Consider the following 55,694-nt stretch of genomic DNA (forward strand, 5'->3'; position numbering starts at 1 on the left):
CGCGTTCGATCCGGGCCACTGCATCGTCAAAGCGCGCGCCGGTCACCGCGACCAGCGGGTTCAGCAACGCCACGCTCAGCACGCCGACCGCCACCGCCGTGAGGGCGGGCGCCGCGACGACCTTCAGCGCCGACCGCCCCGAGGCCCGGATCGCGACCATCTCTGACGTGCGCGCGAGGTTCAGGAACAGCGCGATGCCGGCCAGCACGGTCAGCAGCGGCAGGATCGAATAGAAGCTCGAGGCGATGTTCAGCGCGGCCAGCCCCAAGGCGCCCGACAGCCCGATCTCGTCGTCCGAAAAGCGGCGGATCATCTCGATCATGTCGATCAGAAGCAGGATCAGCAGGAAGACCCCGGCGACGGTCAGGAAGGACCGCAGGAAGCGCCGGGCGACGTAGCGGGCCAGGATCATGGCGCGGCCCCCGCCCGTCGCCCGGCCCGCCGCGGCCTGGACGCCCACCACAGAAGCCCGCAGCACAGCAGCGCCCCGGCCAGCGACGGCAGGTACAGGACCGGCCACAGCGACGGATCGCGGCCCGCCTGGTTGGCGGCGCCATTGGCCAGCAGTTGCACCGCAAGCAGCGCCAGGATCGCCCAGACCACCTGCCGCCAGACCCCGAAGCGCGAATAGCCGCCGATCATCAGCGTGGCAAAGCCGATCATCGCGGCCACCGGCGACAGCAGCGGCTGGGCGATCCGGTCATGCGCCTCGCGCCGGGCATCGGCGGCGGTGGCGCCCGTCGCGGCCAGCAGATCCGGGTCCGGGTCCAGCAGCCGCAGCGTGCCATAATCGCGCAGGTCGCGGCCCTGGCGTCCGCCTCCGGTCAGCATGGCGCCGATATCGTAGCTCAGTTCCTGGAAGCGCGTGACGGCAAGGGCCTGCCGGCCGCCGCCCTCGCGCAGGTTCTGCGACATGCCGCGCAGCAGGATCAGCACCGGGCCGGTCTCGGCGCGCACCACAAGCGCCTCCTCGGAGGTGTAGATGATCTGGTTGGCGGGGTCGCGGGCATCCTCGATGAACAGATCCAGAAGCCGCCCGTCCGCCGCGATGTCGCGGATGAACAGCGTGATGCCCCGGGCGGGGTACTGGAAGCTGCCGGGGCGCAGGAACTGATCGGTCGCGTCCTGGGCCAGTTCGGCCTCGCGCTCGGCCAGGCGCGCGCGGGCCAGCGGCACCAGGCCGTGAACCAGCACCGCCACCATCAGCCCCACGAAGGCCCCGAAGACCAGCACCGGCCGCGCCAGCCGCCAGGGCGACAGCCCCGCCGCCTGCATCGCCACCAGTTCGGATTCCCCGGCCATGCGGTTGGTGCCATAGGCGCTGGCCGCGAAGGCCGCCACCGGCAGCACGACCGAGATCACCAGCGGCAGCGTCAGGGCGGTGAACTCCAGCACCACAAGCGCGGTCTGCCCGTCGCTCAGAAGGTCGTCGAACAGGCTGACGGCGCGGTTGATCCAGTAGACCGACACCAGCACCAACGCGAAGAACCCGAACAGGGTCAGCAGCTGGCCAAGGATGTATCGGTCGATGCGCGGCATGGGGTCCGGGGTGTCCTGTGGCGGGCGGCGGTCACGTCTTGCTTAGCCGCAAGGGCGGCTCTGGAAAAGGGTGCGCGGCGGGTCTAGGCTGCCCCCGCGAAAGATGAGGAGCGCGCCATGACCCAGCCCGTCGAGATCACCTTCACCGAAGTCGCCACCGACCGGCTGGCCAGCCATGCGGGGCGGGTGGCGCTGATCCTGTCGCCGGGCGCGGATCTGCCCGCCGGCCTGCCCGAGGGGGCGCAGCAGGCCATCCGCCGCGCGATGGCGTCGAAGGCGGGCCGGGCGCTGAAGCCCGGCGCGGCCCTTGAACTGGCCTTTCCCGCAGGCATGGAGGCCGAGGCGCTGATGCTGGTCTCGCTGCCCGGGGACGCCACGCTGGCCCAGGCCCGCAAGGCCGGTGCGGCCATCGGTGCCAAGCTGGGAAAGACCCACACCCTGGTCATGGCAGGCAGCCATCCCCTTGCCAACGAGATCGCGCTGGGCACCGCGCTGCGGGGCTACGAGTTCTCGGTCTATCAGACCAGGCCCGCCGAGGGAGAGGGCGAGGGCGAGGCCGGCGCCGACCCGATCCCGCAGGGCCTCACCCACGGGCCGGACAACGCCGTGCTGGGTGACGCGCAGGCCGACAGCGCGCCCGAGGCCGCCGGCGAGCCGGTTTCGGAAAAGGCCCGCGTGACCTTCATGGCCGATGAGCCCGAGGCCCTGGCCAAGGCCGCCCAGGCCGCCGCCGCCGTGGCCGAGGGCGTGTTCTTCACCCGCGACCTGGTGAACGAGCCCGCGAACGTCCTGACCACCACCGACTTCGCCGACCGCCTGAAGGCGATGGAGGAGATCGGTCTGACCGTCGAGGTGCTGGACGAGGACCAGCTTGCCCAACTGGGGATGCGCGCGCTGCTGGGCGTGGGGCAGGGGTCCGAAAGCCCCTCGAAGGTCGTGGTGATGCACTGGTCGGGCGGCGGCGACGAGGCGCCCCTGGCGCTGGTCGGCAAGGGCGTCGTCTTCGACACCGGCGGCATCTCGATCAAGCCCGCCGCGGGCATGGAGGAGATGACCATGGACATGGGCGGCGCGGGCGTCGTGGCGGGCGTCATGCGCACGCTGGCGCTGCGCCGCGCCCGCGCCAATGTCGTGGGGCTGGTCGGGCTGGTCGAGAACATGCCCGACGGCAAGGCCCAGCGGCCGGGCGACATCGTGAAATCCATGAAGGGCGACACCATCGAGGTCATCAACACCGATGCCGAGGGGCGTCTGGTTCTGGCCGACGTGCTGTGGTACGCGCAGACCCGCTTCAACCCCTCGGCCGTGATCGACCTGGCGACGCTGACCGGCGCGGTCATCATCGCGCTGGGCCACGACAATGCCGGCGTCTTTGCCAATGACGACGCGCTGGCCGAGGCGATCCTGGCCGCCGCGAAGGCCGAGGGGGAGGGCGCCTGGCGCCTGCCCCTGGGCCAGCCTTACGACAACCTCATCAAGTCGCGCCTGGCGGACATGAAGAACACCGGCGGCCGCGCGGCGGGGTCGATCACCGCGGCGCAGTTCCTGCAGCGCTTCATCCGCAAGGGCACGCCCTGGGCGCATATCGACATCGCCGGCGTGACCCTGCCGCCCTCGGCCACCGATCTCGCGCCCAAGGGCGCGACCGGCTGGGGGGTGATGACGCTGGACCGCCTAATCCGCGACCGCTACGAGGCGGGGTAAGGCCCCGTGGGCAACGCGCTGTTCTACCACCTGACCCGCTCGCCCGCCGAAAGCCTGCTGCCCACGCTGATCGGCAAGTCGCTGGCGGCGGGCTGGCATGTGGAACTGCGCGGCACCGATCCCGCGCGGATGGAGCGGCTGGATCTGCATCTGTGGCAGGGCGACGGCTTTCTGCCGCACGGGCTGGCGGGCGGGCCGCACGACGCGCGCCAGCCGGTGCTGCTGACGCTGGCCGGGCAGGCGGCCGCCAACGGTCCCGCCTGCCTGATGGCGCTGGACGGGGCCGAGGTCGCGCCGGCCGAATTGCAGGCCCTGGCGCGGGCCTGCATCATCTTCGACGGCGGCGACGACGCGGCCACCGCGCGGGCGCGCGACCAGTGGCGGGCGCTGACCGGCGCCGGCGTGGCCGCCGAATACTGGTCCGAGGAATCGGGGCGCTGGGAACGCAGGCGCTGAGGCCTCCTGCCCGCCACGCCCGACATGGGGGCAGGATCAGCCCGGCCGGGGTCCAGGCCGCCCTGGTCGATCAGGAAATCGACGACGGCCTGGACTCCCCGGCCGTGGCGAAGCTGGGCCATGACCACCGGGCGGGCGGCGCGGGCGGCGCGCGCATCCGCTTCCAGCAGGCCCGCGTCCACGCCGACATGGGGTGCCAGGTCGGTCTTGTTGACCACCAGCAGGTCGGACCGCGCCAGCCCCGGGCCGCGCTTGCGCGGAATGTCCTGACCCGCCGCCGTGTCGATGACATAGATGGTCAGATCCGCCAGTTCCGGGGAAAAGGTCGCGGCCAGGTTGTCGCCGCCCGATTCGATCAGGATCAGGTCCAGATCCGGGAAGGCCGCGTTCAGATCGGCGATGGCCGCCAGGTTGATGCTGGCGTCCTCGCGGATGGCGGTATGCGGGCAGCCGCCGGTTTCCACGCCGCGGATGCGGTCGGCGGGCAGCACTTGGGCGCGCATCAGCGCCTCGGCATCCTCGCGCGTGTAGATGTCGTTGGTGATGACGGCCATCGACAGGCGCGGGGCAAGCACCCGGGCCAGCTGTTCGGTCAGCGTGGTCTTGCCGGCGCCCACGGGGCCGCCGATGCCGACGCGCAGGGGGCCGTGGCCGTGGCGGGGGTTGTCGTCGCTCATGATCGGAATATCCTGACGGGCATGGTCTCGTGGCGCATGGCGGCGATGTCGGCGCCCCAGGCGGTGCCGGCAAGGTCTTCGGGCGTTGCCCCGGCGGCGCGGGCGGCGGCATGAAGGATCGCCGGCTGCAGACCGGCCAGCATCCGCTGCCCATCGACCCCGCCCAGCGGCATGAAGCGCACGGCGGCAGAGATCAGGGCGGCGGCCTGGGCCTGCAGGAAGGCCGCGATGATCTCGGGGTGCGGCAGCGGCAGCGCGGCGCAGGCGCGCCCGAAGGCCACGGGCAGGGCGGCGGCGGGCTGGGGCCGGCCGGTCAGGGCGGCGATGGTGGCGGCAAAGGCCGTGCCCTGCTCTACGGTCTCGGTCAGGCGCTGGGACGACAGGCAGGCGGCGCGGGCCAGATCGTCCAGGGCCGCGTGATCCGTGGCGCGCAGGGACAGCGCGACCAGCACCGCGTCCATCCAGCCCGCGCCGTGGTCCAGCCAGTCGGCCAGCCATTGCGGAAGCGTGGCGCGGCCGGCAAGGCCCGCCTCCATCGCCCATTCCAGCCCCTGCGACCAGGCATAGCCGCCCACCGGGAAGGCGGGCGACAGGATCTGCGCCAGGTGCAGGCGCGCGGCCTCAGGCGTGACGATGGTGGTCGTGGTCATGCGCGGGTCGGGGGATGGGTCGTGCGAATGGCCGAAGGTGCGACCGTGGCCATAGGCGCCGCCCTCGGGGCAAAACGGCATGTCGGCGTGGCCGATCTCGGCCCCCAGCCTGCTCAGCATCGCCTCGAGCACGTGATCCGCGCGGATGATCAGGCGGTCGGGCTCGATCCGGCAGGGGGTGTGGCGGTTGCCGATGTGCCAGGCCAGCCGCGCGAGGTCGCCGCGCACGACCATCACCGGCTCGGCCTTCGCGCGCACGAGGATCCGGCGGCCGTCCGACAGTTCCAGGGCGTCGCCGTCATGAAGGCTGGTGGTTTCGGGCAGATCGACCAGGACATCCCCCGCCGTGGTGGCCAGTTTCCGGCGCCGCAGCAGGCGAGAGTCGTGATCCAGCGACACCTCGGCGTCGAAAGGGCCGGTGGCGCTGCGGATGATCCTGGTGGCGGCAATCATGGGGCGTCCTGCATCAGAAGAGAAAATAGCGTTGGGCCATGGGCAGTTCGGTCGCGGGCTCGCAGGTCAGCAACTCGCCGTCGGCGCGGACCTCGTAGCTTTCGGGATCGACCTCGATCACCGGCATGGCGCTGTTCAGGACCATGTCGGCCTTGCCGATGCCGCGGGTGGCTTCGACGGCGATCAGGGTCTTGCCCAGGCCGTCCGCGGCGCCCGCCTCCAGCCCGGCCCTGCTGACGAACAGCGCCGAGGCGCGGCCCCCGTGCCCCCACATCGGCCGGCTGAAGATCGGCTGCACCGGGATCGAGCCGTTCGGATCGCCCATCTGCGCCACGCTGATCTGCCCGCCGACCAGCACCATGTCCGGCTTGACGCCGAAGAAGGCCGGCGACCACAGCACCAGATCGGCGCGCTTGCCGGGGGTGATCGAGCCGATGTGCCGGCTGACCCCGTGCGCGATGGCCGGGTTGATGGTGTATTTGGCGATGTATCGGCGCGCGCGTCGGTTGTCGTTCTGGCCCTGTTCTTCTGGCAGGCGGCCGCGCTGGCGGCGCATCTTGGAGGCGGTCTGCCAGGTGCGGATGATCACCTCGCCGATCCGGCCCATCGCCTGGCTGTCCGAGGAGATGACGCTGAAGGCGCCCAGGTCGTGCAGGATGTCCTCGGCGGCGATGGTTTCCCGGCGGATGCGCGATTCCGCGAAGGCCACGTCCTCGGGCACGCGGCGGTCGAGGTGGTGGCAGACCATCAGCATGTCCAGGTGTTCCTCGACCGTGTTGGCGGTATAGGGCCGGGTCGGGTTGGTGGACGAGGGCAGGACATTGCCCATGCCCACCATGCGGATGATGTCGGGGGCGTGCCCGCCGCCTGCGCCTTCGGTGTGATAGGCGTGGATGGTGCGGCCGGCGATGGCGGCCATCGTATCCTCGACGAAGCCGGATTCGTTCAGCGTGTCGGTGTGGATCATCACCTGCACGTCCATCGCGTCGGCGACCGACAGGCAGCAGTCGATGGCGGCGGGGGTGGTGCCCCAGTCCTCGTGCAGCTTCAGCGCGCAGGCGCCGGCGCGCACCTGTTCTTCCAGCGGTGCGGGACGCGAGGCGTTGCCCTTGCCGGCGATGCCGATGTTCACGGGCAGGGCGGCGCAGGCTTCCAGCATCCGGGCGATGTGCCAGGGGCCGGGGGTGCAGGTGGTGGCCAGCGTCCCGTGCGCCGGTCCGGTGCCGCCGCCCAGCAGCGTGGTGACGCCGGAATGGATCGCGTGATCGACCTGCTGGGGGCAGATGTAGTGGATGTGGCAGTCGAAGCCGCCGGGTGTCAGGATCCTCCCCTCGCCGGCGATGATTTCCGTGCCGGGGCCGATGACCAGGGTGACGCCGGGCTGGGTGTCGGGGTTGCCGGCCTTGCCGATGCCGGCGATGCGGCCGTCTCTCAGCCCCACATCGGCCTTGGTGATGCCCTGATGGTCGAAGACCACGACGCCGGTGATGACGGTGTCCATCGCCCCGTCCGCGCGCGAGACCTGCGACTGGCCCATGCCGTCGCGCACCACCTTGCCGCCGCCGAACTTCACCTCCTCGCCGGGGATGGTCAGGTCGCGCTCGACCTCGATCAGCAGTTCGGTATCGGCCAGCCGGATCCGGTCGCCGGTGGTGGGACCGTACAGCGCGGCGTAATCGGCCCGGGAAAGCGTGGTCATGTCGGCCCCATGATGTCCTTGCGGAAACCCTGCACGATGCGCGCGCCCGCATAGGCGATCAGGCGGATCTGGCGCGACTGGCCGGGCTCGAACCGGACGGCGGTGCCGGCCGGGATGGCCAGGCGCATCCCGCGCGCGGCGGCGCGGTCGAAGGCCAGCGCCGGGTTGGTTTCGGCGAAGTGGTAATGGCTGCCGACCTGGATCGGGCGGTCGCCGGTGTTGGCAACCATCACGGTGACAGCCGCGCGGCCGTCGTTCAGCGTGATGTTGCCCGGGGCGGGCAGGATTTCCCCGGGGATCATGGCCGGCCCCGCAGCAACAGCCAGCCTGCGGCCGCCAGGGCGGCGATCATCGCCGCCGTCGCCAGATGATCCGCCTGGGTCAGCAGATGGGCCGGGGCGGCGTCGTGATGGGGGCCGGGATGGGCCAGGGCGGCGCAGGGCAGCAGCACAGCCGCAGGAAGGAGACGGATTTTCATTCAGCCCTCGTGGCGGATCGGGTGGTGGACGGTGACCAGCTTGGTGCCGTCGGGAAAGGTGGCCTCGACCTGGACGGATTCGATCATGCCGGGCACGCCTTCCATGCACTGATCGGCGCGGATCACATGGCCCCCCGCCTGCATCAGGTCGGCCACGCTGCGGCCGTCGCGCGCGCCCTCGACGACGAAATCGGTGATCAGGGCGATCGCCTCGGGGTGGTTCAGCTTGACGCCGCGGGCCAGGCGGCCGCGGGCCACCATCGCGGCGACCGAGACCAGCAGCTTCTCGCGTTCGCGGGGGGTCAGGTTCATGGTCAGATCTGCCAGATGCGGGGAAGGGGTCGGGGCGCAGCGCCGCCAGCAGCCGGTTCACCTGCCGGCGCAGCGGCCAGTCGTCGCGCGCCAGCAGCCGGATCACCAGCCGCTCCGGAGGGGCGCTTGCGGCGCCCGTCACCCCCGGTTCGTCCAGAACCGCGCGGGCGCGGTCCAGCAGGTCGGGCGCATGGGGGGCGATGACGGCCAGCGTCGCCAGGGCGCGCGCATCGCCCAGGAGCGAGGCTCCGGCGCGCCGAAGCAGCGCGTCACCGTCCAGGGCCATCGCGTCGTGGTGGATGATCCGCCCGTCGCGGTGCAGGCTGCGGCGGTCGCGAAAGCGGATGCTGGCCGGCTCCTCGCCCATCGCCAGGCGGCCCAGCACGATCATCTCCAGCAGCAGGCAGCCGGCGCCGGGGGCCAGATTGACCCGGGTTTCGCGGTCGAGCGCGCTGCCGTCATAGAGAATGGTTTCCTGCGGCAGCCAGTCCAGCCACCCCCCGGCGCCCACCGACAGCCGCACCTGAACCCGGGCCGGGTCGGCATCGGCGCGGTAGGCGCGTTCCGCCGTCTGGGTGGTGGCCAGCACCCGCGCGCCGGGGCGCAGGGCCAGCGCGAAGGCCAGCCGGTCGCCCGAGGCCAGCCCGCCGGAGGTGTTGAGGAACGCGATCTCGGGCAGGCCCTTTGCCACGCGCGGCAGCATCGCCCTGGCCGAACCCGACTGCGCCAGATCCAGCAGCCCGCGCGGCCCCATGACCACGCGCGCCGCGCCGGTGCTGCGCTGAAGACGGGGGGCGGGGGCTGGTGCGTCGAACATGACCCCAAGGGGCGGCCGCTTCGGGCGGCAGGTCAATCCCGCACCCTGGGGCCGCTGCCCGGCGGCTGCGCAGAAGGCGCGAAACCGCCTTTCGAATGGGCAGGCTGCCCAAGGCGTGGACAGAGCGGGAACGGATCAGCAGGCGGACATCCGCAGCCTGTCCCGCCGGGACGGGGGATGGCGCCGATCTCGACCCCGGTGAAGACATGCATGGTCCGCAGCACCGGATCGACGACCGCATGATCGCTGACCCAGCCGCCAAGCGCCAGATAGCTGCGCAGCAGCGGCGGCATCCCCGTCACCGCGCGCCGCGGATCGGGCGGGTCGCCCAGCAGGGCGCGCGCCAGGCGAAAGACATGGGGCGCCTTGATCCGCGGCCACCACCGGCGCGGCGCCAGGTGCCGGGCCTGCAGCAGCGCGAAGGCCTGGGCGTGGTCGGCGGGATCGGTCCCCCGGAAGCTGGAGCATCCGAACAGCATCTGCGCGCCGGTATCGTCCACCACGCGGGCCAGCGCCGCCCAGGCCAGGCGCATCACGTCGGGATCCCGGATCAGGGGGTGGACGCAGAAGCGCCCGATCTCGAGCATCGGGGCCTCGAAGGCTTCAAGCGCCGACAGGTCGTAGAACTGCGCCGAGTAGCTGGACGCGATGTCCTGGCCGTCCCGCAGCGGCAGGATGCGGAAGCAGCAGGCAAGCCGGCCGCTTGCGTTGTCCCAGATCAGCATGTGCCGGCAGCGGGCGTCGTGGGCGTCGCCGTCGGTTCCGCCGGCGTCCTTGCCCGCAGCGTCTTCCGGCGCCACGAAGCGCAGCCAGCGCAGGCGCTGCGCCGCGTGCAGGTCATCGGCGGACGCGGCCAGCCGCGCCAGATAGCGCCCGGTGCGAAATGGTTCCATGCGGCGGCCCCTTCAAAGACCCTTCCCGCAAGCCTGCGTCAGGCGGGGAAGGCTTGGCAAGGGCTCAGTCGTCGCTGCGGTCGCCCAGCACGTCCTCGACATAGATGCGCTTGACCAGGATGATCGTCACCAGCAGCAGCGGCGTCGCCAGGATGACCCCGGCAAAGCCGAACAGGCTGCCGAAGGCCAGGATCGCCAGCACCGTCAGGGCGGGCGGCAGATCCGCGGCATAGCGCTGGATCAGGGGCATCAGCATGTTGCCCTCGACCTGCTGGATCACGACGAACAGCAGCGCCACGTAAAGCGCCAGATCGACCCCCTGGGTCAGGGCGAACAGCACCGCCGGGATCCCCGACAGGAACGGCCCCACCACCGGGATGATGTTGGTCAGCCCCGCGATCAGCCCCAGCACCAGCGCCAGGGGCACGTCCAGCAGCCACAGCCCCAGGCCGGTCAGCAGCGCCACCAGCAGCATGTCCGCCGCCTGCCCCCCCATCCAGCGGGCAAGCGCGCCGCCCAGCTCGTCCGCGATCTGCGCGGCGCGCGGCCGATAGGACTGGGGCACCAGGCGCAGCGCGCTGCCCCGGTATTGCGGCGCGTCAAGCGCCAGGAAGATCGCCACCGTCACCAGCAGCACCAGGTTGGCCGCCCCCCCGAACACCGTCGTCAGCGTCCCGGTCACATAGCCGAACAGCGACGGCAGCGTGCCTTCGGGGGCCGAAGGGGCGCCGCCGTCCTCGGCAGCGCCGATCTGCTGTTCCAGGAACTGCCCGACCGAGCTTTCGGACAGCCAGGTATTCACCTGCTCCCAGGCGGCGGGCAGGCTGCCCAGCAACTGCCGGAACTGCTCCGAGATCGACGGCCCGGCCCAGACCGCCACGGCCGCGATCGCCAACCCTGCCGCCAGGGCCGTCAGCAGCACGCCCGGCTTGAAGCCGATCCCCAGCCGGTCGTTCAGCAGCCGGGCCCCGGCGCGCAGGGCGATGGCGATCAGGATCGCGCCGAAGCCCATCAGCAGCACGTTGGACCACTTCCAGGCGGCGGCCAGCAGGACGGCCAGCGCGAAGGCCAGGACGATCCCGCCGGGACGCAGGCGGGGCTGGGGGTGCCGGGGCGGTCGGTCATGGGGCAGGGCCTTTCGTCTGCTTCGCCTGCATCATGCCTGCCTTGCCCGAAGATGCCATCCCTGATAACCGGGCGCGGATTTCGAAACCGCGGCGGGGCTGTCCCGCCGGACACAGCAAGGACTGCCCCATGGCCATCGAACGCACGCTCTCCATCATCAAGCCCGACGCCACCCGCCGCAACCTGACGGGCAGGATCAACGCCAAGTTCGAGGATGCGGGCCTGCGCATCATCGCGCAAAAGCGCATCAAGCTGTCGGCCGAGCAGGCGGGCAAGTTCTACGAGGTCCACAAGGACCGCCCCTTCTACGGCGAACTGGTCGAGTTCATGGCCTCCGAGCCGGTCGTGGTGCAGGTGCTGGAGGGCGAGAACGCCATCGCCAGGAACCGCGAGGTGATGGGCGCGACCAACCCCGCCCAGGCCGAGGAAGGCACCATCCGCAAGGAGTTCGCGCTGTCGGTGGGCGAGAACTCGGTCCACGGCTCCGACGCGCCCGAAACGGCCCGGGAGGAGATCGCGTTCTTCTTCTCGGGGCTGGAACTGGTCGGCTGAGGAACTGAAAAGCCTCGCTGAGAAGGAAGGGGCCGCGTGGCCCCTTTTTTGTGGACTTCCGCCGGCGATACCCCCCGCCATTGCACCCCCACCCCCATCCGCGCTATCTCCTCCTGAACCAACCTACCCGAGGAGGCTCTCCATGCGCGCGTTCGTCTTTCCCGGCCAGGGGGCGCAGGTCGTGGGCATGGGGCGCGAGCTGGCCGAGGCCTATCCCGCCGCGCGCGAGGTGTTCGAGCGGGTGGACGAGGCCCTGGGCGAGAAGCTTTCGGACCTGATCTGGAACGGCGACATCGACACGCTGACGCTGACGCGGAACGCGCAGCCGGCGTTGATGGCGACTTCCATCGCGGCGTTCCGCGCCTTGGAGGCCGAGGGCTTCGGGATCAAGGACGCCAATTTCGTGGCCGGGCATTCGCTGGGGGAATACTCGGCGCTGTGCGCGGCGGGGGCGCTGACGCTGGAGGACACGGCGCGGCTGCTCTGCCTGCGCGGGCAGGCCATGCAGGAGGCGGTTCCCGTGGGCCAAGGCGCGATGGCCGCGATCCTGGGGCTGGATTTCGCCACCGTCGATCACATCGCGCGCGAGGTCGCGGGCGACGAGGTGGTGCAGGCCGCCAACGACAACGATCCGGCGCAGGTCGTGATCTCGGGGCACAAGGCGGCGGTGGAACGCGCGGCCGAGGCGATGAAGGCCGCGGGGGCCAAGCGGGCGCTGATGCTCCCGGTCTCGGCCCCGTTCCATTCCGCGCTGATGCAGCCCGCCGCCGCGGTCATGGCCAACGCCCTGGCCGGCGTGGACATCCAGCCCCCCGCCGTGCCGCTGATCGCCAATGTCCGCGCCGAGGCCGTGACCGAGCCCGGGGCGATCCGCCGCCTGCTGGTGGAACAGGTCACCGGCACCGTCCGCTGGCGCGAATCCATCGCCAACCTGGCCGAGGCCGGCGTGACCGAGTTCTGGGAGATCGGCGCCGGCAAGGCGCTGTCGGGCATGATCCGGCGCATCGCCGGCAACGCCGTGGTGCGCAATGTGGGCCTGCCTGCCGACATCGCCGCGCTGAAGGGCTGAGGTCTTGGGCATGAGGACAAGGAAGAAGGATCAGCCATGTTCGATCTGACAGGCAGGACCGCCCTGGTAACGGGCGCATCGGGCGGCATCGGCGGGGCCATCGCCACCGCGCTTCACGGCGCCGGCGCGACCGTGGCCCTGTCCGGCACGCGCGAAGGGCCGCTGAACGACCTGGCCGCGGCCCTGGGGGACCGGGCGCATGTGGTGCCCGCCGACCTGTCGCAGGCGCAAGCCGCCGCCGGGCTGGTCAAGGACGCGGTCGCGGCGATGGGTTCGGTCGATATCCTGGTCAACAATGCCGGCATCACCCGCGACAACCTGTTCATGCGCATGACCGACGAGGAATGGGCGCAGGTGCTGGAGGTCAACCTGACCAGCGTCTTCCGCCTGTCGCGGGCGGCGCTGCGCGGCATGATGAAGGCCCGCTGGGGACGAATCGTCACCATCACCTCGGTCGTGGGGGCCACGGGCAATCCCGGGCAGGGCAACTATGCCGCCGCCAAGGCGGGACTGGTCGGCATGTCCAAGTCGCTGGCACACGAGGTCGCCAGCCGCGGCATCACCGTGAACTGCGTGGCGCCCGGCTTCATCGAGACGGCGATGACCGGCGGGCTGACCGACGACCAGAAGGGCAGGATCCTGTCCCAGATCCCCGCCGGACGCATGGGCGCCCCTGCCGAAATCGCGGCTGCGGTGCTGTATCTGGCCAGCCCCGAGGCCGCCTACGTGACCGGCGCGACGCTGCATGTGAACGGCGGCATGGCAATGGTCTCGAGGCGCTTGCGGCCCGCAAAAGCGGTTGCAAGAGGGTTCACGGGTGCTGTATCCCCGGCTTGAGCAGCAGGGAAACCGCCCTGTGCCGAAGCGGATTATGTTCGCGGATAAATTGGGCGGATGCCCGCGAGAATGAGGATGTGACATGAGCGATATCGCTGATCGCGTGAAGAAGATCGTGGTCGAGCATCTGGGCGTCGAGGAGGACAAGGTGGTCGAATCCGCGTCCTTCATCGACGACCTGGGGGCCGACAGCCTCGACACCGTCGAGCTGGTCATGGCGTTCGAGGAGGAATTCGGGATCGAGATCCCGGACGACGCCGCCGAAACCATCCAGACCGTCGGCGACGCGGTCACCTTCATCAAGGGCGCGGTCTGACCCGCATCCCTGCCGGAACGGCATCCGCGAACGGCGTCCCTGCACCGGCAGGGGCGCCGTTTTCGCATCCCGGCCATGCGCCCGGAACCTGTCCGGCAGCCAGCCGTTCCTGTGCCGACATACGGGAAAACACAGGAGCCGAACATGGCCGTTGCATTGAAGGGGCTGTCCGACAACGCCCGCAAGACCGCGATCTCGGAACTGAACGGGCGGCTGGCCGACTCGATTGCCCTGGCGCTTGCGGTGAAGCAGGCGCATTGGAACGTGAAGGGCCGCAACTTCATCGCCATCCATGAGCTGTTCGACATGCTGCACACCAACCTGCGCGAACAGATCGACGTGATGGCCGAGCGCGTGCAGCAACTGGACGGCGTCGCCATCGGCACGGCCGAAAAGGTGGCGGGGGCCGCCACGCTGGCCGAATACCCGACCGACCTGACGCGCGCCGAGGATCACCTCCGCGCCCTGTGCGACCGGTTCCGCGACCACGGCGAGAAGCTGCGCATGGCCATCGACCTGACCGACGAGGCGGGCGATGCGGACACCGCCGACATCTTCACCGCCGCCTCGCGCAGTGTGGACAAGGACCTGTGGTTCATGGAAAGCCATCTCGAGTGATGGCGGCCGGATCCCGCGTCTAGCGGCCCAGCTTTGCGTGAACCTCGTCCAGATCGACCTCGGCCAGCGGCATCCTGTTGTCGGGATCGTCGAAGTCGTAGCGGAACAGCTGGAAATCCTCGTTGTAGATTTCCCAGATCAGGTGGCGCGACAGGTCGTCGAAATAGTCGCTGACCTTGTGCGCCCGCCGGGGCCCGTGGCCTTCGGATCTCGTTGAACCGCGGCACCGCGGCCAGATCGACCGCCGCGGGCGTTCTGGCGCCTGACAGGATCCCGGCCATGCCGTCGTTGAAGGTCTCGGTGAAGAGGATCCGGTCGTAGCGCCCGCCATTGGCGATGAAGGTGCCGATATGGCCCGACATCGCGGACCAGTGGATGTCAGGCTCCATCGGACGGCGGAAGCGGATCGTGTCGCGCGCGAACAGCAGGAAGCGGCGGAAGCTGGCGATCTGGTCGAAGGCGAAGCCGTTTTCGGGGCTGCCCACGTCGATGCCGTAGCGCTGGGCCAGTTGCGGCACCAGATTGCCGCGATAGCGGCGGCCGTTTCGCTGGATGCCGGCGATCTTGTCGAAGAAGGACGACAGGATCCGCGCATAGGGGTTGCGCACGCAGGTGAAGGCGAGGGCATCGTGTCGGCGGACGGCGGCTTCGATCGGCTGCCTGCTGTGATCCTGGGACCACTTGTGCAGGCCTTGGGTCGAATCATGGATGTCGCCGTCGTAGAACCGGCCGTGGTCCGAATAGAACATGATCTGCCCGATGGTCGAGCAGGCGCATTTGGGCACCACCCGATAGATCAGGCTTTCGCTTTCGGTCATCCAGACGCCGGGAAAACCCATCGCCCTTCCTCCTTGCCGGGCGTCGGGGCTGCCCCTTGAAGTTGAACATGGCTAGACACAGAAACCAAAAACAGGTGCAAGATTCAATCTCTCCGATGACACTGCGCCCACGGACACGGCGCCCAGAACCGAAAGCCTGCGCCCGATGGCCCGTATCGCCTTCATTCTGCTGACCCACAAGGATCCGCAAGGCGTGGTCGATCAGGCGCGGCGGTTGACGGCGGCGGGCGACTATGTGGCGATCCACTATGACAGGGGCGCGCCGACACGGGATTACCGCCTGATCCGCCGGGAACTGGCCGGCCATCCGGGCGTGGCCTTCGCGCCGGTCCGCAGCCGCTGCGGCTGGGGGGAATGGTCGCTGGTCGCCGCGACGCTGGCCGCGCTGCGAGAGGCCGAGCGCGCCTTTCCCGAGGCCACCCATTTCTACATGCTGTCGGGCGACTGCATGCCCATCAAGTCGGCCGAATTCGCCCGCGACTTCCTGGATCGCGAGGACTGCGACTATATCGAGGCCTTCGACTTCTTCGACAGCGACTGGATCAAGACCGGCATCAAGGGCGAAAGGCTGATCTATCGCCACTGGTTCAACGAGCGCAAGGCCAAGCGCCTGTTCTATGCCAGCCTGGCCGCGCAGAAGCGGCTGCGGCTGGAACGCCCGCTGCCGCGCGGCATCCAGGTGATGATCGGGTCGCAATGGTGGTGCCTGCGCCGCCAGACGGTCGAGGCGGTCCTGGCGCTGATCGCCCGGCGCCGGGATCTGGTGCGCTTCTTCCGCACCACCTGGATCCCCGACGAGACCTTCTTCCAGACCCTGGTCGCCCATCTGGTGCCCAGGGGCGAAATCCGCCGCCGTTCGCCCACCTGCCTGATGTTCACCGACTACGGGATGCCGGTGACCTTCCACAACGACCATTACGACCTGCTGATCCGGCAGGACTTCCTGTTCGCCCGCAAGATCAGCGCCGATGCGCGGGATCTGCGCGCCCGGCTGGGCGAGCTGTGGCAGGCACGGGGCGTCAGCTTCGCCATCTCGAACGAGGCGCCGCGCCTGTTCCGCTTCCTGACCGGGCGGGGCCGCGTCGGACGGCGCTTCGCCCCCCGCTTCTGGGAGGACGACGGCCTGGGCCGCGACCGGTCGATCTGCCTGATCGTCGCCAAGAAGTGGCACTGGGCCAAGCGGCTCACGGCGGCGATCCGGGCGGGCACGGACATCCCGGCGGTGGACTATGTCTTCAACGAACGCGATGCGGGCCTGCCCGATCTGGGCGGGATTGCCTCGACCCTGGCCAAGCGCGAACGCCATCACCGGGCTCTGGTCCGGCTGCTGCTGGACGATTTCGGCACCGACCGGCTGGTGCTGTGCCTCGATCCCTCGGCGCTGTCGCTGATCGCCGACCTCATGGGGACGCGCGCCGACACGCGGATCCTGTTCCTCGACGCCCGCTTCGACGAGGATTACCTGCGCGGCCACATGCGCCGGGTGGGACTGGCGGGGCCGGCCACCCCCGACGCGGTGATCCGCCAACTGCTGCCCGTCGTCGCCGGCGATCTGGCCGACGAAGCCCAACGGCTGCGCGACGCCGCCTCGGCGCGCATGACGGTCCTGTCGCCCGCGGCGCCCGTCCCGGAGAATGCCCAGGCCATCGCGCGGTTTCTGGACGTGCCCGCCCAGGTCGCGCATGATCTGGCCCAGACGCCGCATCTGTTCACCGACTGACCACAGGACCACCCATGCCCATCGCCTATGACGACGCCAACATCTTCGCCCGGATCCTGCGCGGGGAAATCCCCTGCGACAAGGTGGCCGAGAACGACCACGCCCTTGCCTTCCGCGACATCCGCCCGCAGGCCCCCGTGCATGTGCTGGTGGTGCCGAAGGGCCGCTATGTCAGCCTCGACGATTTCGCGGCCAATGCCTCGGACGCGGAAATCGTGGCCTTCACCCGGCTCTGCGCCCAGGTCTGCGCCTCGGAAGGGGTGGGGCTGGCCGAGGGCAACGGCGGCTTCCGCGCCGTCGCCAATACCGGTCCCGACGGCGTGCAGGAGGTGCCGCATTTCCACCTGCACATCATGGGCGGGCGGGTGCTGGGGCCGATGCTGGCCCGGCAGGGCTAGCCCCGCGTCATCTCGACGAAGACGTCTTCCAGGTCGGGCTGTTCGGTCGCCACGTCCAGGATCGGGATGTCGGCGCCGCGCAGCGCGTCCAGCAGCTGGTCGGCCCGGATCCGCGACGGCGGATAGCTGATCGCCAGGCGCCCGTCGCCGCGCCATTCGGGATGCGCCCCCGGGGGCAGCGGCGGAAGGGCGACCCGCCCGCCGGTGTCCAGCACCAGCGTCTTGCCGTCGGCGCGCGACAGCAGGCTGCGGGTGTCCTGCCGCACGACCAGTTCGCCGTGGTTGATGATGGCGATCTCGTCGCACATCTGTTCGGCTTCCTCGAGGTAATGCGTGGTCAGGATGATGGTCATGCCCTGGCGGTTCAGCGCGCGCACGTTCTGCCACAGCATCTCGCGCAGGGTGATGTCCACGCCCGCCGTGGGTTCGTCCAGAACCAGGATCTGCGGGCGATGCACCAGCGCCTTGGCCAGCAGCAGCCGCCGCCGCATCCCGCCCGACAGGTTGCGGGCATAGGCGTTGGCCTGGTCGGTCAGGCCCACCAGTTCCAGCAGTTCATCCGTCCAGCGTTCGCGCCTGGGCACCCCATAGAGGCCCGCCTGCACCTCCAGGCTGGCGCGGGGGCTGAAGAACGGGTCCATGTTCAGTTCCTGCGGCATCACCCCGATGGCCGCACGCGACTGGCGCGGGTTCACGTCCTGGTCGAAGCCCCAGATGGTGACGCCGCCGGCCGTCTTGTTCACCAGCCCCGCCAGGATGTTGATCATGGTGGACTTGCCGGCGCCGTTGGGGCCCAGCAGCCCGAAGATGCTGCCCGCGGGGATGGACAGGTCGATCCCCTTCAGGGCGTGCTTGGCGGGGGCCGATCCCTGGGCGGCATAGGTCTTTTGCAACCCGGCGATCTCGATGGCGTTTGGCATGGGTCTGATTCCCCGGACGGCTTGCGAAGGCAGGCAGCGCTGCGGTATCAGGCCTTAGACCAGAGGACGCCCGCCGCCACAAGAAGGCCAGCCATGACACGATACGTGATCCCGGAAAACTCGCTGTCCACGGAACAGACGGATCTGTCCGAACTGAGGCTGCCGCCGCCCGCGACCCAGGTCGTGACCAGCTGGAGGGTGGCCTGCGACGGCGACGACGCCCTGGGCCTCGGCCATCCGCGCGTCTGGCTGGCCATCTCGCCCGAGACGGGCTTCGTCGATTGCGGCTATTGCGACAAGCGATTCGTGATCGACCGCGATCACGCCCACGGCGACGACCACTAGGGTCAGGACCCATAAACCTGTTTGAGGTTGCGCGGGCTACATGATTCAAGCTCCCAAAGATGGGGGCATGAGATGAGCGAGCACTTCTGGCTGACCGAGGCGCAGATGGATCGGTTGCGGCCGTTCTTTCCGAGATCCCGAGGCAAGCCGCGCGTGGATGACCGGCGGGTGTTGAGCGGCATCATCTACGTCAAGAAGAATGGGCTGCAGTGGAAGGACGCTCCTGGCGTCTACGGGCCGCCGAAGACGCTCTACAACCGGTTCGTACGCTGGTCGCGCCTGGGTGTGTTTGCCCGGATCTTTGTCGAGCTTGCACGCCCGGGGCCGGATGGCGATGTCATCATGATCGACAGCACGCACCTCAAGGCTCACCGGACGGCGGCAAGCCTCTCAAAGGGGGACTCGGCCGCGGGCCATCGGGCGGACCAAAGGCGGCCTGAACTCGAAGCTGCATATGATCTGCGACGGGCTGGGGCGGCCGCTGACCTTCTTCCTGTCACCCGGACAGATGAGCGACGCCAAAGGTGCGCTGGCCCTGCTGCGTGATCTGCCTCCCGCCAGGACGCTGTTGGCCGACAAAGGCTATGACGCCGACTGGTTCCGTCAGGCGCTTGAGGACAGGGGGATCGCAGCTTGCATCCCGGCCCGGCGTGGGCGCCGAAACCCTGCCAGCCACGACCGCAAGCTCTACAGGCAGCGCCACCGGATCGAGAACCTCTTTGCCCGTCTCAAGGACTGGCGCCGCATCGCGACCCGCTATGACAGATGCGGCGAGCTCTTCCTCTCCGCCATCTGCATCGCCGCAACCGTCATGTTCTGGTTGTGAGTCCTGACCCTAGGACCTGCCGGATCCGGCGGCCTTCGCCGCCCGGCAGCGGTCGGAACAATAGCGGACCCGGTCCCAGTCCGGCGCCCATCTGCGGCGCCAGGCGAAGGGGCGCCCGCAGCAGGCGCAGATCTTGCGGGGCAGGTCGCCCTTGCGAACCATCCTCGGCATCGCCACCTCTTGCCTTCCGTCCCAGGCGCGCGTCTGGAAACCCGGGCGCGATCGTGCCAGAACCGGGGCGGAACGGAAAGGAACATCGCCATGAGCGACGGCTTCGGCAAGGGCTGCCACCTGCACCTGATCGACGGATCGGCCTTCATCTTCCGGGCCTATCACGCCTTGCCGCCGCTGACGCGCAAATCGGACGGCCTGCCGGTGGGCGCGGTCGCCGGTTTCTGCAACATGCTGTGGAAATACGTCACCGACGAACGGGGCCACGATGCCCCGACCCATGCGGCGGTGATCTTCGACCATTCGTCCAAGACCTTCCGCAACGACATCTACAACGCCTACAAGGCCAACCGCCCCGAACCGCCCGAGGATCTGCGCCCGCAGTTCCCGCTGACCCGCGACGCCACGCGCGCCTTCAACATCGCCTGCATCGAAACGCAAGGCTACGAGGCCGACGACATCATCGCCGCCCTGGCCTGCAAGGCGCGCGATGCGGGTGGGACCGTCACGATCATCAGCAGCGACAAGGACCTGATGCAGCTTGTCGGCGACGGCGTGCAGATGCTGGATCCGATCAAGGGCAAGCCCATCGACCGCGACGAGGTGTTCGCCAAGTTCGGCGTCTGGCCCGACCGGGTCGTGGACGTGCAGGCGCTTGCGGGCGATGCGGTGGACAACGTGCCCGGCGCGCCGGGCATCGGCATCAAGACCGCCGCGCAACTGATCACCGAATACGGCGATCTGGAAACCCTGCTGGCGCGGGCCGAGGAAATCAAGCAGCCCAAGCGCCGCCAGACCCTGATCGACCATGCCGACCAGATCCGCGTCTCGAAGCGGCTGGTGGAACTGGACTGCAACACGCCCCTGGACTTCACGCTGGAAAGCCTCGAGGTGAAGGCCCCGCACGCGCCCACCCTGCTGGCCTTCCTGTCCGAGATGGAGTTCCGCACCCTGACCGCCCGTGTGGCCGAGCGCCTGGGGGCCGAGGCCCCGCCCGTTGTGTCCGCCCCGGTTCGCGAGGCCCCGGCGGCCCCGGATCTGCCGCCCATCGACCGCGGCCTTTACGAAACCGTCACCACGCGCGACGGGCTGGACCGCTGGATCCGGATGATCCGCGACGCGGGCCAAGTCGCCATCGACACCGAGACCACCGGGCTTGACGAGATGCAGGCCGATCTGGCGGGGATCTGCCTGGCCGTGGCGCCGGGACAGGCCTGCTATATTCCCGTGGGCCATGTCGCGGGCGGCGATGACCTGTTTGGCCAGACCGCCCCGGTCGCGGGCCAGTTGCCGCTGGCCGAGGTGCTGGCGGCGCTGAAGCCGCTGCTGGAGGAGCCGTCGATCCTGAAGATCGGCCAGAACCTCAAATACGACTGGAAGATGCTGGCGCGCCACGGCATCCGCATGACGCCGCTGGCCGACACCATGCTGATGTCCTATGCGCTGAACGCCGGGACCCACAACCACGGCATCGACGAACTGGCCGAGCGTTACCTGGCCCACCGCTGCATCCCCATCAAGGATCCGATCGGCACCGGCAAGGCGCAGATCAACTTCGCCCAGGTGCCCATCGACAAGGCCGCCCCCTACGCGGCCGAGGATGCCGATGTCACGCTGCGCCTTTACCGGCACTTCGCGCCGCTTCTGCCGGTGGAACGGGTGACCACCACCTACGAGCTGACCGAACGCCCGATCATCCCGGTCCTGGCCGAGATGGAGATGGCGGGCATCCGCATCGACGCCGAGGTGCTGCGCCGCATGTCGGGCGCCTTCGCGCAGAAGATGGCGGCGCTCGAGGACGAGATCTATGCCCTGGCGGGCCAGAAATTCACCATCGGCAGCCCCAAGCAACTGGGCGAGATCCTGTTCGACAAGATGGGCATGACCGGCGGCAAGACCGGCAAGACCGGCGCCTTTTCCACAAGTGCCGACGTGCTGGAGGATCTGGCCGCCGAAGGCCACGACCTGCCGTCGCGGATCCTCGACTGGCGGCAGATCTCGAAGCTGAAATCGACCTATACCGACGCCCTGCCGACCTTCGTCAACCCCGAGACGGGCCGCGTCCACACCAGCTATTCCATCGCCGGCGCGCAGACCGGGCGGCTGGCCTCGACCGATCCAAACCTGCAGAACATCCCCGTGCGGACCGAGGAAGGCCGCCGCATCCGCGAGGCCTTCATCGCCGCCGAGGGCCACCGGCTGGTCAGCCTGGACTACAGCCAGATCGAACTGCGGATCCTCGCCCATGTGGCCGACATCCCGGCGCTGAAGCAGGCCTTCCGCGACGGCATCGACATCCACGCGATGACCGCCAGCCAGATGTTCGGCGTTCCCGTCGAAGGCATGGATCCGATGATCCGCCGCCGCGCCAAGGCGATCAACTTCGGCGTGATCTACGGCATCTCCAGTTTCGGGCTGTCGCGCAACCTGCGCATCCCGCGCGCCGAGGCGCAGGACTTCATCGACACCTATTTCCGCCGGTTCCCGGAAATCCGCGCCTACATGGACCGCACGCTCGCCGATGCAAGGGCCGACGGGTCGGTGCGCACCCTGTTCGGGCGGCGCATCAACACGCCGGGCATCAACCAGTCCGGCCCCGCGGCGGGCGGGGCGCGGCGCGCGGCGATCAACGCGCCGATCCAGGGGGCCGCCGCCGACATCATCCGCCGCGCGATGATCCGGATGCCCGCAGCCATCGCCCATCTGCCCGCGCGGATGCTGCTGCAGGTCCATGACGAACTGGTGTTCGAGGTGCGCGAGGATGCCGTGGACGAGCTGATCACCGCTGCCCGCGCGGTGATGGAGGGCGCGGCCGACCCGGCGGTGAAGCTGTCGGTGCCGCTGGTCGTCGATGCCGGGGCCGGCGCGAACTGGGCCGAGGCGCATTGATGGGCCACGGCCACGGCCATTCCCACAGCGGTTCGCACGGCCATTCGCACGGGCACGGTCATCACCATCACGGCCACGGCCACGGCGACGCGGCGATCGGCTGGGCGGTGGCGGTCAATCTTGCGCTGACCGCGGCCCAGATCGTCGGCGGCTACATGGCCGATCTCGACCGCCCTGATCGCCGACGGCATCCACAACCTGTCCGACGCCCTCGCGCTGCTGCTGGCCTTCGGCGCGCGCAGGCTGGCGCGCCGGGCAGCCACCCCCGACTGGTCCTATGGCTGGGGCCGGGCGGAAATCGTCGCGGCCTTCGTCAATTACCTGGCGCTGATCGCCCTGTCGGTCTGGCTGGCCGTCGAGGCCTTCGGCCGCCTGTCCGACCCGCCCCAGGTCGCGGCCGGGCTGGTCATGGGGCTGGCCACCTTCGCCCTGATCGTGGACCTTGCCACCGCCGCGCTTGTCTGGCGCGCGGCCAGGGACAGTTCCAATATCCGCGCGGCCTTCCTGCACAACCTGGCCGATGCGGGGGTTTCGGTCGCCGTCATCCTGGGCGGCGCGCTGATCTGGGCCTTCGGCTGGTATGGCGCCGACCCCATCCTGACCCTGGGGATCTCCGCCGTCATCCTGTGGCATATCGGCAGGGAAATCGGCCCGGTCTTCCGCACCCTGATGCTGGCCGCGCCCCGGGGCAGCGACCCTGGCGCGGTGCTGACGGCCCTGCGCGCCCTGCCCGGCGTCAGCGACGCCCATCATCTGCACCTGTGGCAGATCGACGAACGGCGCGCCGCGGCATCCGTGCATCTGATCGTCGGCCAGGGCGACCCCTTTGCCGTCACCCGCGCGGCCCGAGAGATGCTGACCCACCGCTTCGGCATCGTCCACGCCACTATCGAGATCGATCCGCCCCAGGGCCGTGCCGACAGCAGGGGGCACCACCACCACTAACGACCGCGCCGGATCTTTCTGTCACACCGCCGGGGAATGGCTGCTGGGCGCGGCCATGTAGGCGTCCAGCATGTTGGCCACCATGCGCGTCAGAGGGCGGCCTTCGGGGGTGATGCGCAGGCCCCAGGGGCCAACCTCGACCATGTTGCCGAACTGCCCGACCACCGGGTCGAAGACCTGCTGCAACTGCGCCGGCGTCAGGCCGTAGGCCAGCATCATCTCGGCCGCGTCGATGGCGAAGTCGCACATCAGTTGCTCGATCATCCGGCCGCGCCAGCGGTCCTCGGGGGTGAAGGCATGGCCGCGGGCGACGGGCAGCCGCCCTTCGCGCACCGCGGCCGTATAGGCCCCGGTCGCGGGCGCGTTCTGCGCGTAACCCTGCGGGAAGCGGGAAATCGAGGAGGCGCCGATCCCCAGCAGGACGTCGGCCGCGTCGTCCGTATAGCCCTGGAAGTTGCGCCGCAGCCTGCCCGCCCGCTGCGCCAGCGCGAGCCCGTCGCCGGGGCGGGCGAAATGGTCGATGCCGATCCCGGCATAGCCATCGGCCAGGAACAGGTCGCGCGCGGTGTCGAACAGGGTCAGCCGATCCTCGTTGCCGGGCAGGGCGTCCTCGGGGATCATCACCTGGCGCCGGGACATCCAGGGCACATGGGCATAGCCGTAAAGCGCCACCCGGTCCGGCGACAGGGCCAGAAGCTTCTGCACCGTCTCGGACATCCGCGCGGGGTCCTGATGCGGCAAGCCATACAGGATGTCGGCGTTCAGGCTGGCGACGCCGTGGCTGCGGATCAGATCGACCGCCTGGCCGGTCAGGTCGAAGGACTGACGGCGGCCGATGGCGTCCTGGATCTTCGGGTCGAAGTCCTGGACGCCGACCGAGGCGCGATTCATCCCCGCCGCGGCAAGCGCCGCCATGCGCGGGGCGTCGATTTCCGAGGGGTCGATCTCGACGGAAAACTCGGCCCCCTCGGCCATCGGCGCCACGGCGAAGATCGCTTCGGCCAGGCGGCGCATCTGGTCGGCCGGCAGAAGCGTGGGCGTTCCGCCGCCCCAGTGCAGGCGCTGCAGCCGCACACCGCGCGGCAGGTGGCGGCCCAGCAGCGCCAGTTCGGCCAGCACCGTGTCCACATAGACGATGACCGGATCCAGCGTTCTGGTGCCCTGGGTCCGGCAGGCGCAGAACCAGCACAGCCTGCGGCAAAACGGCATGTGCAGATACAGCGAGATCGCCGCGCCCTCGGCTATGGAATCCAGCCATTCCGGGACCATATTGGCTTGCATGCCTGGTTTGAATTGTGTTGCGGGGGGATAGCTCGTGTAGCGCGGGACGCGCGAATCGAACAGGCCCAGCCGCTTGAGTTGCGAAACATTGCTCATGCCGGTAGGATTGAATGACAACGCGCGAGAATACCTTGACCCAGATCAACCAGAAATCCCCTGCTCAGGACGATGGGGAGCGCTGCGGGAATTGCCCGATCCGGTACCGCGCAGTCTGCGCGCATTGCGAGACGGACGAGCTTGCGCTGCTGGAAGGCATGAAGTTCTACCGCGCCTTCGAGCCGGGCCAGCCCATCGTCTGGGAGGGCGACCGGATGGAGTTCGTGGGCTCTGTCGTCAGCGGCGTGGCGTCCCTGACCCAGACGCTGGAGGACGGGCGCACGCAGATGGTGGGCCTTCTGCTGCCCAGCGATTTCCTGGGCCGCCCCAGCCGCGACATCGCCGCCTATAACGCCGCGGCCGCCACGAAGGTCGTGATGTGCTGCTTCCGGCGCAAGCCCTTCGAGCAGATGATGCGCACCACCCCCCATGTCGCCCACCGGCTGCTGGAAATGACCCTGGACGAGCTGGACGCGGCGCGCGAATGGATGCTGCTTCTGGGCCGCAAGACCGCGCGGGAAAAGATCGCCTCGTTCATCGCCATCATCGCCCGCCGCGAGGCGGCGCTGCAAAAGCGCGAGCCGGGCGGGAAAATGCGCCTCGACCTGCCCCTGACGCGCGAGGCGATGGCCGATTACCTGGGTCTGACCCTGGAAACCGTCAGCCGCCAGGTCAGCGCCCTGAAGCGCGACGGGGTGATCGAACTGGCCGGCAAGCGGACCGTCATCCTGCCCGATTTCGCCCGCCTGGTCGATGAATCGGGCGACGATTCGGACGGCGGCTATCTGAGCTGAAGCCAGTCTTCGGGGATCGCGGGCGTCGCGGCGACCAGTGAACGGGTCGGATCGTGCCGGGGCGCGTCGATGATCCGGTCCGGCGGGCCTTCCTCGACGATGCGGCCCTGGTGCATCACCAGGATCCGGTCGGCCATGCCGCGCACCACCGACAGGTCGTGGCTGATGAACAGGTAGGACAGCCCGTGATCGGCCTGCAGGCGGGCCAGAAGGTCCAGCACCTGCGCGCGAACCCGCACGTCAAGCGCGCTCACGGCCTCGTCCAGGACGATCAGGGCGGGCCTGATGATCAGCGCGCGGGCGATGGCCAGCCGCTGCCGCTGGCCGCCGCTGAATTCGTGGATGAACCTGCGGGCGTCGCCGGGCCGCAGGCCGACCTCGGCCAGGGCGTCGGCCACACGGCCCCGCCAGTCGGGCGGCCGGCCGGTCAGGTGGAAGGGCTCGGCCAGCAGGCGGTCGACGCGCCAGCGGGGGTCGAAGCTGCCGAAGGGATCCTGAAATACCGCCTGCATCCGCGCCCGCAGGCCGCGCGGCATCCGCTGGCCGGCGGCCACGGCCTGCCCGTCCAGGGTGATGCGGCCGCCCTGCAAGGGCTCCAGCCCCAGGATCGCCCGCGCCAGCGTGGACTTGCCGCAGCCCGATTGGCCCACCAGACCGACGCTTTCACCGCGCCCGATGGCCAGGCTGATCCCGTCCAGCGCGCGCAGCGCCCCCTCGACCGTGCGATAGTCGCGCACCGCCCCCGTCACCTGCACCAGCGGTTCCGGCGCAAGCGCCCGCCCGGGCCGGACGGGACGGTGGCGCGAGGCCGCGAAAAGCTGGCGGGTATAGGCGTGGCTGCGGCTGCGAAACAGCGCCTCGGTCGGGCCTTCCTCGACGATCCGGCCCGCCTGCATCACCGCCACGCGGTCGGCCAGGCCCGCGACCACCGCCAGGTTGTGGGTGATCAGCAGCAGGGCCATGCCCTCGTCCCGCACCAGATCCTTCAGCAGATCCAGGATCCGGGCCTGGGTGGTGACATCCAGCGCCGTCGTCGGTTCGTCCGCGATCAGCAGATCGGGCCGCAGCGCGACGGCAAGGGCAATGGCCACCCGCTGACGCTGCCCGCCCGACAGTTCGTGCGGATAAAGCGTCAGGGGAAAGCGGGGGCGGGCAGGCCCACGCGGTCCAGCCGTTCCCGGGCCAGGGCCAGGGCAGCGCGGCGGTCCAGGCCGCGGTGCAGGACCAGCCCCTCGGCCACCTGATCGCCGATGGTCATCAGCGGGTTCAGCGCGGTCATCGGCTCTTGGAAGATCATGCCGATGCGCGCGCCCCTGATGCGGCACAACTGCCGTTCCGGCAGCGCCAGCAGGTCGCGCCCGTCCAGCATCACCTGCCCGGACGCCCGCGCCCGCCGCGGCAGAAGCCCCATCACCGCAAGCGCGGTCATCGACTTGCCGCTGCCCGATTCGCCCACCAGACCCGTCACCCGCCCCGGCGCCAGATCCAGCGACAGCCCCTGCAGCACCGGCCGCCCGTCAAGCGCCACCGACAGATCCGCGACGCGGATCACCGCATCACCCGCAGCCGCGGATCCAGCGCGTCGCGCAGCCCGTCGCCCAGCAGGTTCAGCCCCAGCACCGTCAGCACGATGCACAGACCCGGGATGATCGCGACATGCGGGGCCAGCATGGCCATGGTCTGCGCCTCGGCCAGCATCCGGCCCCAGCTTGGGGTGGGCGGCTGCGCGCCCAGGCCCACATAGGACAGCCCGGTTTCCGCCAGGATCCCCAGGCTGAACTGGATGGTGGCCTGGACGACCAGAAGGCCGGCGATGTTGGGCAGGACGTGCTGCAGGCTGATGAGTCCCGCGCCCTTGCCAGCCACGCGCGCCGCGCGGACGTAATCCAGCACCCAGATGGGCAGGGCGGCACCCCGCGTGACGCGGGCGAAGACCGGGATGTTGAAGATGCCGATGGCGATGATGGCGTTGGTGGCCGAGGGCCCCAGCACCGCCGTGATCAGGATTGCGATGACCAGCGAGGGGAAGGCGAAGATCAGGTCGTTGCCGCGCATCGCCACCTCGTCCAGCCAGGTGCCGCGCTGGGCGGCCGCCAGCAGCCCCAGCGGCACGCCCAGCCCCATGCCGATGGCCACCGCCACCAGCGCCACCGCCAGCGAGGTCTGCGCCCCCAGCATCGCCATCGACAGGATGTCGCGGCCCAGATGATCGGTGCCGAACCAGTGCGCCCCCGAGGGCGGCATCAGCTTCTGCCCGATGGCAAGCCGGGCGATGTCATGGGGCGTCCAGAATGCCGAGACGACCGCCGCCAGCAGCGCCAGCCCGGCAAGGGCGCAGCCGAGGGCCAGGCCGATCCTCATGCGCGGCGCAGCCGGGGATCGACCGCCGCATAGGCCAGATCGACCAGGAAGGTCACCGCGATCACCGCCGCGACCAGCACCAGCACCGCCGACTGCACCACGATCAGGTCGCGCTGCGTGATCGCCTGGAAGATCATCCGGCCTAGGCCCGGAAGATAGAACACGTTCTCGATGATGATCGCGCCGGCCAGCAGGAAGCTGAACTGCATCCCCAGGATCGTCAGCACCGGGATCAGCGCGTTGCGCAGGGCATGGCGGCGCAGCGCCTGCGCGGCGCTGAGGCCCTTGGCGCGGGCGGTGCGGATGTAGTCCTGGCCCATCGTCTCGACCAGCGCCGAGCGCAGCACCCGGGCCAGGATCGCGGCCTGCGGCAGCGCCAGCGCCACCGCGGGCAGGATCAGCGAACGCAGCGCCGCGGCGGGATCGGACCATCCGGGAAAGCCGCCGGCGGGCAACCATCGCAGGCGCACGGCAAAGACCAGCACCAGCAGCATCGCCAGCCAGAAGTTGGGCAGCGCCACGCCCAGATGCGCCGCGCCCATCGCCAGTCCGTCGCCCGCCCGCCCCTGGCGTCCGGCTGCGTAAAGCCCGACCGGCACCGCCACGGCCACCGCCAGCCCCAGCGCCAGCAGCGCCAGCGGCAACGAGACCTGCAGCCGGTCCAGGATCATCCCGGCGATGGGCGTCCTGTAGGTGAAGCTGGTGCCGAAATCACCCTGCAGCAGCGCCGCCGCCCAGGCCGAATAGCGCAGCGGCAGGGGCCGATCCAGGCCAAGCTGGTCGCGCAGCGCCGCCACCGTCTCGGGCTGGGCGCCGGTGCCCAGCATGAAGCTGGCCGGATCGCCCGGCACCAGCTCCACGATCGAAAAGATCAGGACCGAGGCAGCCAGCAGGCTTGCCCCCAGCACCACCAGCCGACGCAGAAGGTATCGCAGCATTCCGCCTTGCTATCCTGCCGCGCCCGGCCGGTAAAGCGGTCAGCCGGCCTCGCCCTGCGGATACCAGTTGGCGATCACCACCAGGCTGCCCGCGCCCGACGCCTCGACCAGGCGGGCGAATTCCTGCACGTCGCTGCCGCGGTGATGATAGGGAAAGACCGACACCGGCCGGAACTCGGCCACCGCATCCGCCGCCTGCTGGACGGTCATCGTGTAGGGCAGGTTCATCGGCAGGAAGGCGACCTCGATGTTCTCGAGCGCGCGCATCTCGGGCGTGTCCTCGGTGTCGCCGGCGATATAGAACCGCTTGCCGCCGATGGTCAGCACATAGCCGTTGTCGCGGCCCTGGGGGTGGTACTGCTGGCGTTCGGGGGTGGTGTTGTAGGCGGGCACAGCCTCGACCAGCATCCCGATGGCCTGCGCCTGATCGCCATTGGCCATGGCGGTGGCGCGCGCCTGCATCGGCGCCGGCAGCATCGCATGGACCGCCGGGTTGGCGATGATGGCGACCTCGGGAAGGGCCTGCAGCGTCGGCAGGTCGAAATGGTCGCTGTGTTCATGGGTGATCAGGATCAAGGCGGGCTGGGGCTGGCCCTGGAATGCCTCGGCGCCGCCGACCGGATCGACATAGATCACCCCGCCCGGCGTCTCGACCACCATCGAGGCATGGCCGACCGGGTGAAACACCACCTGCCCCCCTCGACCGGGAAGGAAAACGAGGTGGGGGTTTCGGTCTGGGCCAGGGACAGGCGCGGCATGATGGCGGCGGCGCTGGCGGCCAGGCCCAGGATCAGGCTGGTGCGGCGGGTCAGGATCATCAGGGTTCTCCGGGAACGCAAAAGGGAACGCGACATGGGGGATGCCGGTTGAACACCATTGCCGCCCCGCGGGTTCCCCCGAACCCCGGGGATCGGCGGCATCATGCGACAGGCAGGAACCGGACGACCATGACCCATCTGTGGCTGCGGGCCGAAAGCCGCCCCAACGAGAACCGCGCGGGCCTCGCCCCCGAGGGCGCGGCGGCGCTGATCGCCCGCGGCATGACCGTCACCGTCGAGGACAGCCCCCACCGGGTCTTTCCGACCCAGGATTATGCCCGGGCCGGCGCCACCATCGCCCCTGCGGGAAGCTGGCCCACCGCGCCCGACGACGCGATCATCTTCGGGCTGAAGGAACTGCCCGACGACGGCACCCCGCTGCGCCACCGCCACGTCATGTTCGGCCATGCCTACAAGGGCCAGGCGGCGGGGCAGGCCCTGCTGCGGCGGTTCCGCGCCGGGGGCGGGCGGCTTTACGATCTGGAATACCTGACGGACGAGGACGGGCGGCGTCTGGCGGCCTTCGGCTACTGGGCGGGCTATGCGGGGGCCGCAGTCACGCTGAAGGCCTGGGCCGCCCAGCAGCGCGGCGGCATCTGCGGCCCCGTCCAGGCCCATGCGGACCGGGACGCGCTTCTGGACGACCTGCGGGCGCGGCTTGACGCCACCGGCCGGCCGCGCCCCCACGCCCTGGTGATCGGTGCGAAGGGCCGGGTCGGCACCGGCGCGGCCGACCTGCTGGTGGCGCTGGGCGTGCCCGTCACCCGCTGGGACATGGCCGAGACCGCACACGGCGGCCCCTTCCCCGAGGTTCTGGTCCATGACCTGTTCCTCAACGCGATCCTGGCCCGCCCCGGGGCGCCGGTCTTCGTCCCGGCGGGCGCGGTGGCGCCCGGCCGGCGCCTGACCGTCATCGGCGACCTGGCCTGCGATCCGACCAGCGCGTTTTCCCCGATCAAGGTCTATGACCGCACGACCACCTGGGATCGGCCGGTCCTGCGCGTGGCCGAGGATCCGCCGCTGGACGTGATGGCCATCGACAACCTGCCCTCGATGCTGCCGTGCGAAAGTTCCCAGGATTTCGCCCGGCAACTGCTGCCGGTGCTGTTGGAACTGGACCGGATCGACGACGGCGCCTGGGGCCGCGCCGGGGCGTTGTTCGACAGCCACGCGCCAGCCCTGCCCGCGTCCTGACGGGGACGTGATGCAGGCGTGAAGGCCGGTGGCGGAACGCCTGCGGCCAGGCGGATGTTCCGCCAGGGATCCCGACCGTCAATCGAGAGGCCCCCATGATGTCTGCGACCCGCTCCGCCACCCCGCTGACCTGCCTGGCCGCATCCGCCCTGCTGGCGGGAACCGCCTCGGCCCAGGATTTCAACGCAGCCCCGCTCAACGCCCCCCACCAGCAGCCCGCCTTCCAGAACCAGACCCGCGCGCCCGCGCTGGAGAGCCGGCCTGCCCTGAGGCAGACGGTGCTGGCCCAGGGGCTGGACCATCCCTGGGGGCTTGCCGAACTGCCGGACGGCAGCTGGCTGGTGACGGAACGGGCCGGCAATCTGCGGCGCGTGGGGGCCGACGGCGCCCTGTCCGATCCGATCGACGGGCTGCCGGAACTGGACACCCGCAAGCAGGGCGGGCTTCTGGATGTGGCGGTGGCCGACGATTTCGCCGAAAGCCGCCGCGTCTGGATCAGCTTTGCCCAGCCGCGCGAGGACGGCAAGACCGCCACCGCCGTCGCCACCGGCACCCTCTCGGCCGATGGCCGCAGCCTGGAGGGGACCCAGGTGATCTGGCAGCAGCAGCCCGCCTGGGATTCGACCATGCATTACGGGTCGGTGCTGATCCACGACCGGCAAGGCGGACTGTTCGTGACCACGGGCGAACGCTCGGTCGAGGATGCGCGCGTCTATGCCCAGAACGTCACGACGACGCTGGGCAAGGTGGTCCGCATCGACCCCCTGACGGGCGAGCCGATGGGCGATCCCGGCGTCGCCCAAGCCCTGCCCGAGATCTGGTCCTGGGGCCATCGCAACATCCAGGGCGCGGCGCTTGACGATCAGGGCCGGCTGTGGACCATCGAACACGGGCCGATGGGCGGCGACGAACTGAACCTGCCCCGGGCGGGCCGCAACTATGGCTGGCCGCGCGTGACCTATGGCCTGGAATACAGCGGCGAGCCGGTGGGCGAGGGTATCACCCGGCTGGAAGGCACCGAGCAGCCGGTCTATTACTGGGACCCCGTCATCGCGCCCGGCCAGATGACCTTCTATGACGGCGAGATGTTCCCGGACTGGCAGGGGGATCTGCTGATCGGCGGGCTGCGGTCCAACGACCTCGTGCGGCTGGAGCTTGAGGACGACCGCGTCACCGGCGAGGCCCGCCACCTCCAAGGCATCGGCCGCGTCCGCGAGGTCGAGGTGGCCAGCGACGGCGCGATCATGCTGCTGACGGACGAGGACAACGGCCGCCTGATCCGCGTGACCCCGGCGGACGGCGGTTCCTGAACCGGCAGGACCGTCCCGCCAGCCACCGGCCAGCGCTGTCCCGTCAGTCCTTGCGGCCGAACAGCCGCTCGATGTCGGAAAGGCGCAGCTTCACCCAGGTCGGACGGCCGTGGTTGCACTGGCCGGACCGGGGCGTCCGCTCCATCTCGCGCAGCAGGGCGTTCATCTCCTCGGCGGTCATGCGGCGGCCCGAACGGACCGATCCGTGACAGGCCATCGACGACAGCACCGCCTCGATCCGTCCGCGCAGCCGGTCGGAGGCGCCCTGGTCGGCCAGATCGTCCAGGATGTCGCGGATCAGGGCGCGGGCGTCCAGCCGCGCCAGCATCGCCGGAACCTCGCGCACGGCGACCGCCCCGCCGCCGAAGGGCTCGACGACCAGGCCAAGCGCCGCCAGATCCGCGGCGATCGCCAGGACGCGGGCCGCATCCGCCTCGGGCAGATCGACGATCTCGGGGATCAGCAGCGCCTGGCGGGCGATGCCTGCCGCGGCGGCCTGCGCCTTCAGCCGTTCATAGACCAGCCGTTCATGCGCCGCATGGGCATCGACGATCACCAGCCCGTCCTCGGTCTGGGCAAGGATGTAGTTTTCGTGGATCTGCGCCCGCGCCGCGCCCAGCGGCGCGGCGGCAGGGTCCTCGGCCGGTTCCTCGGCCCGAGCCGAAGGCGTCTCGGCAAAGCCCGGCATCGGGGCCTGCAGGGCCAGGCCGGCGCCGATCGCCGCGCCCGAGGGGCGAGGCGGCATCGGGAAGGACCGCCCGCCGGCGGGCGTCCGGGATCCGGGGCTGAAGGCCGCCGCCGTCGCGTCCCCCAGCGTGGACGAGGCGCGGTGGCCCGCACCCGCCAGCGCGTGCCGCAGGGCCGCGACCAGCAGGCCGCGCGCCGCCTGCGGATCGCGAAAGCGCACCTCGGCCTTGGCGGGATGGACGTTCACATCCACAAGCTGCGGGTCGCAGGACAGATACAGCACCGCCGCCGGGTGCCGCCCGGGGGCCAGCACGTCCATGTATCCGGCCCGCAGCGCGCCCGTCAGCAGCCTGTCCCGGACCGGGCGGCCGTTGACGTAAAGATGCTGCGCCACCGCCGCGCCCCGCGAATAAGTGGGCAGCGCCGCGAAGCCCGCAAGGCGCAGGCCGTCGCGTTCGGCATCGATGGGGATGCAGTTGTCGATGAAGTCGCGGCCCATGACGCGGGACAGGCGGATCTGCAGCGCGTCGAACAGTTGTCCCTGTTCGGCATCGGCCCGAAAGATCTCCTTGCCGTCGGCGCCCAGGGTGAAGCCCACGAAGGGTTCCGCCATCGCCAGGCGGCGCACGCAATCGGCCACCGCCAGGGTCTCGGCCCGGTCGCCGCGCAGGAACTTCAGCCGCGCCGGGGTGGCGAAGAACAGGTCGCGCAGTTCGACGATGGTGCCGGGATTGGCCGCCGAAGGGCGCACCGCGGTCATCCTGCCGCCCGCGACCGCGATCGTCGCCCCCTCGGCGCCCCGCATCCGCGAGGTGATCGTCAGCCGCCCCACCGCCCCCAGAGAGGGCAGCGCCTCGCCGCGGAACCCGAAGCTGCGGATCGCCAGAAGATCGGTGCCGTCGATCTTGCTGGTGGCGTGGCGCGACAAGGCCAGCGGCAGATCCTCGGGGGCCATGCCGCAGCCGTCGTCGCAGACGCGGATCAGCCGCCGGCCGCCGTCCTCGATGGCGATGTCGATGCGCCTCGCCCCGGCATCGAGCGCGTTTTCGACCAGTTCCTTGACCGCCGAGGCCGGGCGCTCGACCACCTCTCCGGCGGCGATGCGGTTGGCCGTCGCCTCGTCCAGTTGACGGATCACGGGCCGGATATGGGGGGCCTGGCTGTTCATGCACCCATATCTAGCAGGCCCAGCGCGGCGGGGCCAGAGATTCCCTGACCGGCGACGGCCCCAGGGCGGGGGCGCCACCGCCGGAGGGCCGAGGTTCAGTTCACAGGTTCGGCCCGAGCCTGGTCGGTCGGGGCGATCCCCTCGGGCCGGCCGACCAGGACGAAGCGCAGGGCGTCGGCGTCCAGCAGGCGCCCCGCGACGCGGCTGACATCCTCGGCGGTAACGGCCTCGACCTTGTCGTTGCGGGTGTTCACATAGTCGATGGGAAAGCCGATCAGCTGCATCCCGGCCAGGATGCCCGCGATCTTGCCGTTCCCGTCGAAGCGCAGCGGATATTCGCCGGTCAGGTAGGTCTTGGCGTCCTGCAGTTCCCGGTCGGTGACGCCTTCGCGGGCCATGCGGTCCCATTCCTGCCGGATCAGGTCCACGGCCTGCCGGGTGGTGGCGTTCGAGCCCGCCATCCCGCCCTGCCAGGTCTGGCCATAGAGCCCGGTCGCCAGCGTCGTGCCGACGCCATAGGTCAGGCCGCGCTTTTCGCGGAGCTCCTCCATCAGGCGCGAACTGAAGCCGCCGCCGCCCAGGATGTGGTTGGCCACATAGGCCGCGAAATAGTCGGGGTCGTCGATGGCGATGCCGGGGCCGGCGAAGCTGACCACGGTCTGCGGGCTGTCCCAGTCGATCACGGTGACGCCGCCGGTCAGTTGCAGCTCCGCGGGTTCCGGCAGGGGCGCGGTGCCCTGTTCGGGCAACCCGCCCAGCACCGTGTCCAGAAGCCGACCCAGCTCCTCGGGCGAGATGTCGCCCGCGGCGCCCACCACCACGCGGTCGCGGGCCAGGACGCGGTTCTTGGCCGCCACCAGATCCTGCCGCGTCAGCGAGGCCACCGACTCCAGCGTGCCGTTGATCGAGCTTCCGTAGGGATGATCGCCCCAGGCCTGGCGCGCCATTTCCTTGGCGGCGATGGATTGCGGGTCGGTCGCCTCGGCCCGGATGACCGACTGGACCTGCGCGCGGACGCGTTCCACCGCGTCGTCGTCGAAGCGCGGGGTGGTCAGCGCCTCGGCCAGAAGCGCCGCGGCCTCGTCGCGGTTCTCGGTCAGGGCGCGCATCCCGACGGTCAGGGAATCGTCGCCGACGTCAAAGGAAAACTGCGCGCCCAGATCCTCGACCGCCTGGGCGAAGGCCACGGAGTTGCGGCTGCCGGCGCCTTCCTCCAGCGTTCCGGTCATCAGGTTGATGGCGCCGCGCTTGCCTTCCGGGTCCAGGCTGGCGCCGCCCTTGAAGGAAAACTGCACGGCCACGAAGGGGATGGTCTCGTCCTCGACCAGCCAGGCCTTGATCCCGCCGGGCGATGTGACCTCCTGGATGTCGATGGCATGGGCCGGGACCGCCAGGACGGCCAGGAACAGGGCGACGGCGGCACGGATCATCCTTGCACCTCGGGGCTGGGGGCTTGACTGGGGGCGGGGCCGGGGGCGGGCGCGGCGGCATCGGCAGGGATGGCCGCCGGGGCGGGCAGCGCCTCGGCGGCGGCCTGCGCGCCTTCGGCCGGCGGCGGCGCGGGCAGCAGCCAGCCGGTGACCGATGCCTCGCGGCCCAACACCTTGCGGGCGGCGGCCATCACGTCATCGGCCGTGACCGAGGCCAGGATGTCGGGCCAGGCCGCCACATCCTCGACCGAAAGGCCGGTCGCAAGACCCTGCCCATAGTCGTAGGCCCGGCCATGCGCCGAATCGAGCGCATAGACCCGCGCCGCCTCGATCCGGGTCTTGACCCGCTCGAGATCGGCCGCATCGGGGCCGCTTTCCAGAAAGCCGGCCAGCACCCGGTCCAGTTCGGCCTCGGCTTCCTCGGGGGTCATGTCGGCGGCGGGCACCAGAGAGATGGCGAAGCTGGTCGGATCCACCGCAAAGCCGTCATAGCCCGCGCCGACCCACAGCGCGCTTCCCTTCATCGCCAGTTCCCGGCCCAGGATCGAGGTCTGCATCGACCCGCCCAGCAGTTCGGCCAGAACCGTCAGGGCGGCGGCCTCCTTCTGGTCGCCGGGGTTGCGTTCCGGGGCCAGGTAGCTGCGCGTCATCACCGGCTGGGGCACGCGGGGGTCGGTCATCTCCATCCGGCGGGGCGCCCGCTGGGTGGGCTCCTGCGGACGGATCCGCGGCGCGGCCTCGCCCTTGGCGGGGATCGGGCCGTAATACGTCTCGGCCAGCTCGCGCGCCTCCTCGGGGGTCACGTCGCCCGCCAGGATCAGGATCGCCTCGTTCGGGGAATAGTGGTCGTCATACCAGGCCAGCGCATCCTCGCGCGTCAGCCCCTCCATCTCGGTGCGCCAGCCGATCACCGGGCGGCCGTAGGGGTGGTTGTAGAACTGCGTGGCGTTGCGCTCCTCGGCGAACAGCGATCCGGGATCGCTGTCCACCCGCTGGGCGCGTTCCTCCAGCACCACCTGGCGTTCGGCCTGCCAGTCGTCCTCGCCGATGCGCAGGTTGGCCATGCGGTCGGCCTCCATCTCCATCACCAGGGGCAGCCGGTCCGAGGCGATGCGCTGGAAATAGGCGGTGTAGTCGTAGCTGGTGAAGGCGTTGTCCATGCCGCCATTGGCGGTCACGGTCTTGGACAGCTCGCCCGGTTCCAGCTTCTCGGTGCCCTTGAACATCAGGTGTTCCAGGTAGTGCGCGATGCCGGACTTGCCCGGCGGCTCGTCCGCGGATCCGATCCGGTACCAGACCATCTGCACCACGACCGGGGCGCGGTGGTCCTCGATCACCACGGTCTCCAGCCCGTTGGGTAGGGTGAAATGGGTGATCCCTTCGGGCAGATCCGCCCGCGCGGGCAGCGCGCCAACAGTCAGCGTCAGAAGCACGGGCAGCGTGAGAAGCGAGGGCAGCGTGAGAAGCGAGGGCAGCGCGGGAATCGCGGGCAGGGTCTGTCGCGGCATGGGGCAAACCTCCTTGGTCAGGGGAAAATCTGACCCGCGGCCGAAGATTGCGCAACCCGCCTGACGCTAATGTGTGGCAAGGGTGATGGGCAGGGCCAGCGGGCCATGCGCCTGAAGGCCGATCCGCCAGACGGCCGGACCATCCGCCGCGATCGCCGGCGCGCGGGCCAGAAGCGCGGAGAACAGCACCTCCATGTTCAGCCGGGCCAGGTTGTTGCCCAGGCAGACATGCGGCCCCGCCCCGAAGGCCAGGTGGACATTGGGGCTGCGGGCGATGTCGAAGCGGTCGGGATCGGGGAAGGCCGCAGGGTCGCGGTTGGCGCTGGCATAGAGCAGCCCGAAGCGCGTGCCCCGCGGCCAGATCCGTCCGGCAACGGCCAGATCCTCGGAGGCGTAGCGGTGGAAGAAGACCAGCGGCGGCGCGAAGCGGAACATCTCCTGCACGGCGGTGGGCATCAGCGCCGGGTCGTTGCGCAGGCGGGCCATCTGGTCGGGATGGGCCAGCAGCGCGTGAAGCCCGCTGCCCATCACGTCGATGGTCGATCCGTGGCCGGCGTGCAGGATCTGCATGATCGTGGCGATCAGTTCGTCATGGCTCAGCAGGCCGGCGTCCTCGGCGCCGATCAGCGCCGACATCAGGTCGTCGCGGGGGCGCGCCCTGCGGTCGGCGTGAAGGTCCTGCAGTGCGTCGTGGAACAGCCGCACCGCCGCCTCGGCCCGGGCCTTGCGGTCGGCGCTGCGGCGGCTGACATCGAAATAGCTGACGGTGTCCTCGGTCCAGCGGGTCATCTGCGGGGCCAGCGCGGGATCGGTGCCGATCAGGTGGCCGATCACCTGCCCGGGCAGGCCGGCGGCCAGATCGGCGATGAAGTCGAAGCGCCCGCGCGGGATCAGCCGGTCGAGCGCATCCTTCACCCATCCCGCGACGAAGCCGCGCAGGCTCTCCAGGCGGGTTCTGGTGAAGAAGGGAAACACCGCGCGCCGCAGCCGGTCGTGGTCCGGCCCGTCCAGTTCCAGCATCGAGGTCTGCACGAAGCGTTCGTGGAACGGCATGTCGTGGAAATTCTCGGCCCGCTGCATCCGGCGCTGTTCCTCCGCGCCGAACAGCGCGGTCCCCCGCACCATCCGCCGGTCCACCGCGATGGCGCGCACCTCGTCGAAGCGCGAGGCCAGCCGGTAACCCTGCCAGTCGGGCAGGCCGGGCGTGGCGCGCAGCCGGGCGTATTGCGGCCAGGGGTCGCGGCCGAAGTCGGGGCGGGTCGGGTCGAAGCCCGCGGTCATTCCTCGGGCGGGGGGGCGAGGTCTGGGTGATGGCGCCGGCGCGCTGCCAGCGTTGCTGTTCGGTCCGCGAATCCAGCGCCATCGGGCGATAGGCGCGCTGATAGACGTTGGTGCCGAACAGCGCCTCGAGCGGGCGGCGCTTGTTGCGCGACCGCCATTCCGCGTCCGATTCGGCCAGCCGTTCGCGGATCGCCGGATCCGTGCCCCGCCGCGCGGCATGGGCCACCAGCGCGCCGTCCGCCGCCGCGATGCCCTGGTCGGACAGGCGCCCCGGGTCGCCCCCCAGCGCCGCCACCGCATCCGCGCCGGGGTTGGGATCGGTGATGTTGGCCCCGCCCGGCGTGGGCGCGGGCAGCAGCGCCAGATCGGGCGGCAGGGACAGCGGCCGCGTCGGCAGGATGGCGAATTCGTCGGGGCTGTTCTGGCCCGTCTCGATGTTCATCAGCTGGTTGCTGCCGCAGGCCGAAAGCCCCATGACGGCCGCCGCCGCGATGCCCCTGACAAAAGCCTGCATGTCCTGCCCCTTCGTTCGTTGCGTCCGTTCTAGCCGGATTTGCCCGTCCCGTCACGGGTCTTGTCGGCGGCCCTGGCGCGCGGCTTGCGGGCGGGCCCGGCCGGGTCCTTCTTCTGGGGAACCAGCACCAGCCCGATGGCGCCCGCGAAGATCGCGATGTCGGCCACGTTGAAGCTGTAGGGGTTCTGCCAGCCGGGCAGCGACATGTTCAGGAAATCCGCCACCGCCCCGTAAAGCAGCCGGTCGATCACATTGCCCAGCGCCCCGCCGATCAGCAGCCCCCCGCCACGCGGGCCAGGATGCCCGCGTCCGAACGCCAGATCCAGACCCAGACCCAGGCCACGATGACCAGCGCCACGGCGATCAGCACCCACCGCATCACATCCGTGTCCGAGGCCATCAGCCCGAAGTTCACCCCCTGGTTCCAGGCCATGCGCAGGTTCAGCCAGGGCGGCAGCACGTCGATCGCGCGGACGCGGTCCAGTTGCAGCACATGGACCACCCAGTATTTCAGCACCTGGTCCAGTACGAAGATCGTCGTGGCCACCCAGATCAGCAGCCGCATGTCGGTGCGGGCCGGGGGCGGGGGCTTCTTCTTGGGCGCGCGCGGGGTCCGCGGCCGGGGGGCCGGTTTCGGCGTCGCCGGGGCCGGCGGATCGAGGGGCAGTTCCTGCTGCATCAGTGACGGAAATGCCGCTGGCCGGTGAAGACCATCGCCAGCCCCAGGCGGTTGGCCGCGGCGATCACCTCGTCGTCGCGCATCGACCCGCCGGGCTGGATGACGGCGCGGGCGCCGGCCTCGGCCAGGGCCTCGATGCCGTCGGCGAACGGAAAGAACGCGTCCGAGGCCACGACCGCGCCGATGGTGGGCGGCCGGTCCAGGCCCAGGGCCTCGGCCATGTCCTCGGACTTGCGGCGGCCGATGCGGGTGCTGTCGATGCGGCTCATCTGCCCCGCGCCGATGCCGACGGTCGCCCCGTCGCGGGCATAGACGATGGCGTTGGACTTGACGTGCTTGGCCACCGTCCAGGCGAACAGCATGTCGGCCAGTTCGGCGTCGTCGGGGCGGCGGTCGCTGACAACCTTCAGGTCGGACAGGCCCACATGGCCGTTGTCGCGCCCCTGCACCAGAAAGCCGCCGGCGACCTGCCGGAAGGCCAGCCCCGGCGCCCGCGGATCGGGCAGACCGCCGGTGGTCAGCAGGCGCAGGTTCTTCCGGGCGGCGAAGATGCGTTTGGCGTCCTCGTCGGCGTCGGGGGCGATGACGACCTCGGTGAAGATCCGGGCGATGTCTTCGGCGGTGGCGCCGTCGAGCGGGCAGTTCAGCGCGACGATGCCGCCGAAGGCCGAGGTCCGGTCGCAGTCGAAGGCCCGCCGATAGGCATCGAGCGCGGTCGCGCCCCGCGCCACGCCGCAGGGATTGGCGTGCTTGATGATCGCGCAGGCCGGCCCTTCGGCGGGATCGAACTCGGCCACCAGTTCGAAGGCGGCGTCGGTGTCGTTGATGTTGTTGTAGGACAGTTCCTTGCCCTGCCACTGGCGCGCGGTGGCGACGCCGGGGCGGCTGTCGCCGGTGACATAGAAGGCCGCCTGCTGGTGCGGGTTCTCGCCATAGCGCAGGGGCTGGGCCAGGGTGCCGGCGAAGGCGCGCCGGCGCGGCGTCTGCTCGCCGATGGCGGCGGCCAGCCAGGTGGACACGGCGGCGTCGTAGGCGGCGGTGCGGGCATAGGCGATCTGTGCCTGGCGCTGGCGGAAGGCCAGGGTGGTGCGGTCGTCGTTGGCGTCCAGTTCGGCCAGCAGCACGTCATAGTCCTGGATGTCCACGATCACGGTGACGAAGCCATGGTTCTTGGCGGCCGCACGGATCATCGCCGGGCCGCCGATGTCGATGTTCTCGATGCAGTCGGCGGCAGAGGCGCCCTTCGCCACCATCTCCTCGAACGGGTAGAGGTTCACCACCAGCAGGTCGATCGGGCCGATGCCATGCGCCTCCATCGCGGCGAGGTGTTCGGGGTTGTCGCGCAGCGCCAGCAAGCCGCCGTGAACCGCAGGATGCAGCGTCTTGACGCGGCCGTCCATCATCTCGGGGAAGCCGGTCACCGCGGCCACGTCCACCACCCTCAGCCCGGCCTCGCGCAGGGTGCCGGCGCTGCCGCCGGTGGAGAGGATCTCGATCCCCCGGGCGTCCAGCTTGCGGGCGAAGTCGATCAGCCCGGTCTTGTCGGAGACCGAGATCAGCGCGCGTCGGATCGGCACGGGACGGGACATGGGGCCTCGCATCTGGTTTGCGGTGCCTTAGCCCCATGCAGGCCAAAGGTCCAGTGGCGCCGCCGGGGGCGCTTCGCCCCCGGACCCCCCGAGGATATTTGTCGTCCGGAGCAGGAGCCGGTCAGGCTGCCTTCCGCAGGCGCGCCATGAAGAAGCCGTCCAGGCCGCCCCGATCCGGCCAATGATCGGGACGCGTGCGCAATCCGCCCTCGGGGGTGATCCAGGCGGGATCGACCCCGGGCAGCGCCGGCGTCTCGACCGTCAGGCCGGGATGGCGGGCGAGGGCTGCGGCGATCTGGGCCTCGCCCTCGTCGGGCAGCAGCGAGCAGACCGCATAGACCAGCCGCCCGCCCGGCGGGATCAGCGACAGCGCGTGGTCGATCAGGCGCGCCTGCAGGTCGATCAGCGCGGGGATGCCCGATCCGTCGCGCAGGAAGGGCAGGTCGGGATGACGGCGGATCGTGCCGGTGGCCGAGCAGGGCGCGTCCAGAAGAACCGCGTCCAGGGCCGCGCCGGGGCGCCAGTCGAGCGCGTCCGCCGCGACCAGTTCCGCGGTCAGGCCGCAGCGCTTCAGGTTTTCCGCCACGCGGCGCAGCCGGGTCGGGCTGATGTCCACGGCCACCGCTTGCGCGCCCGCTGCCGCCAGTTGCAGCGTCTTGCCGCCGGGCGCGGCGCACAGGTCCGCGATGCGTTCGCCGGGGCGGGGATCCAGCAGGCGCGCGGGCAGGGCCGCGGCGGCGTCCTGAACCCACCACTCGCCCCGGTCGTAGCCGGGCAGGGCCGAGACCTGCACCGGGCCCTGGATGCGCCACGAGCCGGTCGGCAGCGGCCGGGCGCCCTCGATCTCGACCAAGGTGGCGGGTTTCGCGGTCAGGTCCAGCGGCGCCCCGGCCTGGTGGGCGGCCTCGATGGCGCGCGCCGCATCCTCGCCATAGGCGGCGGCGACAGGGTCGCGCAGCCAGGCCGGCATCGGCTGGGGCGGCAGGTCGGCCCAGCCCTGGTGGCCGGCGATCCGGCGCAGCACCGCGTTCACCATCCCCGCCGCGGCCTGCCCCTTTTGGCCCAGCCCGCGCGCCAGGGTGACGGCGGCATCCACGACACCGTGGGCCGCGCCCCCCAGTTCGAGCAGTTCAAGGGTGGCCAGGCGCAGGATGTCGGCCACCTGCGGGCTGGGCCTGCGCGCGACATAGGCCGCGATCACCGCATCGGCCCGCGCCTGATGGCGCAGCACCTCGGCCGCAAGGCGCGCGGCGCGGGCCTGATCCTGCGGCGCCATCGCCTTCAGCGCGCCCGCCTGATCGGACAGGGACAGCCCGTCCCGCACCCCCGCCAGCAGCCGCAATGCGCCAGACCGTGCCGTATCCATGCCGCGCTTTGCCAAATCGCTTTCCTTCACCTAAGTGTTGTTGAAAGACTGATCCCGACCTCTTACGCCCAGATGGGAGATCTTTCCATGAGCGAACAGCCCCCGGCGGACCGCCCCGACCTGCCGCCCGCAGCCCGTCGCGCCCTGGCCGAGGCCGAGGCGCGTCGCCGGGCCGCGGCGGGCGGGCAGCCCTTGCCCAAGGAATACGGCGGCCGCGACGGTCCCGAACCGGTGCGCTTCGGCGACTACGAGAAGAACGGCCTCGCGGTGGATTTCTGAGGATGGACTGGCTGCGCGCGTCCGCCGCCCAGCAGGGCCGTGCGATCATGGCCGGGCTTCTGGACCCGCTGGACCAGACCGAGGCCTATCTGGCCGCGATCAAGGCCCATCCCGATGCCGCCCGCATCTATGCCCGCGTCAGCGAGACCCGCGCCCGGTCCGAAGCCGTGGCCGCCCATGACCGCGCCAAGCTGGAGCTTCGCCGCGGGCTGCTGGACGGTGTGGCGATCAGCTGGAAGGACAACATCGACAGCGGCGGCACCGGGACCGAGGCCGGATCCCGGCTGCTGGAAGGCCGCGTGCCGCGCAAGGACGCCATCGTGCTGTCCCGGGCGGCGCGCCAGGGCACGATCTGCCTGGGCAAGACCCACATGACCGAACTGGCCTTTTCGGGGTTGGGCCTGAACCCGCGCACCGCCACGCCGCCCAATGCGCTGGATCCCGACCTTGCGCCGGGCGGCTCGTCCTCGGGGGCGGCGGTGTCCGTGGCGCTGGGGCTGGCGGCCGCGGCGATCGGCACCGATACCGGCGGATCGGTGCGGGTGCCGGCGGCCTGGAACGACCTCGTGGGCTTCATCCCGACGCGCGATTCTGGTGCCGGAAAAGGGCGTCGTCCCGCTGTGCCGGCGCTTCGACGTGCCCGGTCCCATCGCCCGGACGGTCGAGGACTGCGCCGAACTGTTCGCGCTGATGGCCTGCCGCAAGCCGGTCGATCTGCGCGGGGCCGACCTGTCGGGCCGCCGCCTGATGGTGCTGGAGGGCGTGCCCTTCGAGGATGCCGAGGAAGGCCCCGTCGCGGCCTTCGAGGATGCGGTTGACCGCCTGGCGCGGGCGGGCGCGCGGATCACCCGGCAGTCGTCGGACTGGCTGGCCCGCGCCATGCCGCTGTCGGTCCCGCTGTTCGCCCCCGAGGCCTATGGCATCTGGCGCGCCCAGATCGAGGACGCGCCGGAACTGATGTGGAAGCCGATCCTGGACCGGTTCCGCGGCGGAGCCGAGGTCAGCGCCCCCGATTACGTCGCGGCCTGGGAAAGCCTGGTGCGGATCCGGCGCAAATGGGTCAAGGAGGTGGCCTCGGGCTTCGACGCCATCCTGCTGCCCACCGTGCCGATCCTGCCCCCCAGGACCCAGGCCCTGATGGATGACGAGGCCGAGTTCGTGCGCGCCAACCTTCTGACCCTGCGCAACACCCGCATCGGCAACCTGCTGGGCCTGCCGGTCTGCACCCTGCCGACGGGGCATCCCGCCTGCGGGATCTCGGTCATGGGCCATGCGGGTCGCGACGGCCACCTGCTGCACCTGGCCGCGGCGGCCGAGGCGGCCCTGGCTGCCGCCTGATCCACCGGCGGGCCATGCATGGGCCCTGTGGCGGCCGGGTAGAACCGCCCGCACGCGGCGGTTGTGTCGGTCCCGGCTTTCCGGGCCGTCTTTTGCTGGACGCAAGCGGCCGATCACGCTAATGTTTCCAGGGACAAACGGGGCCAAAGACCCCGAGCGAGGCAGAGATGGCAATCCCCGAGCGGTTCTCGAACCTGCCGGAATACGCGTTCCCGCGTCTGCGCAGCCTGCTGTCCGGCATTCAGCCGGGGCTGGCCGCAGGCCAGGCGCCGGTGATTCTGACCATCGGCGAGCCGCGCCACCCCATGCCCGGTTTCGTGGCCGAGGTGATGGCCGCGAACATCGGGGGATTCGCGAAATACCCCGTCAACGAGGGGACACCCGGCCTTCTGGCCGCCATCGGCGACTGGCTGGGCAGCCGCTATGGTCTGGATGTCGCGCCCGACCGGATCATGGCCCTGAACGGCACGCGCGAGGGGCTGTTCAACGCCGCCTTGGCGCTGTGTCCCGAACGCAAGAACGGCCAGCGTCCCGCGATCCTGATCCCGAATCCCTTCTATCAGGTCTATGCGGTGGCCGCCGCCGCCGTTCAGGCCGAACCGGTCTTCGTGCCGGCGACGCCGGAAACCGGCAACCTGCCCGACTACGCCGCCCTGCCGCCCGACCTGCTGGACCGCACCGCCATCGCCTATCTCTGTTCGCCCGCGAACCCGCAGGGGGCGATCGCGGACCAGGACTATCTGGAGCGCCTGGTCGCCCTGGCGGACCGGCACGATTTCCTGATCTTCGCCGATGAATGCTATTCCGAGATCTGGCGCGACGCCCCCCGCCGGGCGCCCTGGCCGTGGCCACCGGGATGGGCCGGCCCGATCGCGTGGTGATCTTCAACTCGTTGTCCAAGCGGTCGAACCTGCCCGGGCTGCGGTCCGGCTTCGTGGCCGGCAGCGCCGCCAACATCGCCCAGATCCGGCGGCTGCGGTCCTATGCCGGCGCGCCCCTGTCGCTGCCCGCCCAGGCCGTCAGCGAGGCCGCCTGGCGCGACGAATCGCACGTGGCGGCCAGCCGGGCGCTGTATCAGCAGAAATACGCGACGGCAGACCGGGTGCTTGGCAATCTGCCGGGCTACCGGCCCATCCAGGGCGGCTTCTTCCTGTGGCTTCCGGTGCCCGATGGCGAACAGGCCGCCCGCAGGCTGTGGGCGCAGGCCGGCGTCCAGGTGCTGCCGGGGGCCTATCTGTCCCGAGAGGTGGACGGCCACAATCCGGGCAAGGGCTTCATCCGCGTGGCCCTTGTGGCGGATGCCGAGGAAACCGAACCGGCGCTGCAGCGGCTGCGCGCGGTGCTTTACGATGACATGACGGGCGGGGAAGGTTAGGACGATGGCAAGCTGGCAGGCAAAACACCGCGATCCGCTGTTCGACCAGTCCACGCAGGCGGCGCTTGAACGGCGGGGCAAGGAACTTCTGGGCGCGCTGCTGGTCATCGCCGGCCTTGTGATCGCGCTGATGCTGTCCAGCTGGTCGGCCGAGGATCCCAGCTTCCTGTCGGCCACCGACGAACCCGCCCAGAACATCCTGGGCAGCTTCGGGGCCTATGTCGCCTCGCCCCTGATGATGATCGCGGGCGGCGGATCCTGGATGCTGGTGGTGTCGGCCGTCGTCTGGGGCCTGCGCTTCATGCTGCACCGGGGCGAGGACCGCTTCATGCGGGCGCTGTTCACCCCCATCACCGTGGCGCTTGCATCCGTCTATTGCAGCACCCTGATCCCGGGCCAGGCCTGGGAACAGACCTATGGCCTGGGCGGGCATTTCGGCGACATGGTGATGGGCGCCATGCTGAACCTGCTGCCGGTCAAGGCGCAGATCGGCATCCGTCTGGCCGGGCTGGTGGTCGCGGTGGCGGTCTTGGCGATGGCCGCCTTTTCGCTGGGCTTCGAGCGTTCCGAACTGGTCGGCCTGTGGCGCCGCTTCGTGGCCGGGCTGCTGACCGCCTTCGATTTGGCGATGCGCGCGGCGGGGCAGGGGGCGGCGGCCTCGGCGGGGCTGAAGTCGCGTCTGGCGGCCCGGCGCCAGGCGCGCGCCCAGGATCCCGCGCCCCGCGCGCCGGTCCTGTCGCGCCGCAAGGCCTCCCGGCCCGATTTTCTGGACCTCGAGGAGGACCTGCCCGAGCCCGAACTGATCGAGCGCGACGCCGATTACGAGGGCGAGGCCCCCTCGGCCGAGGAGGTCAGCGGCCGCATCAACGACGCGATCCGCACGCGCTCGGGCAAGCCCTCGGTCCTGGCGGTGGTCGCGGCCCGCCTGACGCGCGAGGGCCTGCGCGACGGGCAGGCCGAGCCCGCCCCGGCCGGATCCGAAGCCGCCGACACGGCCCCGCGCATCAGTGTCCCGCCCGCCCGCAAGCCCGCGCCGGCCCGTCCCGCAGCCGCCGACCGGGAAGCCGCGCCGGATCTGGCGTTCGAGGATGCGCCGGACAGCTATGAACGCCCGCCGCTTGACCTTCTGGCCGCGCCCGCAGCCGGCGACCAGCCCACCGTCTCGGAAGAGGTGTTGATGGACAACGCCCGGATGCTCGAGGCGGTGCTGGACGACTATGGCGTGAAGGGGCAGATCACCGAGGTCCGTCCCGGCCCGGTGGTCACGCTCTACGAACTGGAACCCGCGCCGGGCCTCAAGGCCAGCCGGGTGATCGGCCTGTCGGACGACATCGCGCGGTCGATGTCGGCGCTGTCGGCCCGCGTCAGCACGGTGCCGGGCCGCACCGTGATCGGCATCGAACTGCCCAACGCCCGGCGCGAAAAGGTCTTGCTGCGCGAGATCCTGGCGTCCCGCGCCTTCGGCGACGGCACACAGCCCCTGCCCCTGGCGCTTGGCAAGGACATCGGCGGCGATCCGGTGGTGGCGAACCTGGCCAAGATGCCGCATCTGCTGATCGCCGGGACCACCGGTTCGGGCAAGTCCGTCGCCATCAACACCATGATCCTGTCGCTGCTGTACAAGCTGACGCCCGACGAATGCCGGCTGATCATGATCGACCCCAAGATGCTGGAACTGTCGGTCTATGACGGCATCCCGCATCTGCTGTCGCCGGTCGTCACCGACCCGAAAAAGGCCGTCGTCGCGCTGAAGTGGGTCGTGGGCGAGATGGAGGAGCGTTACCGCAAGATGTCCAAGATGGGCGTGCGCAACATCGAGGGCTACAACACCCGCGTCCGCGAGGCCCTGTCCCGGAACGAGATGTTCAAGCGCACCGTCCAGACCGGCTTCGACGAGGACACCGGGGAACCCATCTTCGAGACCGAGGAGTTCAAGCCCGAGACCTTCCCCTACATCGTCGTGATCGTCGATGAGATGGCTGACCTGATGATGGTCGCCGGCAAGGAGATCGAGGCCTGCATCCAGCGGCTGGCGCAGATGGCGCGGGCCTCGGGCATCCACCTGATCATGGCGACGCAGCGGCCTTCGGTCGATGTCATCACCGGCACCATCAAGGCGAACTTCCCGACGCGGATCAGTTTCCAGGTGACATCGAAGATCGACAGCCGCACCATCCTGGGCGAACAGGGGGCCGAACAACTGCTGGGCCAGGGCGACATGTTGTACATGGGCAACGGCGCCCGCATCACCCGCATCCACGGGCCGTTCGTGTCCGACGAGGAGGTGGAGGAGGTGGTGACGCACCTGAAGTCCTTCGGCCCGCCGTCCTACAAGTCGGGCGTCGTCGAGGGGGTCGAGGATGACGTGGCGTCCGACATCGACGCGGTGCTGGGCCTTGGCGGCGAGGGCGGGGACGACGCGCTTTACGACCAGGCGGTGATGATCGTCGCCAAGGACCGCAAGTGTTCGACCAGCTACATCCAGCGCAAGCTGGCCATCGGCTACAACAAGGCCGCGCGGCTGGTCGAGCAGATGGAGGAGCAGGGCGTGGTCTCGGCCGCCAACCACGTCGGCAAGCGCGAGGTGCTGGTGCCGGAGGTGTGATAAGCCTTGCCCACCACGCCCTGCCGTCAGACTGTCTCGCGGATCGGGGCTCCGGGTTCGGGAATCCTGCGGTTCAACGAAGCCTTTTGCGGAACGTGATCTTGTGGTCACCTTCTGCCCAAAAGTCGCGGATCGTCGCTTCCTGCCGGTATCCGTTCCGCCTGTAGAAGGCGCGGGCCGTCTTGAACGGCCCGGCGCTGGACGTATCGGCGATGACGATGCGCGCGCCTCTAGCCTGCAACTGTTCTTCCAGGGCAGCAACCAAGGCGGCGCCTATTCCCCGCCGCTGAAGTTCCGCTCCAACGCCAGGGCAAGCATGTTCCACGTGCCGTCAGTCAACTTTTCGCGCGGGCATAGCAGAGCGCCGACGGTTCTCCTGCCACGAGCCCGATCAGCCAAAGCTCCGTCGGATCACCGGCAAGGAACGGCGCCGCCAGTTCCGGCAACATCGCCGCAGGGAACAGGTCGATGCCCTCCAAGATCTTTCCCATTGAGTCCAGATCATCGGCAGAGCAGAGGCGAATTTCGAAACCACTCATGATACCTCTGGCAATGCAGGATCCCGGGCGACTGGCCCCGGCTGTTGCGCGGATCCGCAGCAGGCGCCGCCTGCCTTGGCCTCGACACCTGCGCTTGGCGTTGTCGTCTGCTGGCAGGCGCCCGGAAGACCCATTATATCCTACCCCATGACCCTCTGTCACATCCATCTGCTGAACGCGCGCCACGGCTTGACGCCCGTGCTGTCCGAGGTCCGGCAGGCCAGCCGGGAAGCGGTGGCGCGGGCCTTGGGGCACGCCGACCTGCCGGATTTCGACCTGGTGATCCGGGCGCAGGCGGACCGTTCCGCAGATGGCGCGGTCCAAGGCCATGCCCCCGCGCCCGGCGTGATCGAGATGGCGGTGCCGCCGGATCGGTTCGACCCCGCGCAGTTCGCCCGCGCGCTGGTCCGCCAGATGGCGCATCTGGCGCGCTGGGGCGGGCCTGGTCCGGGCAAATCGCTGGGCGAGGCGCTGGTCGGCGAGGGGCTGGCGGGGCATTTCGTGCTGCAGGTGATGGGCGGGCAGCCGGACGCGCTGGATACCGTCAGGGCCGCGCCGGGGACGATCCGGCAGGCGATGAACGAATGGGCGCGGCGCGACTTCGACCGGTCGCGCTGGTTCCTGGGCAAGGGCGACCTGCGCCGCGGCACCGGCAACGGCATCGGCCACCGCCTGATCGCCGAGCATCTGGCCCAGAATCCCGGCGACAGCGCCGCGCTGCTGGCCCTGGCGCCGGCCGATCCGTTCCGCCAGTCGCTGCGCCGGATCCTGACCGCCGAGGGCGGGGCCGAGGATGCCGCCGCCGACGCGCCGCCCTCAGAGGCCTGAATACCGCCGGCGGGCGCTGCGCGACATGGCCATCCAGCCGCCCATGGCCAAGCCCGCCAGGGCGCCGCCCAGATGCGCCTCCCAGGCGATGGCGGGCATCAGCACAGTCAGCGCCACGTTCAGCACCACCATCACGCCCACCGCGCGCCACAACTGGCCCAGCGGCCGGCGAAGCCGCCATCCGGTGACCACCGCATAGCCGACCAGGGCCCCCGCCAGGCCGAAGATCGCCCCGGAGGCCCCGACCATCGGCCCGCCATCGGGCGTCATCACCGCAAACAGCAGCGCCGCGGCGACCTGGCTGACGGCATAGACCAGGGCCATGCGCCCCGGCCCGATCAGCCGGTTCAGCTCCCGGGCCAAGGCCACCAGCGACAGCATGTTCATGGCCAGGTGCAGCAGCCCGCCGTGCAGGAAGCCATAGGTCACGAAGATCAGCGGCAGGTGGCCGGGAAAGATGCCGTGGCCGGCCCAGAAGACCGCCGACCAGAAGCCGCCCAGGATCACCAGAGCCTGCCGCAGCACCGGATAGCCCAAGAGATCGGCGCCCAGCGTCACGATCTGGATCGCGCAGCACAGGACGATGACCGCCTTGACCCACAGCGGCAGGCGCGCGGCCAGCGGGGGCGGCAGGTCGTCATGGACCGCGCCGAGGGGATTGCCCTGCGCCACCATCAGTCGGCCCTGATCTGGCGCGCCTCGGCCACCAGCATGATCGGGATGCCGGCCCGGATCGGAAAGGCAAGGCCCGCCGCCTGCGACACCAGTTCCTGCCGCGCCGCGTCGTAGGACAGGGGGGCGTGGGTGACGGGGCAGACAAGCGCTTCCAGCATGTGGCGGTCGAAGGCGGGCGGTTCGGTCTGGGTCATTGAAGTCGATCCTCGGTATCCCCGCCGTGCAGGGTGAATTCGATCAGGCCCTGCAGCAGTTCCCGCCGGTCCGCCAGGGTCGGGCTTTCCAGAAGCGCCTGCCGGTCGCCCGGGGTGAAGGGCAGGACCATCGACAGCGAATTGATCAGCGCCTCGTCCTGGGCCTCGGCGGCGGCGTCCCAGTCGGTGGACAGCTCGTGCGCGTCCATGTAGCGGCGCAGCAGCGGAAACAGCGTCCCGCGGTCAAGCCCCGGATCCTCCTCGGCGCCCTTGAGGTCGCGGGCGAAGCTGGACCAGTCCACCTCGGCCACCAGATAAGGGGTGAAGCCTTCCTGCAACGCCGTCAGGCGGAAGCGCGACACCGCCAGAAGCGAGATCATCTGCCGCCCGTCGTCGGTTTCGGAAAAGGCCACCACCCGGCCCGCGCAGCCGATCGCGGCCAGTCCCTCGCCCTCGGGCTGGATCAGCCCGATCAGGCGGTGTTCGGTCTTCAGGGCATCGTCCAGCATCTGCAGGTAGCGCGGTTCGAACACGTGCAGCGGGATCCGCGCCCGCGGCATCAGCACCGCCCCGGTCAGCGGGAACAGCGGGATGCGCGGGGGCAGATCGAAGCGGAACCGCATCGCGATCAGGCGAAGATCAGCGACGACAGGCGCCGCCGGCCCTTCTGAACCAGCGGGTCGTTGGGCTTGAGGCTGTCGAAGATGGTCAGAAGCTGCGCCTTGGCCGCCCCGTCGTTCCAGTCGCGGTCGCGGCGGAAGCTGTCCAGCAGGACGTCGATCGCCTCCTCGACCCGGCCCGCGCCGTGCAGGGCCTGGGCGTATTCCAGCCGGGTCTGCTGGTCGTCGGGATCGGCCTCGACGCGGGCCTGCAGATCGGCCAGCGGCCCGGCTTTCGCGGCCTGCCGGGCGAGGTGCAACTGGGCGCGGGCGGCCTCGACCGGGGCGCTGGCCGCGGCGGGGGCCGGGATGGCGTCAAGGGACGCCTGGGCCGCATCGGCATCGCCTGCGGCCAGATGCGCGCGGACCACCCCGGCCCAGGCCTCGCCGCTGGCGGGATCTTCCTCGGCGATGGCGGCGAAGGTCTCGGCGGCGTCGCCATAGGCGCCTTCGGCCAGCATCTGTTCGGCCGCGGCCAGCGCCTCGGCCAGCCCGCCGTCATCGCCCGACAGCGCCGCCAGCTTGTCCACGAACTGCCTGATCTGGCTTTGCGGGATCGCGCCCTGGAAGGCATCGACCGGCTGGCCCTGGAAGAAGGCATAGACGGTGGGGATAGACTGGACGCGCAGTTGCGCGGCGATCATCTGGTTCTCGTCCACGTTCACCTTGGCCATGCGGACGCGGCCCTTGTGGCGCGCGACCTCGGCCTCCAGCTGCGGGCCCAGGGTCTTGCAGGGGCCGCACCAGGGCGCCCAGAAGTCCACGATCACCGGCACCTGCATCGAGGCCTGCACGACCTCGGCCATGAAATTCGCCTCGGAGACGTCCTTGATGACGTCGGTTGGCCTGGGGGCGTCCTGTGCGCCGTCAAACAGCATGGTCATGGATTTTCCTGATCCGTCGATTCCGTGTCCAGAGTAATATGGTCATTGATCCCGTTGAACGAAAGGGCGGACCGAGCGTTGGCCCCCAAGCGCGGCGGAAGCGCGGCGGCAGACCTGTGGTCTTGCGCAGCGGCCGGGACCGGCCGCCCCCGGGACCGCCAGGGCGCCCTGCCCGTCGCCGCGGGACCACGCAACAGGAAGGAGGCCAGAGGATGACCGACACCGATGCCGAAACCGCACCCGACCGGCCCTTGCCGCCCCTGGGGCTGGCGCTGCTGCCGATCGTGCTGACGCTTGGACTGCTGGCGATCCAGCTGTTCTGGTATGGCGACTTCACGCCGCACATCCCGCTGATCCTGGGCCTGGCGATCACCAGCCTGCTGGGCGTCTTGCGCGGGCAGGGCTGGATGGACATCCGCGCGGGCATCTTTCACGTCATCCACGTGTCGATGCCGTCGCTGTCGGTGCTGATCGTGGTGGGCATGATCATCGGCGTCTGGATCGCGTCGGGCACGGTCCCCACGCTGATCTGGTACGGGCTGACGATGCTGAACCCGCAGATCTTCCTGGTGGCGGCCATGGTGCTGTGTTCGGTCGTGTCGCTGTCGCTGGGCACAAGCTGGGGAACCGTCGGCACGGTGGGCGTGGCGCTGATGGGGATCGGCGCGGGCTTCGGCATCCCGCCCTACTGGACGGCGGGGGCGGTGGTGTCGGGGGCGTTCTTCGGAGACAAGATCTCGCCCCTGTCGGACACCACCAACCTTGCCCCGGCGGTGACGGGGGTCAACATCTTCGATCACATCAGGAACATGCTGCCCACCACGGTCCCCGCCATGCTGATCGCCCTGGCGATCTACTGGCTGGCCGGCAGCTTCCTGATCGCCCCGGCCGAAACCAGCCTGGCGCGGATCGAGACGATCACCACCACGCTGGACGCCCAGTTCCGCCTGGGGCTGCTGCCGCTGCTGCCGCTGCTGCCGGCGCTGGTGGTCGTGGTGCTGGCCGTCACCCGCCAGCCGCCGCTGCCGTCGCTGTTCGCGGGTGTGCTTCTGGGCGGGCTGATCGCGATCTTCCTTCAGGGCGACGGCCTGCACGACGTCTTCACCTATGCCCAGTCCGGCTACAGCATCGACACCGGCATCGCCGACATCGACAGCCTGCTGAACGCGGGCGGCATCCAGTCGATGATGTGGACGATCTCGCTGATGCTGATCGCCCTGGGCTTCGGCGGCGCGCTGGAACGCACCGGCTGCCTCGAGGCGATCATCCAGGCGATCATCTCTCGGGTCAAAAGCTTCGCGGCGGTGCAGGGCAGCGCCATCGGCACCGCCTTCGCCACCAATGTCGTGGCGGGCGATCCGTATATCTCGATCGCGCTGCCGGGGCGGATGTATGCGCCGCTGTATCGCGGCATGGGCTATTCCACGCTGAACCTGTCGCGCGCGGTCGAGGAAGGCGGAACCCTGATGTCGCCGCTGATCCCCTGGAACGCCGGCGGCGCCTTCGTCATCACCGCCCTGGGCCTGGGGATCATGGAGGGCAACCTGACCAATCTTCTCTATATCCCGCTGGCCTTCGCCTGCTGGACGGCGCCGCTGATCGGCGTGTTCTACGCCGTCACCGGCCTGTTCTCGCCCCGCGCCACGGACAGCGAACGCCGCGACTGGGACCACCAGAACGAGGACGTGCTGGACCTGGGCGGGCACGCTCTGGCCGAGGATCCGAAATGACCGCCTACAGGTCGAAGCTTGCCAGCACCGGCACATGGTCGCTGGGCTGGTCCCACCCCCGGCAGGGGCGCAGGATGCGGCTGCCATGCGCGGCGCCGGCGATGTCGCGGCTGGCCCAGATGTGGTCCAGCCTGCGGCCCCGGTCGGCCACCTCCCAGTCCCGGGCGCGATAGCTCCACCATGAATAGAGCGGACCCGACGGGATGTCCTGGCGGGTCACGTCCACCCAGCGGCCCGCGTCCTGGGCCGACAGCAGGTGATCGACCTCGACGGGGGTGTGGCTGACGATCTTCAGCATCTGCCTGTGCGACCAGACGTCATCCTCGCGCGGGGCGATGTTCAGGTCGCCCACCAGAATCGACCTGTCTGGGCGGTCGGCGTGGAAGACGTCGCGCATCTCGGCCACGAAATCCAGCTTCTGGCCGAACTTCTCGTTTACCGTGCGGTCGGGCACGTCGCCGCCGGCGGGCACATAGATGTTGTGGATCGTCACGCCGTTTTCCAGCCTTGCGGCGACATGGCGGGCATGGCCCAGGCTGGCATAGTCGCGGTCGCCCGCATCCGCGATCGGCAGGCGCGACAGGATCGCCACGCCGTTGTAGCCCTTCTGGCCGCGTGCGACGACGTGGCGGTATCCCAGGGCGCGGAACTGTTCCAGCGGGATCTTGTCCACCGGGGACTTGCATTCCTGCAGGCACAGCACGTCCGGCGCCTCCTCGCGCAGGAAGCGGGCCACCAGCCCCTCGCGCAGGCGGACCGAGTTGATGTTCCAGGTGGCGATGGTGAACATTGGCAGGCTCCTTTGGCGGGCGGACCCTAGCGGGGGTGGCGCAAGCTGTCGAGTTGGGGGCGCGGCGGGCAAAATGCCGCAGGCGCGAAATCACGGCTTGGTGATCGCAAGGACAGCGGCTAAGCATCGCCATCCGTCATTCAGGGGGGCGACATGCGGGTGACCGTGGACGAGGCTTTGGCGCAGGGCGGGGCCGGGCGGTTCCAGAGGCGGCTTCTGGGGATCTTCGGCCTCGTTTGGGCCGCGGACGCGATGCAGGTGATCGCGGTGGGCTTTGCGGCGCCCTCGGTGGCGGCCAGCTTCGGGATCGAACGGGTGACGGCCTTCCAGATCGGCACCGTCTTCTTCGCGGGCATGTTCCTGGGCGCCTTCGCCTTCGGCCGCATCGCCGACCGCATCGGGCGGCGCAACATCCTGGTGCTGACGGTGGGGATGGACGCGATCTTCGGATTGGCTTCTGTCTTTGCGCAGGACTTCACGCTGCTGCTGGTCCTGCGCTTCCTGACCGGGGTGGCGGTGGGCGGCACGCTGCCCGTGGACTATGCCCTGATGGCCGAGTTCCTGCCGCCCCGCAACCGCGGCCGCTGGCTGGTCTGGCTGGAGGGCTTCTGGGCCCTGGGCACGATCGTGGTGGCCCTGACGGCCTGGATCGCCGTGGCGCAGGGCGCGGTGGCGCCCTGGCGGTGGATCTTTGCGGTGGCCGCGGTTCCCGCGCTGATCGGCGTCTTCCTGCGGCTGTGGGTGCCGGAATCGCCCATGTATCTGATCCGCAAGGGCGAGGGGGCGGCGGCCAAGGCGGTGATCGACCGGGTGCTGGTCACCAACGGGATGCAGCCGCTGCCGCGCGACGCGCAGGTGGTGGCCGCGCAGGCACCGGCGGGCGCCGAACGGTCGATCCTTTCCGGCCTGCTGCGGGCGCCCACCATCGGCGTGCTGGCGGTGTGGTTCCTGGTGTCGCTGTCCTATTACGGCGTTTTCGTCTGGGTGCCAGGGCAGCTGGCGACCGAGGGCTTCGGCTTCGTGCGGGGCTATGGCTTCCTGGTGGTGCTGGCGCTTGCGCAGGTGCCGGGCTATGCGCTGGCCGCCTGGGGGGTCGAGGCTGTGGGCCGGCGCGCGACGCTGCTGGGCTTCCTGCTGCTCAGCGCCGCGGGCTGCGCGCTGTTCGCGGTGGCCACGGGCACGGCCCTGGTCGCGGGCGCGCTGATCCTGATGAGCTTCGCGTTGCTGGGCACCTGGGGCGCGCTCTACGCCTTCACGCCGGAACTCTATCCCACCCATCTGCGCGGCACCGGCATGGGCACCGCCAGCGCCGTGGCCCGGCTGGGCGGGATCCTGGCGCCCAGCCTGCTGGCCTTCGTCTTTGCCCGGGGCTTCGGCTTCGCCATCGGCGTCTTCGCCGCGCTGCTGCTGCTGGGGGCGCTGGCGCTGCTGCTGGTCAGGACGGAAACCCGCGATCAGGCCATCGCCTGAAACCCGCTGCGGCTGCGGCCCGTTGCCCCCTGACATCGGGTGAAAGGATGCGGCGATGGGCCAGCT

Annotated in this window: 49 protein-coding genes and 11 pseudogenes (2 of these 60 running past the window's edge); 24 read left to right on the plus strand and 36 right to left on the minus strand. The window is 70.2% G+C overall.

Features of this window, described 5'->3' with window-relative positions:
* On the minus strand, positions 1-478 hold the 5' portion of the coding sequence (gene lptG / locus ACZ1HC_RS06915; protein ID WP_472699333.1) for an LPS export ABC transporter permease LptG. The gene continues 698 nt to the left of window position 1, outside the view; only the first 478 of its 1,176 coding nucleotides appear in the window; its start codon is at positions 476-478; the stop codon falls past the left edge of the window.
* Positions 409-1,539, minus strand: coding sequence for an LPS export ABC transporter permease LptF (gene lptF, locus ACZ1HC_RS06920; protein ID WP_472699334.1), 1,131 nt, complete (start codon positions 1,537-1,539; stop codon positions 409-411). Before lptF ends, lptG begins: the two co-directional genes overlap by 70 nt.
* A 117-nt stretch (positions 1,540-1,656) precedes the next feature.
* Here lptF and ACZ1HC_RS06925 point away from each other — a divergent pair, with 117 nt between their 5' ends.
* Positions 1,657-3,243: a leucyl aminopeptidase gene (locus ACZ1HC_RS06925; protein WP_472699335.1), complete on the plus strand. Its 1,587-nt coding sequence runs from the start codon at positions 1,657-1,659 to the stop codon at positions 3,241-3,243.
* 6 nt (positions 3,244-3,249) lie between these two features.
* A complete protein-coding gene (locus ACZ1HC_RS06930; protein ID WP_472700800.1) occupies positions 3,250-3,699 on the plus strand; it encodes a DNA polymerase III subunit chi in 450 nt (149 codons plus the stop codon).
* Between the two features lie 53 nt (positions 3,700-3,752).
* Here ACZ1HC_RS06930 and ureG read toward each other — a convergent pair.
* The 10 genes and pseudogenes from ureG to ACZ1HC_RS06980 all read right to left on the minus strand — a co-directional run.
* A pseudogene (gene ureG, locus ACZ1HC_RS06935) lies at positions 3,753-4,376 on the minus strand (urease accessory protein UreG); the annotation flags it as partial.
* On the minus strand, positions 4,373-5,026 hold the full coding sequence (locus tag ACZ1HC_RS06940; protein WP_472699336.1) for an urease accessory protein UreF: 654 nt from the start codon (positions 5,024-5,026) through the stop codon (positions 4,373-4,375). The pseudogene ureG and the gene ACZ1HC_RS06940, both read right to left, overlap by 4 nt.
* Positions 4,998-5,479, minus strand: a pseudogene (locus tag ACZ1HC_RS06945) (urease accessory protein UreE). Before ACZ1HC_RS06945 ends, ACZ1HC_RS06940 begins: the two are co-directional and overlap by 29 nt.
* A gap of 13 nt (positions 5,480-5,492) precedes the next feature.
* A complete protein-coding gene (gene ureC / locus ACZ1HC_RS06950) occupies positions 5,493-7,178 on the minus strand; it encodes an urease subunit alpha (protein ID WP_472699337.1) in 1,686 nt (561 codons plus the stop codon).
* On the minus strand, positions 7,175-7,480 hold the full coding sequence (locus tag ACZ1HC_RS06955) for an urease subunit beta (RefSeq protein ID WP_472699338.1): 306 nt from the start codon (positions 7,478-7,480) through the stop codon (positions 7,175-7,177). The genes ureC and ACZ1HC_RS06955 overlap by 4 nt, the downstream gene beginning before the upstream one ends.
* Positions 7,477-7,656 carry a hypothetical protein gene (locus ACZ1HC_RS06960; RefSeq protein WP_472699339.1) on the minus strand — a complete coding sequence of 60 codons (180 nt, stop codon included), beginning with the start codon at positions 7,654-7,656 and terminating at the stop codon, positions 7,477-7,479. Before ACZ1HC_RS06960 ends, ACZ1HC_RS06955 begins: the two co-directional genes overlap by 4 nt.
* The gene (locus tag ACZ1HC_RS06965) at positions 7,657-7,968 is read right to left on the minus strand and encodes an urease subunit gamma (protein WP_472699340.1); all 312 of its coding nucleotides are present in this window, start codon (positions 7,966-7,968) and stop codon (positions 7,657-7,659) included.
* 2 nt (positions 7,969-7,970) lie between these two features.
* Positions 7,971-8,785, minus strand: a pseudogene (locus ACZ1HC_RS06970) (urease accessory protein UreD).
* 32 nt (positions 8,786-8,817) lie between these two features.
* Complete coding sequence (locus ACZ1HC_RS06975) at positions 8,818-9,678, minus strand: GNAT family N-acetyltransferase (RefSeq protein ID WP_472699341.1); 861 nt, start codon at positions 9,676-9,678, stop codon at positions 8,818-8,820.
* Positions 9,679-9,742: 64 nt separating this feature from the next.
* Entirely contained in the window at positions 9,743-10,810 is a 1,068-nt protein-coding gene (locus ACZ1HC_RS06980) for an AI-2E family transporter (protein WP_472700801.1), read from the minus strand.
* Between the two features lie 122 nt (positions 10,811-10,932).
* Here ACZ1HC_RS06980 and ndk point away from each other — a divergent pair, with 122 nt between their 5' ends.
* The 5 genes and pseudogenes from ndk (at position 10,933) to dps (ending at position 14,195) form a co-directional block, all read left to right on the plus strand.
* Positions 10,933-11,355, plus strand: coding sequence for a nucleoside-diphosphate kinase (ndk, locus tag ACZ1HC_RS06985; protein WP_472699342.1), 423 nt, complete (start codon positions 10,933-10,935; stop codon positions 11,353-11,355).
* Positions 11,356-11,497: 142 nt separating this feature from the next.
* Positions 11,498-12,424, plus strand: a complete 927-nt coding sequence (gene fabD, locus ACZ1HC_RS06990) for an ACP S-malonyltransferase (protein WP_472699343.1) — start codon at positions 11,498-11,500, stop codon at positions 12,422-12,424.
* Positions 12,425-12,460: 36 nt separating this feature from the next.
* A pseudogene (gene fabG / locus ACZ1HC_RS06995) lies at positions 12,461-13,195 on the plus strand (3-oxoacyl-[acyl-carrier-protein] reductase); the annotation flags it as partial.
* 148 nt (positions 13,196-13,343) lie between these two features.
* Positions 13,344-13,577, plus strand: a complete 234-nt coding sequence (locus tag ACZ1HC_RS07000; protein WP_089387089.1) for an acyl carrier protein — start codon at positions 13,344-13,346, stop codon at positions 13,575-13,577.
* Between the two features lie 75 nt (positions 13,578-13,652).
* Complete coding sequence (gene dps / locus ACZ1HC_RS07005) at positions 13,653-14,195, plus strand: DNA starvation/stationary phase protection protein Dps (protein ID WP_472699344.1); 543 nt, start codon at positions 13,653-13,655, stop codon at positions 14,193-14,195.
* 19 nt (positions 14,196-14,214) lie between these two features.
* Here dps and ACZ1HC_RS07010 read toward each other — a convergent pair.
* Positions 14,215-15,034 (minus strand): annotated as a pseudogene (locus ACZ1HC_RS07010) (sulfotransferase family protein).
* 145 nt (positions 15,035-15,179) lie between these two features.
* Here ACZ1HC_RS07010 and ACZ1HC_RS07015 point away from each other — a divergent pair.
* Together ACZ1HC_RS07015 and ACZ1HC_RS07020 are read left to right on the plus strand one after the other, a co-directional pair.
* Positions 15,180-16,754, plus strand: coding sequence for a DUF5928 domain-containing protein (locus ACZ1HC_RS07015; RefSeq protein ID WP_472699345.1), 1,575 nt, complete (start codon positions 15,180-15,182; stop codon positions 16,752-16,754).
* A gap of 14 nt (positions 16,755-16,768) precedes the next feature.
* The gene (locus ACZ1HC_RS07020; protein ID WP_472699346.1) at positions 16,769-17,152 is read left to right on the plus strand and encodes a histidine triad nucleotide-binding protein; all 384 of its coding nucleotides are present in this window, start codon (positions 16,769-16,771) and stop codon (positions 17,150-17,152) included.
* Here the strand turns inward: ACZ1HC_RS07020 and ACZ1HC_RS07025 are convergent.
* Complete coding sequence (locus ACZ1HC_RS07025) at positions 17,149-18,072, minus strand: ABC transporter ATP-binding protein (RefSeq protein ID WP_472699347.1); 924 nt, start codon at positions 18,070-18,072, stop codon at positions 17,149-17,151. The two genes, ACZ1HC_RS07020 and ACZ1HC_RS07025, sit on opposite strands and share 4 nt — an antisense overlap.
* A gap of 153 nt (positions 18,073-18,225) precedes the next feature.
* On the opposite strand from ACZ1HC_RS07025, the gene ACZ1HC_RS07030 reads away from it, so the two are divergent.
* Both ACZ1HC_RS07030 and ACZ1HC_RS07035 read left to right on the plus strand, forming a co-directional pair.
* Positions 18,226-18,417 carry a zinc-finger domain-containing protein gene (locus tag ACZ1HC_RS07030; RefSeq protein WP_472700802.1) on the plus strand — a complete coding sequence of 64 codons (192 nt, stop codon included), beginning with the start codon at positions 18,226-18,228 and terminating at the stop codon, positions 18,415-18,417.
* Positions 18,418-18,489: 72 nt separating this feature from the next.
* Positions 18,490-19,243 (plus strand): IS5 family transposase gene (locus ACZ1HC_RS07035; RefSeq protein WP_472699348.1). Its coding sequence is split into 2 segments (ribosomal slippage): positions 18,490-18,825 and positions 18,827-19,243, totalling 753 coding nucleotides; the frame shifts between segments, so codons are not numbered across the junction.
* 9 nt (positions 19,244-19,252) lie between these two features.
* Here ACZ1HC_RS07035 and ACZ1HC_RS07040 read toward each other — a convergent pair.
* On the minus strand, positions 19,253-19,414 hold the full coding sequence (locus ACZ1HC_RS07040) for a DUF2256 domain-containing protein (RefSeq protein ID WP_472699349.1): 162 nt from the start codon (positions 19,412-19,414) through the stop codon (positions 19,253-19,255).
* 90 nt (positions 19,415-19,504) lie between these two features.
* On the opposite strand from ACZ1HC_RS07040, the gene polA reads away from it, so the two are divergent.
* On the plus strand, positions 19,505-22,303 hold the full coding sequence (gene polA / locus ACZ1HC_RS07045) for a DNA polymerase I (protein WP_472699350.1): 2,799 nt from the start codon (positions 19,505-19,507) through the stop codon (positions 22,301-22,303).
* A gap of 222 nt (positions 22,304-22,525) precedes the next feature.
* Positions 22,526-23,248, plus strand: coding sequence for a cation diffusion facilitator family transporter (locus tag ACZ1HC_RS07050; RefSeq protein WP_472700803.1), 723 nt, complete (start codon positions 22,526-22,528; stop codon positions 23,246-23,248).
* 21 nt (positions 23,249-23,269) lie between these two features.
* Here the strand turns inward: ACZ1HC_RS07050 and hemN are convergent, their stop codons facing one another.
* Complete coding sequence (gene hemN, locus ACZ1HC_RS07055; RefSeq protein WP_472699351.1) at positions 23,270-24,625, minus strand: oxygen-independent coproporphyrinogen III oxidase; 1,356 nt, start codon at positions 24,623-24,625, stop codon at positions 23,270-23,272.
* Between the two features lie 44 nt (positions 24,626-24,669).
* Here hemN and fnrL point away from each other — a divergent pair, with 44 nt between their 5' ends.
* Positions 24,670-25,419 carry a transcriptional regulator FnrL gene (gene fnrL / locus ACZ1HC_RS07060; RefSeq protein ID WP_472700804.1) on the plus strand — a complete coding sequence of 250 codons (750 nt, stop codon included), beginning with the start codon at positions 24,670-24,672 and terminating at the stop codon, positions 25,417-25,419.
* Here fnrL and ACZ1HC_RS07065 read toward each other — a convergent pair.
* The 5 genes and pseudogenes from ACZ1HC_RS07065 to ACZ1HC_RS07085 form a co-directional block, all read right to left on the minus strand.
* Positions 25,407-26,971: pseudogene (locus ACZ1HC_RS07065) on the minus strand (ABC transporter ATP-binding protein). The gene fnrL and the pseudogene ACZ1HC_RS07065 sit on opposite strands and share 13 nt — an antisense overlap.
* Positions 26,968-27,780 carry an ABC transporter permease gene (locus ACZ1HC_RS07070; RefSeq protein WP_472699352.1) on the minus strand — a complete coding sequence of 271 codons (813 nt, stop codon included), beginning with the start codon at positions 27,778-27,780 and terminating at the stop codon, positions 26,968-26,970. Before ACZ1HC_RS07070 ends, ACZ1HC_RS07065 begins: the two are co-directional and overlap by 4 nt.
* The gene (locus ACZ1HC_RS07075; RefSeq protein ID WP_472699353.1) at positions 27,777-28,718 is read right to left on the minus strand and encodes an ABC transporter permease; all 942 of its coding nucleotides are present in this window, start codon (positions 28,716-28,718) and stop codon (positions 27,777-27,779) included. The genes ACZ1HC_RS07070 and ACZ1HC_RS07075 overlap by 4 nt, the downstream gene beginning before the upstream one ends.
* Before the next feature lie 39 nt (positions 28,719-28,757).
* Positions 28,758-29,405: an MBL fold metallo-hydrolase gene (locus ACZ1HC_RS07080; RefSeq protein WP_472699354.1), complete on the minus strand. Its 648-nt coding sequence runs from the start codon at positions 29,403-29,405 to the stop codon at positions 28,758-28,760.
* The gene (locus ACZ1HC_RS07085; RefSeq protein WP_472699355.1) at positions 29,351-29,536 is read right to left on the minus strand and encodes a hypothetical protein; all 186 of its coding nucleotides are present in this window, start codon (positions 29,534-29,536) and stop codon (positions 29,351-29,353) included. Before ACZ1HC_RS07085 ends, ACZ1HC_RS07080 begins: the two co-directional genes overlap by 55 nt.
* Positions 29,537-29,665: 129 nt before the next feature.
* Here ACZ1HC_RS07085 and ACZ1HC_RS07090 point away from each other — a divergent pair, with 129 nt between their 5' ends.
* Together ACZ1HC_RS07090 and ACZ1HC_RS07095 are read left to right on the plus strand one after the other, a co-directional pair.
* On the plus strand, positions 29,666-30,730 hold the full coding sequence (locus ACZ1HC_RS07090; protein WP_472699356.1) for a saccharopine dehydrogenase: 1,065 nt from the start codon (positions 29,666-29,668) through the stop codon (positions 30,728-30,730).
* Positions 30,731-30,828: 98 nt separating this feature from the next.
* Positions 30,829-32,040: a PQQ-dependent sugar dehydrogenase gene (locus ACZ1HC_RS07095; protein WP_472699357.1), complete on the plus strand. Its 1,212-nt coding sequence runs from the start codon at positions 30,829-30,831 to the stop codon at positions 32,038-32,040.
* A 43-nt stretch (positions 32,041-32,083) separates the two neighbouring features.
* On the opposite strand, the gene mutL is transcribed toward ACZ1HC_RS07095, so the two are convergent.
* The 8 genes and pseudogenes from mutL to ACZ1HC_RS07135 form a co-directional block, all read right to left on the minus strand.
* Positions 32,084-33,895, minus strand: coding sequence for a DNA mismatch repair endonuclease MutL (gene mutL / locus ACZ1HC_RS07100; RefSeq protein WP_472699358.1), 1,812 nt, complete (start codon positions 33,893-33,895; stop codon positions 32,084-32,086).
* A 95-nt stretch (positions 33,896-33,990) separates the two neighbouring features.
* Positions 33,991-35,325: a M16 family metallopeptidase gene (locus tag ACZ1HC_RS07105; protein ID WP_472699359.1), complete on the minus strand. Its 1,335-nt coding sequence runs from the start codon at positions 35,323-35,325 to the stop codon at positions 33,991-33,993.
* Positions 35,322-36,833 (minus strand): M16 family metallopeptidase, encoded by a 1,512-nt coding sequence (locus ACZ1HC_RS07110; protein ID WP_472699360.1) that lies wholly within the window; start codon positions 36,831-36,833, stop codon positions 35,322-35,324. The genes ACZ1HC_RS07105 and ACZ1HC_RS07110 overlap by 4 nt, the downstream gene beginning before the upstream one ends.
* A gap of 66 nt (positions 36,834-36,899) precedes the next feature.
* Complete coding sequence (locus tag ACZ1HC_RS07115) at positions 36,900-38,114, minus strand: cytochrome P450 (protein WP_472699361.1); 1,215 nt, start codon at positions 38,112-38,114, stop codon at positions 36,900-36,902.
* Between the two features lie 37 nt (positions 38,115-38,151).
* Positions 38,152-38,628: pseudogene (locus ACZ1HC_RS07120) on the minus strand (DUF3035 domain-containing protein); the annotation flags it as partial.
* 29 nt (positions 38,629-38,657) lie between these two features.
* Positions 38,658-39,193 (minus strand): annotated as a pseudogene (gene lspA / locus ACZ1HC_RS07125) (signal peptidase II).
* Between the two features lie 113 nt (positions 39,194-39,306).
* Positions 39,307-40,896 carry a bifunctional phosphoribosylaminoimidazolecarboxamide formyltransferase/IMP cyclohydrolase gene (gene purH / locus ACZ1HC_RS07130; protein ID WP_472699362.1) on the minus strand — a complete coding sequence of 530 codons (1,590 nt, stop codon included), beginning with the start codon at positions 40,894-40,896 and terminating at the stop codon, positions 39,307-39,309.
* A gap of 121 nt (positions 40,897-41,017) precedes the next feature.
* Positions 41,018-42,262 (minus strand): RsmB/NOP family class I SAM-dependent RNA methyltransferase, encoded by a 1,245-nt coding sequence (locus ACZ1HC_RS07135; protein ID WP_472700805.1) that lies wholly within the window; start codon positions 42,260-42,262, stop codon positions 41,018-41,020.
* Between the two features lie 87 nt (positions 42,263-42,349).
* Between ACZ1HC_RS07135 and ACZ1HC_RS07140 the strand changes: the two genes are divergently transcribed.
* The 4 genes and pseudogenes from ACZ1HC_RS07140 to ACZ1HC_RS07155 all read left to right on the plus strand — a co-directional run bounded on the left by ACZ1HC_RS07140 (position 42,350) and on the right by ACZ1HC_RS07155 (position 47,859).
* Positions 42,350-42,541: a DUF1674 domain-containing protein gene (locus tag ACZ1HC_RS07140; RefSeq protein WP_472699363.1), complete on the plus strand. Its 192-nt coding sequence runs from the start codon at positions 42,350-42,352 to the stop codon at positions 42,539-42,541.
* A gap of 2 nt (positions 42,542-42,543) precedes the next feature.
* Positions 42,544-43,879: pseudogene (locus ACZ1HC_RS07145) on the plus strand (amidase).
* Positions 43,880-44,046: 167 nt separating this feature from the next.
* Positions 44,047-45,254 (plus strand): annotated as a pseudogene (locus ACZ1HC_RS07150) (aminotransferase class I/II-fold pyridoxal phosphate-dependent enzyme).
* Positions 45,255-45,258: 4 nt separating this feature from the next.
* On the plus strand, positions 45,259-47,859 hold the full coding sequence (locus ACZ1HC_RS07155) for a DNA translocase FtsK (protein WP_472699364.1): 2,601 nt from the start codon (positions 45,259-45,261) through the stop codon (positions 47,857-47,859).
* Positions 47,860-47,932: 73 nt separating this feature from the next.
* Here ACZ1HC_RS07155 and ACZ1HC_RS07160 read toward each other — a convergent pair whose 3' ends face one another.
* Positions 47,933-48,184 carry a GNAT family N-acetyltransferase gene (locus ACZ1HC_RS07160; protein WP_472699365.1) on the minus strand — a complete coding sequence of 84 codons (252 nt, stop codon included), beginning with the start codon at positions 48,182-48,184 and terminating at the stop codon, positions 47,933-47,935.
* A 10-nt stretch (positions 48,185-48,194) separates the two neighbouring features.
* On the minus strand, positions 48,195-48,398 hold the full coding sequence (locus ACZ1HC_RS07165) for a hypothetical protein (RefSeq protein WP_472699366.1): 204 nt from the start codon (positions 48,396-48,398) through the stop codon (positions 48,195-48,197).
* 147 nt (positions 48,399-48,545) lie between these two features.
* Here ACZ1HC_RS07165 and ACZ1HC_RS07170 point away from each other — a divergent pair.
* Positions 48,546-49,199: pseudogene (locus tag ACZ1HC_RS07170) on the plus strand (DUF2268 domain-containing putative Zn-dependent protease); the annotation flags it as partial.
* 15 nt (positions 49,200-49,214) lie between these two features.
* Here the strand turns inward: ACZ1HC_RS07170 and ACZ1HC_RS07175 are convergent.
* From ACZ1HC_RS07175 to trxA, 4 genes are read right to left on the minus strand one after another with little or no spacing between them, the layout of a single operon-like run.
* Positions 49,215-49,901: a rhomboid family intramembrane serine protease gene (locus ACZ1HC_RS07175; protein ID WP_472699367.1), complete on the minus strand. Its 687-nt coding sequence runs from the start codon at positions 49,899-49,901 to the stop codon at positions 49,215-49,217.
* On the minus strand, positions 49,901-50,095 hold the full coding sequence (locus tag ACZ1HC_RS07180) for a Trm112 family protein (RefSeq protein ID WP_472699368.1): 195 nt from the start codon (positions 50,093-50,095) through the stop codon (positions 49,901-49,903). The genes ACZ1HC_RS07175 and ACZ1HC_RS07180 overlap by 1 nt, the downstream gene beginning before the upstream one ends.
* Positions 50,092-50,718 (minus strand): LON peptidase substrate-binding domain-containing protein, encoded by a 627-nt coding sequence (locus ACZ1HC_RS07185; protein ID WP_472699369.1) that lies wholly within the window; start codon positions 50,716-50,718, stop codon positions 50,092-50,094. Before ACZ1HC_RS07185 ends, ACZ1HC_RS07180 begins: the two co-directional genes overlap by 4 nt.
* A gap of 5 nt (positions 50,719-50,723) precedes the next feature.
* Positions 50,724-51,638: a thioredoxin gene (gene trxA, locus ACZ1HC_RS07190; RefSeq protein ID WP_472699370.1), complete on the minus strand. Its 915-nt coding sequence runs from the start codon at positions 51,636-51,638 to the stop codon at positions 50,724-50,726.
* A 212-nt stretch (positions 51,639-51,850) separates the two neighbouring features.
* Between trxA and nhaC the strand changes: the two genes are divergently transcribed.
* Positions 51,851-53,368, plus strand: coding sequence for a Na+/H+ antiporter NhaC (gene nhaC, locus ACZ1HC_RS07195; RefSeq protein WP_472699371.1), 1,518 nt, complete (start codon positions 51,851-51,853; stop codon positions 53,366-53,368).
* A 4-nt stretch (positions 53,369-53,372) separates the two neighbouring features.
* Here nhaC and ACZ1HC_RS07200 read toward each other — a convergent pair whose 3' ends face one another.
* A complete protein-coding gene (locus tag ACZ1HC_RS07200; RefSeq protein ID WP_472699372.1) occupies positions 53,373-54,158 on the minus strand; it encodes an exodeoxyribonuclease III in 786 nt (261 codons plus the stop codon).
* A 153-nt stretch (positions 54,159-54,311) separates the two neighbouring features.
* Here ACZ1HC_RS07200 and ACZ1HC_RS07205 point away from each other — a divergent pair, with 153 nt between their 5' ends.
* Positions 54,312-55,628, plus strand: a complete 1,317-nt coding sequence (locus ACZ1HC_RS07205; protein ID WP_472699373.1) for an MFS transporter — start codon at positions 54,312-54,314, stop codon at positions 55,626-55,628.
* A gap of 55 nt (positions 55,629-55,683) precedes the next feature.
* On the plus strand, positions 55,684-55,694 hold the 5' portion of the coding sequence (locus ACZ1HC_RS07210) for a glutathione S-transferase family protein (RefSeq protein WP_472699374.1). Its footprint extends 964 nt past the window's final position; the window shows 11 of its 975 coding nt (coding positions 1-11); it begins with the start codon at positions 55,684-55,686; its stop codon lies beyond the right edge, outside the window.

This window comes from Paracoccus sp. BR5-17 (assembly GCF_055693925.1).

Coding starts and splice junctions, on each gene's coding strand:
- lptF (WP_472699334.1), bottom strand. CDS start 1,539: ATGCCGCGCATCGACCGATACATCCTTGGCCAGCTGCTGACCCTGTTC.
- ACZ1HC_RS06925 (WP_472699335.1), top strand. CDS start 1,657: ATGACCCAGCCCGTCGAGATCACCTTCACCGAAGTCGCCACCGACCGG.
- ACZ1HC_RS06940 (WP_472699336.1), bottom strand. CDS start 5,026: ATGACCACGACCACCATCGTCACGCCTGAGGCCGCGCGCCTGCACCTG.
- ureC (WP_472699337.1), bottom strand. CDS start 7,178: ATGACCACGCTTTCCCGGGCCGATTACGCCGCGCTGTACGGTCCCACC.
- ACZ1HC_RS06955 (WP_472699338.1), bottom strand. CDS start 7,480: ATGATCCCCGGGGAAATCCTGCCCGCCCCGGGCAACATCACGCTGAAC.
- ACZ1HC_RS06960 (WP_472699339.1), bottom strand. CDS start 7,656: ATGAAAATCCGTCTCCTTCCTGCGGCTGTGCTGCTGCCCTGCGCCGCC.
- ACZ1HC_RS06965 (WP_472699340.1), bottom strand. CDS start 7,968: ATGAACCTGACCCCCCGCGAACGCGAGAAGCTGCTGGTCTCGGTCGCC.
- ACZ1HC_RS06975 (WP_472699341.1), bottom strand. CDS start 9,678: ATGGAACCATTTCGCACCGGGCGCTATCTGGCGCGGCTGGCCGCGTCC.
- ndk (WP_472699342.1), top strand. CDS start 10,933: ATGGCCATCGAACGCACGCTCTCCATCATCAAGCCCGACGCCACCCGC.
- fabD (WP_472699343.1), top strand. CDS start 11,498: ATGCGCGCGTTCGTCTTTCCCGGCCAGGGGGCGCAGGTCGTGGGCATG.
- ACZ1HC_RS07000 (WP_089387089.1), top strand. CDS start 13,344: ATGAGCGATATCGCTGATCGCGTGAAGAAGATCGTGGTCGAGCATCTG.
- dps (WP_472699344.1), top strand. CDS start 13,653: ATGCGCCCGGAACCTGTCCGGCAGCCAGCCGTTCCTGTGCCGACATAC.
- ACZ1HC_RS07015 (WP_472699345.1), top strand. CDS start 15,180: ATGGCCCGTATCGCCTTCATTCTGCTGACCCACAAGGATCCGCAAGGC.
- ACZ1HC_RS07020 (WP_472699346.1), top strand. CDS start 16,769: ATGCCCATCGCCTATGACGACGCCAACATCTTCGCCCGGATCCTGCGC.
- ACZ1HC_RS07025 (WP_472699347.1), bottom strand. CDS start 18,072: ATGCCAAACGCCATCGAGATCGCCGGGTTGCAAAAGACCTATGCCGCC.
- ACZ1HC_RS07040 (WP_472699349.1), bottom strand. CDS start 19,414: ATGCCGAGGATGGTTCGCAAGGGCGACCTGCCCCGCAAGATCTGCGCC.
- polA (WP_472699350.1), top strand. CDS start 19,505: ATGAGCGACGGCTTCGGCAAGGGCTGCCACCTGCACCTGATCGACGGA.
- hemN (WP_472699351.1), bottom strand. CDS start 24,625: ATGAGCAATGTTTCGCAACTCAAGCGGCTGGGCCTGTTCGATTCGCGC.
- ACZ1HC_RS07070 (WP_472699352.1), bottom strand. CDS start 27,780: ATGAGGATCGGCCTGGCCCTCGGCTGCGCCCTTGCCGGGCTGGCGCTG.
- ACZ1HC_RS07075 (WP_472699353.1), bottom strand. CDS start 28,718: ATGCTGCGATACCTTCTGCGTCGGCTGGTGGTGCTGGGGGCAAGCCTG.
- ACZ1HC_RS07085 (WP_472699355.1), bottom strand. CDS start 29,536: ATGATCCTGACCCGCCGCACCAGCCTGATCCTGGGCCTGGCCGCCAGC.
- ACZ1HC_RS07090 (WP_472699356.1), top strand. CDS start 29,666: ATGACCCATCTGTGGCTGCGGGCCGAAAGCCGCCCCAACGAGAACCGC.
- ACZ1HC_RS07095 (WP_472699357.1), top strand. CDS start 30,829: ATGTCTGCGACCCGCTCCGCCACCCCGCTGACCTGCCTGGCCGCATCC.
- mutL (WP_472699358.1), bottom strand. CDS start 33,895: ATGAACAGCCAGGCCCCCCATATCCGGCCCGTGATCCGTCAACTGGAC.
- ACZ1HC_RS07105 (WP_472699359.1), bottom strand. CDS start 35,325: ATGATCCGTGCCGCCGTCGCCCTGTTCCTGGCCGTCCTGGCGGTCCCG.
- ACZ1HC_RS07110 (WP_472699360.1), bottom strand. CDS start 36,833: ATGCCGCGACAGACCCTGCCCGCGATTCCCGCGCTGCCCTCGCTTCTC.
- ACZ1HC_RS07115 (WP_472699361.1), bottom strand. CDS start 38,114: ATGACCGCGGGCTTCGACCCGACCCGCCCCGACTTCGGCCGCGACCCC.
- purH (WP_472699362.1), bottom strand. CDS start 40,896: ATGTCCCGTCCCGTGCCGATCCGACGCGCGCTGATCTCGGTCTCCGAC.
- ACZ1HC_RS07135 (WP_472700805.1), bottom strand. CDS start 42,262: ATGGATACGGCACGGTCTGGCGCATTGCGGCTGCTGGCGGGGGTGCGG.
- ACZ1HC_RS07140 (WP_472699363.1), top strand. CDS start 42,350: ATGAGCGAACAGCCCCCGGCGGACCGCCCCGACCTGCCGCCCGCAGCC.
- ACZ1HC_RS07155 (WP_472699364.1), top strand. CDS start 45,259: ATGGCAAGCTGGCAGGCAAAACACCGCGATCCGCTGTTCGACCAGTCC.
- ACZ1HC_RS07165 (WP_472699366.1), bottom strand. CDS start 48,398: ATGAGTGGTTTCGAAATTCGCCTCTGCTCTGCCGATGATCTGGACTCA.
- ACZ1HC_RS07175 (WP_472699367.1), bottom strand. CDS start 49,901: ATGGTGGCGCAGGGCAATCCCCTCGGCGCGGTCCATGACGACCTGCCG.
- ACZ1HC_RS07180 (WP_472699368.1), bottom strand. CDS start 50,095: ATGACCCAGACCGAACCGCCCGCCTTCGACCGCCACATGCTGGAAGCG.
- ACZ1HC_RS07185 (WP_472699369.1), bottom strand. CDS start 50,718: ATGCGGTTCCGCTTCGATCTGCCCCCGCGCATCCCGCTGTTCCCGCTG.
- trxA (WP_472699370.1), bottom strand. CDS start 51,638: ATGACCATGCTGTTTGACGGCGCACAGGACGCCCCCAGGCCAACCGAC.
- nhaC (WP_472699371.1), top strand. CDS start 51,851: ATGACCGACACCGATGCCGAAACCGCACCCGACCGGCCCTTGCCGCCC.
- ACZ1HC_RS07200 (WP_472699372.1), bottom strand. CDS start 54,158: ATGTTCACCATCGCCACCTGGAACATCAACTCGGTCCGCCTGCGCGAG.
- ACZ1HC_RS07205 (WP_472699373.1), top strand. CDS start 54,312: ATGCGGGTGACCGTGGACGAGGCTTTGGCGCAGGGCGGGGCCGGGCGG.